Annotated in this window: 76 protein-coding genes (2 of these 76 only partly in view); 38 read left to right on the forward strand and 38 right to left on the reverse strand. The window is 50.2% G+C overall.

The window, feature by feature from the left end:
• From KHQ09_RS06950 to KHQ09_RS06970, 5 genes are all read left to right on the forward strand, one after another.
• A protein-coding gene (locus tag KHQ09_RS06950) for a leucyl aminopeptidase (protein ID WP_213597275.1) crosses the window boundary here: on the forward strand, positions 1-913 show its 3' portion. It extends 575 nt beyond the left edge of the window; 913 of the gene's 1,488 nt are visible here — the last part of the coding sequence; its start codon lies off the left edge, out of view; it ends in the stop codon at positions 911-913.
• Positions 914-1,244: 331 nt separating this feature from the next.
• Entirely contained in the window at positions 1,245-1,850 is a 606-nt protein-coding gene (locus KHQ09_RS06955; RefSeq protein WP_213597277.1) for a hypothetical protein, read from the forward strand.
• Positions 1,851-1,978: 128 nt separating this feature from the next.
• Entirely contained in the window at positions 1,979-2,428 is a 450-nt protein-coding gene (locus KHQ09_RS06960; RefSeq protein WP_022712167.1) for a DNA polymerase III subunit chi, read from the forward strand.
• Complete coding sequence (locus tag KHQ09_RS06965; protein ID WP_213597279.1) at positions 2,428-2,766, forward strand: hypothetical protein; 339 nt, start codon at positions 2,428-2,430, stop codon at positions 2,764-2,766. The genes KHQ09_RS06960 and KHQ09_RS06965 overlap by 1 nt, the downstream gene beginning before the upstream one ends.
• Positions 2,767-2,786: 20 nt before the next feature.
• On the forward strand, positions 2,787-2,981 hold the full coding sequence (locus KHQ09_RS06970; RefSeq protein ID WP_213597282.1) for a hypothetical protein: 195 nt from the start codon (positions 2,787-2,789) through the stop codon (positions 2,979-2,981).
• Positions 2,982-3,057: 76 nt separating this feature from the next.
• Here KHQ09_RS06970 and KHQ09_RS06975 read toward each other — a convergent pair whose 3' ends face one another.
• Together KHQ09_RS06975 and KHQ09_RS06980 are read right to left on the reverse strand one after the other, a co-directional pair.
• Positions 3,058-4,965: an ABC-F family ATP-binding cassette domain-containing protein gene (locus tag KHQ09_RS06975; RefSeq protein ID WP_213597284.1), complete on the reverse strand. Its 1,908-nt coding sequence runs from the start codon at positions 4,963-4,965 to the stop codon at positions 3,058-3,060.
• Positions 4,966-5,042: 77 nt separating this feature from the next.
• On the reverse strand, positions 5,043-5,555 hold the full coding sequence (locus KHQ09_RS06980; RefSeq protein ID WP_213599853.1) for a DinB family protein: 513 nt from the start codon (positions 5,553-5,555) through the stop codon (positions 5,043-5,045).
• Between the two features lie 344 nt (positions 5,556-5,899).
• On the opposite strand from KHQ09_RS06980, the gene ndk reads away from it, so the two are divergent.
• The gene (gene ndk, locus KHQ09_RS06985; protein ID WP_075654638.1) at positions 5,900-6,322 is read left to right on the forward strand and encodes a nucleoside-diphosphate kinase; all 423 of its coding nucleotides are present in this window, start codon (positions 5,900-5,902) and stop codon (positions 6,320-6,322) included.
• 122 nt (positions 6,323-6,444) lie between these two features.
• On the opposite strand, the gene KHQ09_RS06990 is transcribed toward ndk, so the two are convergent.
• The 7 genes from KHQ09_RS06990 to KHQ09_RS07020 form a co-directional block, all read right to left on the reverse strand.
• Positions 6,445-7,239 (reverse strand): YbaY family lipoprotein, encoded by a 795-nt coding sequence (locus tag KHQ09_RS06990; protein ID WP_075654639.1) that lies wholly within the window; start codon positions 7,237-7,239, stop codon positions 6,445-6,447.
• 464 nt (positions 7,240-7,703) lie between these two features.
• On the reverse strand, positions 7,704-8,180 hold the full coding sequence (locus KHQ09_RS06995; protein WP_213597286.1) for a molybdenum cofactor biosynthesis protein MoaE: 477 nt from the start codon (positions 8,178-8,180) through the stop codon (positions 7,704-7,706).
• Between the two features lie 4 nt (positions 8,181-8,184).
• Entirely contained in the window at positions 8,185-8,442 is a 258-nt protein-coding gene (moaD, locus tag KHQ09_RS07000; RefSeq protein WP_028233918.1) for a molybdopterin converting factor subunit 1, read from the reverse strand.
• A gap of 8 nt (positions 8,443-8,450) precedes the next feature.
• Positions 8,451-9,029, reverse strand: coding sequence for a CDP-diacylglycerol--glycerol-3-phosphate 3-phosphatidyltransferase (gene pgsA / locus KHQ09_RS07005; RefSeq protein ID WP_022712159.1), 579 nt, complete (start codon positions 9,027-9,029; stop codon positions 8,451-8,453).
• A 251-nt stretch (positions 9,030-9,280) separates the two neighbouring features.
• Positions 9,281-11,377 carry an excinuclease ABC subunit UvrC gene (gene uvrC, locus KHQ09_RS07010; protein WP_213597288.1) on the reverse strand — a complete coding sequence of 699 codons (2,097 nt, stop codon included), beginning with the start codon at positions 11,375-11,377 and terminating at the stop codon, positions 9,281-9,283.
• The gene (locus KHQ09_RS07015) at positions 11,374-12,156 is read right to left on the reverse strand and encodes an SDR family oxidoreductase (protein WP_213597290.1); all 783 of its coding nucleotides are present in this window, start codon (positions 12,154-12,156) and stop codon (positions 11,374-11,376) included. Before KHQ09_RS07015 ends, uvrC begins: the two co-directional genes overlap by 4 nt.
• Before the next feature lie 222 nt (positions 12,157-12,378).
• Positions 12,379-12,588 (reverse strand): hypothetical protein, encoded by a 210-nt coding sequence (locus KHQ09_RS07020; RefSeq protein WP_213597291.1) that lies wholly within the window; start codon positions 12,586-12,588, stop codon positions 12,379-12,381.
• On the opposite strand from KHQ09_RS07020, the gene KHQ09_RS07025 reads away from it, so the two are divergent.
• Complete coding sequence (locus KHQ09_RS07025) at positions 12,580-13,230, forward strand: outer membrane protein (RefSeq protein WP_213597294.1); 651 nt, start codon at positions 12,580-12,582, stop codon at positions 13,228-13,230. The genes KHQ09_RS07020 and KHQ09_RS07025 overlap by 9 nt on opposite strands.
• 106 nt (positions 13,231-13,336) lie before the next feature.
• On the opposite strand, the gene KHQ09_RS07030 is transcribed toward KHQ09_RS07025, so the two are convergent.
• A complete protein-coding gene (locus tag KHQ09_RS07030) occupies positions 13,337-13,528 on the reverse strand; it encodes a hypothetical protein (RefSeq protein WP_213597296.1) in 192 nt (63 codons plus the stop codon).
• A 146-nt stretch (positions 13,529-13,674) separates the two neighbouring features.
• Here KHQ09_RS07030 and KHQ09_RS07035 point away from each other — a divergent pair, with 146 nt between their 5' ends.
• Entirely contained in the window at positions 13,675-14,325 is a 651-nt protein-coding gene (locus KHQ09_RS07035) for an outer membrane protein (protein WP_022712154.1), read from the forward strand.
• A gap of 70 nt (positions 14,326-14,395) precedes the next feature.
• Here the strand turns inward: KHQ09_RS07035 and KHQ09_RS07040 are convergent, their stop codons facing one another.
• From KHQ09_RS07040 to KHQ09_RS07055, 4 genes are all read right to left on the reverse strand, one after another.
• Positions 14,396-14,998, reverse strand: coding sequence for a glutathione S-transferase family protein (locus KHQ09_RS07040; protein WP_075654645.1), 603 nt, complete (start codon positions 14,996-14,998; stop codon positions 14,396-14,398).
• Positions 14,999-15,019: 21 nt separating this feature from the next.
• Positions 15,020-15,649 carry a ribonuclease T2 family protein gene (locus tag KHQ09_RS07045; RefSeq protein WP_420801472.1) on the reverse strand — a complete coding sequence of 210 codons (630 nt, stop codon included), beginning with the start codon at positions 15,647-15,649 and terminating at the stop codon, positions 15,020-15,022.
• A gap of 226 nt (positions 15,650-15,875) precedes the next feature.
• Complete coding sequence (locus tag KHQ09_RS07050; RefSeq protein ID WP_022712151.1) at positions 15,876-16,313, reverse strand: hypothetical protein; 438 nt, start codon at positions 16,311-16,313, stop codon at positions 15,876-15,878.
• Positions 16,314-16,417: 104 nt separating this feature from the next.
• Entirely contained in the window at positions 16,418-17,302 is an 885-nt protein-coding gene (locus KHQ09_RS07055; protein ID WP_213597298.1) for a 23S rRNA (adenine(2030)-N(6))-methyltransferase RlmJ, read from the reverse strand.
• 232 nt (positions 17,303-17,534) lie between these two features.
• On the opposite strand from KHQ09_RS07055, the gene KHQ09_RS07060 reads away from it, so the two are divergent.
• The 3 genes from KHQ09_RS07060 (at position 17,535) to KHQ09_RS07070 (ending at position 21,141) form a co-directional block, all read left to right on the forward strand.
• Positions 17,535-18,419, forward strand: a complete 885-nt coding sequence (locus KHQ09_RS07060) for a DMT family transporter (protein ID WP_213597300.1) — start codon at positions 17,535-17,537, stop codon at positions 18,417-18,419.
• A 102-nt stretch (positions 18,420-18,521) separates the two neighbouring features.
• A complete protein-coding gene (locus KHQ09_RS07065; RefSeq protein WP_213597302.1) occupies positions 18,522-20,678 on the forward strand; it encodes a molybdopterin oxidoreductase family protein in 2,157 nt (718 codons plus the stop codon).
• A 16-nt stretch (positions 20,679-20,694) separates the two neighbouring features.
• Positions 20,695-21,141 carry a GNAT family N-acetyltransferase gene (locus KHQ09_RS07070; protein WP_238481581.1) on the forward strand — a complete coding sequence of 149 codons (447 nt, stop codon included), beginning with the start codon at positions 20,695-20,697 and terminating at the stop codon, positions 21,139-21,141.
• 67 nt (positions 21,142-21,208) lie between these two features.
• On the opposite strand, the gene KHQ09_RS07075 is transcribed toward KHQ09_RS07070, so the two are convergent.
• The 3 genes from KHQ09_RS07075 to purM all read right to left on the reverse strand — a co-directional run bounded on the left by KHQ09_RS07075 (position 21,209) and on the right by purM (position 23,693).
• The gene (locus KHQ09_RS07075; protein WP_022712145.1) at positions 21,209-21,721 is read right to left on the reverse strand and encodes a DUF992 domain-containing protein; all 513 of its coding nucleotides are present in this window, start codon (positions 21,719-21,721) and stop codon (positions 21,209-21,211) included.
• A gap of 233 nt (positions 21,722-21,954) precedes the next feature.
• A complete protein-coding gene (purN, locus tag KHQ09_RS07080; RefSeq protein WP_213597304.1) occupies positions 21,955-22,596 on the reverse strand; it encodes a phosphoribosylglycinamide formyltransferase in 642 nt (213 codons plus the stop codon).
• On the reverse strand, positions 22,593-23,693 hold the full coding sequence (gene purM, locus KHQ09_RS07085) for a phosphoribosylformylglycinamidine cyclo-ligase (RefSeq protein ID WP_213597306.1): 1,101 nt from the start codon (positions 23,691-23,693) through the stop codon (positions 22,593-22,595). Before purM ends, purN begins: the two co-directional genes overlap by 4 nt.
• A 547-nt stretch (positions 23,694-24,240) precedes the next feature.
• Between purM and KHQ09_RS07090 the strand changes: the two genes are divergently transcribed.
• Entirely contained in the window at positions 24,241-25,332 is a 1,092-nt protein-coding gene (locus KHQ09_RS07090; RefSeq protein ID WP_051139079.1) for an AI-2E family transporter, read from the forward strand.
• A gap of 247 nt (positions 25,333-25,579) precedes the next feature.
• Positions 25,580-26,308, forward strand: a complete 729-nt coding sequence (gene hdaA, locus KHQ09_RS07095; protein ID WP_116089182.1) for a DnaA regulatory inactivator HdaA — start codon at positions 25,580-25,582, stop codon at positions 26,306-26,308.
• 6 nt (positions 26,309-26,314) lie between these two features.
• On the opposite strand, the gene KHQ09_RS07100 is transcribed toward hdaA, so the two are convergent.
• Positions 26,315-27,217 (reverse strand): hypothetical protein, encoded by a 903-nt coding sequence (locus KHQ09_RS07100; RefSeq protein ID WP_213597308.1) that lies wholly within the window; start codon positions 27,215-27,217, stop codon positions 26,315-26,317.
• A gap of 299 nt (positions 27,218-27,516) precedes the next feature.
• Between KHQ09_RS07100 and KHQ09_RS07105 the strand changes: the two genes are divergently transcribed.
• From KHQ09_RS07105 to KHQ09_RS07115, 3 genes are all read left to right on the forward strand, one after another.
• Positions 27,517-27,969, forward strand: coding sequence for a COG4315 family predicted lipoprotein (locus KHQ09_RS07105; protein WP_225687525.1), 453 nt, complete (start codon positions 27,517-27,519; stop codon positions 27,967-27,969).
• Between the two features lie 223 nt (positions 27,970-28,192).
• The gene (locus tag KHQ09_RS07110) at positions 28,193-28,648 is read left to right on the forward strand and encodes a GNAT family N-acetyltransferase (RefSeq protein WP_213597310.1); all 456 of its coding nucleotides are present in this window, start codon (positions 28,193-28,195) and stop codon (positions 28,646-28,648) included.
• Between the two features lie 96 nt (positions 28,649-28,744).
• Entirely contained in the window at positions 28,745-29,005 is a 261-nt protein-coding gene (locus KHQ09_RS07115; RefSeq protein WP_116089179.1) for a DUF2171 domain-containing protein, read from the forward strand.
• Positions 29,006-29,071: 66 nt separating this feature from the next.
• Here the strand turns inward: KHQ09_RS07115 and KHQ09_RS07120 are convergent, their stop codons facing one another.
• Together KHQ09_RS07120 and KHQ09_RS07125 are read right to left on the reverse strand one after the other, a co-directional pair.
• The gene (locus KHQ09_RS07120) at positions 29,072-29,686 is read right to left on the reverse strand and encodes a methyltransferase family protein (RefSeq protein WP_213597313.1); all 615 of its coding nucleotides are present in this window, start codon (positions 29,684-29,686) and stop codon (positions 29,072-29,074) included.
• Positions 29,687-29,834: 148 nt separating this feature from the next.
• Entirely contained in the window at positions 29,835-30,167 is a 333-nt protein-coding gene (locus tag KHQ09_RS07125; protein WP_213597315.1) for a YnfA family protein, read from the reverse strand.
• A gap of 254 nt (positions 30,168-30,421) precedes the next feature.
• On the opposite strand from KHQ09_RS07125, the gene KHQ09_RS07130 reads away from it, so the two are divergent.
• On the forward strand, positions 30,422-30,988 hold the full coding sequence (locus KHQ09_RS07130; protein ID WP_238481582.1) for a hypothetical protein: 567 nt from the start codon (positions 30,422-30,424) through the stop codon (positions 30,986-30,988).
• 61 nt (positions 30,989-31,049) lie between these two features.
• Here KHQ09_RS07130 and KHQ09_RS07135 read toward each other — a convergent pair whose 3' ends face one another.
• Positions 31,050-32,165, reverse strand: coding sequence for a linear amide C-N hydrolase (locus KHQ09_RS07135; RefSeq protein WP_420801435.1), 1,116 nt, complete (start codon positions 32,163-32,165; stop codon positions 31,050-31,052).
• A 184-nt stretch (positions 32,166-32,349) separates the two neighbouring features.
• Between KHQ09_RS07135 and KHQ09_RS07140 the strand changes: the two genes are divergently transcribed.
• Positions 32,350-33,186 carry a hypothetical protein gene (locus tag KHQ09_RS07140; protein WP_022712133.1) on the forward strand — a complete coding sequence of 279 codons (837 nt, stop codon included), beginning with the start codon at positions 32,350-32,352 and terminating at the stop codon, positions 33,184-33,186.
• 54 nt (positions 33,187-33,240) lie between these two features.
• Here KHQ09_RS07140 and KHQ09_RS07145 read toward each other — a convergent pair whose 3' ends face one another.
• The 14 genes from KHQ09_RS07145 to KHQ09_RS07210 all read right to left on the reverse strand — a co-directional run bounded on the left by KHQ09_RS07145 (position 33,241) and on the right by KHQ09_RS07210 (position 40,911).
• Entirely contained in the window at positions 33,241-33,798 is a 558-nt protein-coding gene (locus KHQ09_RS07145) for a cysteine hydrolase family protein (RefSeq protein WP_151157985.1), read from the reverse strand.
• Between the two features lie 125 nt (positions 33,799-33,923).
• Positions 33,924-34,517: a type VI secretion system-associated protein TagO gene (locus KHQ09_RS07150; protein WP_213906476.1), complete on the reverse strand. Its 594-nt coding sequence runs from the start codon at positions 34,515-34,517 to the stop codon at positions 33,924-33,926.
• A gap of 96 nt (positions 34,518-34,613) precedes the next feature.
• The gene (locus KHQ09_RS07155; RefSeq protein WP_022712129.1) at positions 34,614-35,000 is read right to left on the reverse strand and encodes a hypothetical protein; all 387 of its coding nucleotides are present in this window, start codon (positions 34,998-35,000) and stop codon (positions 34,614-34,616) included.
• 105 nt (positions 35,001-35,105) lie between these two features.
• Positions 35,106-35,852 carry a GGDEF domain-containing protein gene (locus KHQ09_RS07160; protein ID WP_213597319.1) on the reverse strand — a complete coding sequence of 249 codons (747 nt, stop codon included), beginning with the start codon at positions 35,850-35,852 and terminating at the stop codon, positions 35,106-35,108.
• A gap of 480 nt (positions 35,853-36,332) precedes the next feature.
• The gene (locus KHQ09_RS07165; protein ID WP_213597321.1) at positions 36,333-37,358 is read right to left on the reverse strand and encodes a tyrosine-type recombinase/integrase; all 1,026 of its coding nucleotides are present in this window, start codon (positions 37,356-37,358) and stop codon (positions 36,333-36,335) included.
• A 230-nt stretch (positions 37,359-37,588) separates the two neighbouring features.
• Positions 37,589-37,765, reverse strand: a complete 177-nt coding sequence (locus tag KHQ09_RS07170; RefSeq protein WP_213597323.1) for a hypothetical protein — start codon at positions 37,763-37,765, stop codon at positions 37,589-37,591.
• Between the two features lie 49 nt (positions 37,766-37,814).
• Complete coding sequence (locus KHQ09_RS07175; RefSeq protein WP_213597325.1) at positions 37,815-38,222, reverse strand: HNH endonuclease; 408 nt, start codon at positions 38,220-38,222, stop codon at positions 37,815-37,817.
• The gene (locus tag KHQ09_RS07180; RefSeq protein WP_116089169.1) at positions 38,222-38,455 is read right to left on the reverse strand and encodes a hypothetical protein; all 234 of its coding nucleotides are present in this window, start codon (positions 38,453-38,455) and stop codon (positions 38,222-38,224) included. The genes KHQ09_RS07175 and KHQ09_RS07180 overlap by 1 nt, the downstream gene beginning before the upstream one ends.
• Positions 38,452-38,910, reverse strand: coding sequence for a hypothetical protein (locus KHQ09_RS07185; protein ID WP_213597327.1), 459 nt, complete (start codon positions 38,908-38,910; stop codon positions 38,452-38,454). Before KHQ09_RS07185 ends, KHQ09_RS07180 begins: the two co-directional genes overlap by 4 nt.
• A gap of 8 nt (positions 38,911-38,918) precedes the next feature.
• Positions 38,919-39,302, reverse strand: a complete 384-nt coding sequence (locus KHQ09_RS07190; protein WP_213597328.1) for a single-stranded DNA-binding protein — start codon at positions 39,300-39,302, stop codon at positions 38,919-38,921.
• Complete coding sequence (locus KHQ09_RS07195; RefSeq protein WP_213597330.1) at positions 39,299-39,988, reverse strand: hypothetical protein; 690 nt, start codon at positions 39,986-39,988, stop codon at positions 39,299-39,301. The genes KHQ09_RS07190 and KHQ09_RS07195 overlap by 4 nt, the downstream gene beginning before the upstream one ends.
• 175 nt (positions 39,989-40,163) lie before the next feature.
• Positions 40,164-40,367, reverse strand: a complete 204-nt coding sequence (locus KHQ09_RS07200) for a hypothetical protein (RefSeq protein WP_116089165.1) — start codon at positions 40,365-40,367, stop codon at positions 40,164-40,166.
• Entirely contained in the window at positions 40,364-40,564 is a 201-nt protein-coding gene (locus KHQ09_RS07205; protein WP_116089164.1) for a hypothetical protein, read from the reverse strand. Before KHQ09_RS07205 ends, KHQ09_RS07200 begins: the two co-directional genes overlap by 4 nt.
• Entirely contained in the window at positions 40,561-40,911 is a 351-nt protein-coding gene (locus KHQ09_RS07210) for a hypothetical protein (protein WP_213597331.1), read from the reverse strand. The genes KHQ09_RS07205 and KHQ09_RS07210 overlap by 4 nt, the downstream gene beginning before the upstream one ends.
• Before the next feature lie 270 nt (positions 40,912-41,181).
• On the opposite strand from KHQ09_RS07210, the gene KHQ09_RS07215 reads away from it, so the two are divergent.
• The 4 genes from KHQ09_RS07215 to KHQ09_RS07230 all read left to right on the forward strand — a co-directional run bounded on the left by KHQ09_RS07215 (position 41,182) and on the right by KHQ09_RS07230 (position 43,851).
• Positions 41,182-42,183 carry a RelA/SpoT domain-containing protein gene (locus KHQ09_RS07215; RefSeq protein ID WP_213597333.1) on the forward strand — a complete coding sequence of 334 codons (1,002 nt, stop codon included), beginning with the start codon at positions 41,182-41,184 and terminating at the stop codon, positions 42,181-42,183.
• 235 nt (positions 42,184-42,418) lie between these two features.
• Positions 42,419-42,565, forward strand: a complete 147-nt coding sequence (locus KHQ09_RS07220; protein ID WP_213597335.1) for a hypothetical protein — start codon at positions 42,419-42,421, stop codon at positions 42,563-42,565.
• A gap of 155 nt (positions 42,566-42,720) precedes the next feature.
• A complete protein-coding gene (locus tag KHQ09_RS07225; RefSeq protein WP_213597337.1) occupies positions 42,721-43,464 on the forward strand; it encodes an outer membrane protein in 744 nt (247 codons plus the stop codon).
• 159 nt (positions 43,465-43,623) lie between these two features.
• Positions 43,624-43,851, forward strand: coding sequence for a hypothetical protein (locus KHQ09_RS07230; RefSeq protein ID WP_213597339.1), 228 nt, complete (start codon positions 43,624-43,626; stop codon positions 43,849-43,851).
• Here the strand turns inward: KHQ09_RS07230 and KHQ09_RS07235 are convergent.
• Entirely contained in the window at positions 43,812-44,204 is a 393-nt protein-coding gene (locus tag KHQ09_RS07235; RefSeq protein WP_238481583.1) for a helix-turn-helix domain-containing protein, read from the reverse strand. The genes KHQ09_RS07230 and KHQ09_RS07235 overlap by 40 nt on opposite strands.
• Between KHQ09_RS07235 and KHQ09_RS07240 the strand changes: the two genes are divergently transcribed.
• The 11 genes from KHQ09_RS07240 to KHQ09_RS07290 are packed head-to-tail and all read left to right on the forward strand — an operon-like array spanning position 44,203 to position 48,909.
• Positions 44,203-44,409: a helix-turn-helix domain-containing protein gene (locus tag KHQ09_RS07240; RefSeq protein WP_213597341.1), complete on the forward strand. Its 207-nt coding sequence runs from the start codon at positions 44,203-44,205 to the stop codon at positions 44,407-44,409. The genes KHQ09_RS07235 and KHQ09_RS07240 overlap by 2 nt on opposite strands.
• Positions 44,406-44,711 carry a hypothetical protein gene (locus KHQ09_RS07245; protein ID WP_213597343.1) on the forward strand — a complete coding sequence of 102 codons (306 nt, stop codon included), beginning with the start codon at positions 44,406-44,408 and terminating at the stop codon, positions 44,709-44,711. Before KHQ09_RS07240 ends, KHQ09_RS07245 begins: the two co-directional genes overlap by 4 nt.
• Positions 44,704-45,012 carry a hypothetical protein gene (locus tag KHQ09_RS07250; protein ID WP_238481584.1) on the forward strand — a complete coding sequence of 103 codons (309 nt, stop codon included), beginning with the start codon at positions 44,704-44,706 and terminating at the stop codon, positions 45,010-45,012. Before KHQ09_RS07245 ends, KHQ09_RS07250 begins: the two co-directional genes overlap by 8 nt.
• 48 nt (positions 45,013-45,060) lie before the next feature.
• Entirely contained in the window at positions 45,061-45,327 is a 267-nt protein-coding gene (locus tag KHQ09_RS07255; protein WP_213597345.1) for a hypothetical protein, read from the forward strand.
• Positions 45,328-45,337: 10 nt separating this feature from the next.
• Entirely contained in the window at positions 45,338-45,526 is a 189-nt protein-coding gene (locus tag KHQ09_RS07260) for a hypothetical protein (RefSeq protein ID WP_213630822.1), read from the forward strand.
• Complete coding sequence (locus KHQ09_RS07265) at positions 45,523-45,705, forward strand: hypothetical protein (RefSeq protein WP_213597349.1); 183 nt, start codon at positions 45,523-45,525, stop codon at positions 45,703-45,705. Before KHQ09_RS07260 ends, KHQ09_RS07265 begins: the two co-directional genes overlap by 4 nt.
• Positions 45,702-47,135, forward strand: a complete 1,434-nt coding sequence (locus tag KHQ09_RS07270) for a replicative DNA helicase (protein ID WP_213597351.1) — start codon at positions 45,702-45,704, stop codon at positions 47,133-47,135. Before KHQ09_RS07265 ends, KHQ09_RS07270 begins: the two co-directional genes overlap by 4 nt.
• On the forward strand, positions 47,132-48,034 hold the full coding sequence (locus tag KHQ09_RS07275; protein WP_213597353.1) for a DUF1376 domain-containing protein: 903 nt from the start codon (positions 47,132-47,134) through the stop codon (positions 48,032-48,034). Before KHQ09_RS07270 ends, KHQ09_RS07275 begins: the two co-directional genes overlap by 4 nt.
• Positions 48,031-48,183 carry a hypothetical protein gene (locus KHQ09_RS07280; RefSeq protein WP_175576070.1) on the forward strand — a complete coding sequence of 51 codons (153 nt, stop codon included), beginning with the start codon at positions 48,031-48,033 and terminating at the stop codon, positions 48,181-48,183. The genes KHQ09_RS07275 and KHQ09_RS07280 overlap by 4 nt, the downstream gene beginning before the upstream one ends.
• On the forward strand, positions 48,180-48,635 hold the full coding sequence (locus KHQ09_RS07285) for a helix-turn-helix domain-containing protein (RefSeq protein WP_213597355.1): 456 nt from the start codon (positions 48,180-48,182) through the stop codon (positions 48,633-48,635). The genes KHQ09_RS07280 and KHQ09_RS07285 overlap by 4 nt, the downstream gene beginning before the upstream one ends.
• A 10-nt stretch (positions 48,636-48,645) precedes the next feature.
• Positions 48,646-48,909 carry a DUF2312 domain-containing protein gene (locus KHQ09_RS07290; RefSeq protein WP_213597357.1) on the forward strand — a complete coding sequence of 88 codons (264 nt, stop codon included), beginning with the start codon at positions 48,646-48,648 and terminating at the stop codon, positions 48,907-48,909.
• A gap of 18 nt (positions 48,910-48,927) precedes the next feature.
• Here KHQ09_RS07290 and KHQ09_RS07295 read toward each other — a convergent pair whose 3' ends face one another.
• Entirely contained in the window at positions 48,928-49,146 is a 219-nt protein-coding gene (locus KHQ09_RS07295) for a hypothetical protein (RefSeq protein ID WP_139316432.1), read from the reverse strand.
• A gap of 90 nt (positions 49,147-49,236) precedes the next feature.
• On the opposite strand from KHQ09_RS07295, the gene KHQ09_RS07300 reads away from it, so the two are divergent.
• The 4 genes from KHQ09_RS07300 to KHQ09_RS07315 all read left to right on the forward strand — a co-directional run bounded on the left by KHQ09_RS07300 (position 49,237) and on the right by KHQ09_RS07315 (position 51,013).
• The gene (locus tag KHQ09_RS07300; protein ID WP_213597359.1) at positions 49,237-49,776 is read left to right on the forward strand and encodes a hypothetical protein; all 540 of its coding nucleotides are present in this window, start codon (positions 49,237-49,239) and stop codon (positions 49,774-49,776) included.
• Positions 49,777-49,969: 193 nt separating this feature from the next.
• Positions 49,970-50,329, forward strand: coding sequence for a DUF6864 domain-containing function (locus KHQ09_RS07305; RefSeq protein ID WP_213597361.1), 360 nt, complete (start codon positions 49,970-49,972; stop codon positions 50,327-50,329).
• 2 nt (positions 50,330-50,331) lie between these two features.
• Positions 50,332-50,616, forward strand: a complete 285-nt coding sequence (locus tag KHQ09_RS07310; protein ID WP_213597363.1) for a hypothetical protein — start codon at positions 50,332-50,334, stop codon at positions 50,614-50,616.
• A 73-nt stretch (positions 50,617-50,689) separates the two neighbouring features.
• Positions 50,690-51,013: a Gp49 family protein gene (locus tag KHQ09_RS07315; RefSeq protein WP_213597365.1), complete on the forward strand. Its 324-nt coding sequence runs from the start codon at positions 50,690-50,692 to the stop codon at positions 51,011-51,013.
• Between the two features lie 108 nt (positions 51,014-51,121).
• Here the strand turns inward: KHQ09_RS07315 and KHQ09_RS07320 are convergent, their stop codons facing one another.
• Positions 51,122-51,346: a hypothetical protein gene (locus KHQ09_RS07320; RefSeq protein WP_028233507.1), complete on the reverse strand. Its 225-nt coding sequence runs from the start codon at positions 51,344-51,346 to the stop codon at positions 51,122-51,124.
• 302 nt (positions 51,347-51,648) lie between these two features.
• Here KHQ09_RS07320 and KHQ09_RS07325 point away from each other — a divergent pair, with 302 nt between their 5' ends.
• Positions 51,649-51,888, forward strand: the 5' portion of a protein-coding gene (locus KHQ09_RS07325; RefSeq protein WP_213597367.1) for a DUF5681 domain-containing protein. It continues 99 nt past the right edge of the window; 240 of the gene's 339 nt are visible here — the first part of the coding sequence; its start codon is at positions 51,649-51,651; the stop codon falls past the right edge of the window.

The raw sequence follows: 51,888 nt of genomic DNA on the forward strand, positions 1-51,888 counted from the left end.
GCTCGGACCGGTTGAATTTGCTGCGGAAGCAGAAAAGCTTGAGAAACTCGGTGTTAAAATCACCATTCTCACCGAAAAAGAAATGAAAAAGCTCGGCATGGGCTCGCTGCTCGGCGTTGCTCAGGGTTCTGTCCGTCCGCCGCGTCTTGTGGTGATGGAATGGAACGGCGGTAAAGCCAAAGACAAGCCTGTTGCTTTTGTCGGTAAGGGCGTTGTGTTCGATACCGGCGGTATCTCCATCAAGCCTGCGCTTGGTATGGAAGATATGAAGGGTGATATGGGCGGTGCAGCTGCTGTTACCGGTCTGATGCGCGCACTGGCCGGCCGTAAAGCTAAGGCCAATGTTATCGGCGTGATCGGTCTTGTGGAAAATATGCCGGATGGCAATGCACAGCGTCCGGGTGATATTGTTACTACCATGTCCGGTCAGACGATTGAAGTTATCAATACCGATGCGGAAGGCCGTCTGGTTCTGGCTGATGCACTGTATTACACCGCCAAGACCCATAAGCCGCGCTTCATGATAAATCTGGCGACGCTGACCGGTGCGATTGTAATCGCTCTCGGCACCCAGCATGCTGGTCTGTTCTCCAATGATGATGAACTGGCAGAACAGCTGTTTGATGCCGGTCAGACCAGCGGTGAAAAACTGTGGCGTATGCCGCTCACCAAGGAATATGACAAGATCATCGATTCCAAATTCGCAGATATGCGTAACTCGGCCGGTCGTCCTGCCGGTTCGATCACTGCGGCTCAGTTCCTTAAGCGTTTTGTCGGTGATACACCTTGGGCGCATCTGGATATTGCCGGTACTGCGATGGATTCACCTGCCAGCGAGTATAATGAATCCTGGGGGTCAGGCTTTGGTGTCCGCGTTCTGGATCGCCTTGTTCGTGATCATTACGAAGGCTAATAAGCAGTTATCCTGCCACATGATTGGAAAAGCCGGTGCCAGCACCGGCTTTTTTGTATTTTAAAGCTTGTCGCGGAAAGGCTGGTGCCGGTTTTCCGATAGCGGCATGCGTAAAAACAAGGAGACAGAGCGAGCGCTGTGGCCTCACTTAAACGCGATACGCACTGGCGGAAATAAATACCTCAATAAAAATTGACCGGCGCAATATGAATTTTAATTGTGCGCAGCAACAAGAACTTGTTAAGATGTCACAAAATATTCATTGAGATGCTGTGTCCGCCGGTTTTGGCACCCCTGAAGGACGGGCTGGCTGTTTATTCCGGATAAAATTGTGTTTCCATCTTATGCTTCGCGCAGTTTCATCAGTGCAATGCTGGTACTGCTTTTATTAAATGTTCTGTTCTTTTTCTTCGTGACGGATTTTGACAATCTTGTCGTCGAAATGGGAGAGGCCGGATTGCTCGAGAATTTGCAGCTGGTTTATCTCGGTCTTGCCGCAATCGCGTTTTTCATCGGCGGCCTGCGCAGTGAGGGGCCTGCGCGAATGTTTGCAATCGGTATGTCCGTACTGATGTGGATTTTCTTCTTCCGTGAGTTTGAAATCGAGCCGACAGGGCCGGTGAGCAATTACATCAAATCCCATGCATTCCGCTGGCATGAGGCGATTATCGTCATCGCTTTCGCAGCTGTTTATGTTTTCCGCCATTCAGATTATGTGCGCCCAGTTCTGACCTTTGTTTTCAGCCGTAAAGCATGGCCTTTTTATCTGGCAGCCGCACTGATCGCTCTCGGCGAGGTTTTTGAGAAAATGCACGGGCTCGCCTTTAACGAGTTTTTGGAAGAAGTTCTGGAAAGTCTGAGCTATTTTACACTGCTGTGTCTCGGTGTGCGCAGCATTACTGCGCCGCAACAGGCACCCCGTTCTGCAACCGCCTGATTATAATCTCCGGTTTTTCTGTATGAGGCGGCCTGTCTGATCGACAGGCCGTTTTGTTTCTGGTTTAAGCTGTTGTCCGGTATATATGAGATGCGAGAGGTAAGGGGCGCGGTTCCCTGCATTGGCTGATGGCGGAAATTCTGTTTTATCATCTGACTGAATCCGTTTTGGATGAAGCTTTGCCGGGGCTGGTTGACCGTTCGTTAGAGCGGGGCTGGCGCGTGACAATTCAGATGACATCGGAAGAACGCCGCGATGAGCTCGACCGCTTGCTGTGGACATGGAGCAATGCTTCATTTCTTGCTCATGGCACTGATGCGCAGCCCCATGCAGAACATCAGCCCGCCTTGCTGACGACAACCACGGATAATCTGAACGGAGCAACAGTGCGTTTTGTTGTGGAAGGCGCAGAAATCGCGGGTGCTGAGAACTATGATCGTCTGGTGGTGATGTTTGACGGCCACGACGCTGCCCAGCTGACCAAAGCGCGAGAGCAATGGAAAAGCCTGAAAGCCGCAGGACATCAGCTGACCTATTGGCAGCAAAATGCAGATCGCCGCTGGGAGAAAAAAGCCTGATGCGTATTTTTTGTATTCTGCTGTTTCTCGTTGGTCTGGCAACCGGTGTGATCTGGCCGTGGGCGCAGCGTCATTTCGGCGGCGAGGAAATCGGCACATGGGTGCTCTATCAGCGCGAAGGCGGCTATCAGTCTGCGAAAGTGCAATTGAAACCTGAAGATGCGCCGTTGCGTATTTTTGTTGATGCGCAACCAATGCAGGGCGTAACCAGCGGACAAAAGCAGTCAGTGCTTAATCTGGCAGTGTCACGTGATGGGTGCCGGTACTGGCGGAGCGCCTCAGCTACAGCCCGAAAAGCGGTAATGAACAGCGTGATCTGCCGCAAAGCGGTGCGGTGATCCGCCAAAGCGCCAAGGACATGGAAACTCTGCAAGCGGGAACTTATGAATTCAGTGTGCGGGCGGTGGAAGACGGCTTGTCGCTGACAAAAGCCGATCTGGTTTTGCGCCGTGGAGCACCTCCGGTTGACGAGAATATTATCATGATGGGTGTGGTGATTATGGTGGCCGGTCTCTACGGATTTATGCGCTCGCGCAGACGTTCCAAAGTTTAAACATCATTCTGAATATAGAAAAGCCCGCCGTTTCACAGAACCGGCGGGCTTAAATTCTTTAGCGTGAATGCGGCGTTTAATCGGCCATTGCCTCTTCATATTCAGCAGAATAGGTCAGCCATTTTTCTTCTGCATCAGCCAGTTTGGTTTCAGCGGCCTTCAGATCAATATTGAACTGTACTGCCTTCTGGGCATCCTTGGTATAAAGCTCAGGATCTTCCAGTTTGCTTTTCAGCCCTTGAATCTCTTTCTGCAGTTTCTGCATTAAAGACTCGGAATCATTAATCTTTTTCTGCAACGGTTTAAGCTGCTCACGCTTCTGCGCAGCCAGCTTACGCTGTTCAACTTTGCTGAGTTTTGGTCCTTCATCAACAATAGCGACCTCTTGAACAGCCTCAATAGTGCTGTTTGGCGTGCTTTTATCGCTCAGAACCAGAGAACGGTAATCATCCAGATCGCCGTCATAAGGTTTGACCGTGCTGTTACGCACCAGCCACAGCCGATCCATGGTCGCTTCGATGAGATGACGATCATGGGCGATGAGGATGACAGCGCCTTTGAAATCATTCAGCGCGTGAACCAGTTCTTCGCGGCTGTCGATATCCAGATGGTTGGTCGGCTCATCGAGGATCAGCAGGTTAGGGCCGTGGAATGTTGCCAGCCCCATCAGCAGACGTGCTTTTTCACCGCCGGAAAGCTCTTTAGCTTTGGTGAGCATTTTTTCCGTTGCCAGCCCCATCTGCGCAACACGGGCACGCACTTTCGCTTCCGGTGCATCCGGCATCAGTTTGCGCACATGCTCAATGGCATTGTCTTCCGGCACCAGATCATCAAGCTGATGCTGGGCGAAGAAGGCCACTTTTAGCGCAGGCGAAAGGGTCAGTGTACCGCCTTCCGGTTTCAGCCGTCCGGAGATCAGCTTTGCCAGAGTGGACTTACCGTTACCATTGGAACCGAGCAGGGCAATGCGGTCATCATTATCAATACGCAGTGAAAGATTGCGCAGGATGGGCTTGCCGGTTTCATAACCGACATCAGCATTTTCCAGCGCAATAATCGGCGAGGCCGCAATCTTCTCTGCTTCAGGAAAGCGGAATGGCTGCACATGCTCATCATAATGCGCGGCTATCGGCTTCAGCTTTTGCAGGGCTTTCAGACGGGATTGTGCCTGACGCGCCTTGGAAGCCTTGGCGCGGAACCGCTCCACAAAGGATTCCATATGCTTGCGATGGGCTTCCTGCTTCACACGCTGTTTCTGCTGCAATTCCAGCATTTCGGCGCGCTGACGCTCGAACTGGTCGTAATTACCCTTCCAGAATGTCAGCTTCTTATTTTCAAGATGCAGAATAGAACTGGTTGCCGAGTTCAGCAAATCGCGATCATGGCTGATGATGATGACGGTGTAAGGGTAGCGCTTGATATAGTCGATCAGCCACAACACGCCTTCAAGGTCGAGATAGTTGGTTGGTTCATCGAGCAGCAGCAGATCAGGCTGGGCAAACAGCACAGCCGCCAGAGCCACGCGCATACGCCAGCCACCGGAGAAGGACGAAGCTGGGCGCAATTGCGCTTCCGCATCAAAACCCAGGCCGGAGAGAATGGCGCTGGCACGGGCTTCCGCTGAATGAGATTCAATATCGGCGAGGCGGATATGAATTTCGGAAATGCGTGCCGGATCAGTCGCCGTTTCGGCTTCCTGCAACAAGGCAAGGCGTTCTTTATCCGCTTTCAGAACGATCTCGATCAGAGACTCTTCTGTGCCTGGTGCTTCCTGCGCCACCTGACCGATACGGGTGTTTTTCGGGATGGAAATATCGCCGGTATCCGACGACAATTCACCGGTAATCACCTTGAACAGGGTCGACTTGCCGGTGCCGTTACGCCCGACAAAACCGGTCTTTGAACCAGATGGCAGTGTTGCACTGCCATGGTCGATGAGGACGCGTCCGACCATGCGGACGGTTATATCATTAAGGATCAACATAGAGCGGTTTTGCACGGGATATTGCAATTGTGCAAGAGGCAAAAACGTCCGGTTATGCTTGTGTTGAGACGGAAATATCAGACGAAGCGGCGGCCGGATTCCGATTTCTGGAAAATCATCATATCCAGTTCCGGTGCCGTATGTTTCAGCATGGTGAGTGCTGCATGAACCTGCCCGCGATAATGGGTCTGATGGTTGAACATATGGGCAAGGGCAGGGGCAAGCCGCTGACTGATGGTGCGCATGTCGCTCATATTGAGAAACACAAAACGCCCTGAAACCTCGGCAGGGGAAAGCCCCTCCAGCCATTCCAGAATACGCGCATCTTCCTGCAGGCGGGCAGCGCGCAGATCAGACAAAGCCAGATAGAGAATGGCATCAGGTGTTTTCGGGTGATCGCCTTCACCGGTAAAACGCTTCATCCATAGCCTGTCATTGCCCAGCAGGTGATTAAGCGTGGCATGGACAGATTTGTAATGCAGGCCTGCATCCTGCCGGTATTCGCTTTCAGTCAAAGCCGCAACCGCGTCAAAAAGCTGTTTATTGGCCCAGCCGTTATAGGCAGCAAGCATCAGAAAATGTTGCTTCATCATCAAGCTCTCATCAAAAACCAAAAACAGCAAAAGACAGCCCGTGCAACACAGAATCGCTGTTATTGTCATGAGCGCTGTTAACTATAACCTGTCTTTGCACTTATAGCAGGCTAAATCACTTTATTATCAGTGCCTTGTCATTTTTCTGAAGCATCAGGTAATTATGCAGGAAGCTGCAGTAAAATCTGCGTATCAGGTGCAGAGCCTTCATCGGGTAAATACGAACAAGACAGACGCCGCTTTCAGCAGCATTTTATAGCAGGTTTAATGATCTTATTTGACTGTAAAAGGCTGTGAGGGTATAGAACGGCACCTTTCCTCTAAATATATACAGGACAAAAATGGCCATCGAACGTACCTTTTCCATGATCAAGCCAGATGCAACCAAGCGCAACCTGACCGGTGCAATCACCGCCAAGCTCGAAGAAGCTGGTCTGCGTGTTGTTGCTTCCAAGCGCGTATGGATGAGCAAGCGCGAAGCTGAAGGCTTCTACGCAGTGCATGCAGCACGTCCTTTCTTCGGTGAGCTGGTTGAAACCATGACTTCCGGCCCGACAATCGTTCAGGTTCTGGAAGGCGAAAACGCCATCCTGAAAAACCGCGAAGTTATGGGCGCAACCAATCCGGCAGATGCTGCTGAAGGTACAATCCGTAAAACCTTCGCTCTGTCGATCGGTGAAAACTCGGTACACGGTTCAGATGCTCCTGAAACAGCTGCTCAGGAAATCACCTACTGGTTCTCTTCGACCGAAATCGTTGGCTAATTTATTTAGTCTTTGATTTGAAAAAAGCGCTGCAGCAATGCGGCGCTTTTTTTATATGTAGAGATATAAAAAACGGACACGCTTTTGAAGGCGTGCCCGTTTTAATTCATTATACTGACAAATCAGCTGTTATTGGCGAGACGAGCAAGTTCCAGCCCGTTATCTCCCAGCAGATAGAGTTTGCCGTTATTAATGCTGAACTGACGGGTCTGTTTCAGTACATCGAGAAATTTGGTTTCCTGATCCATCAGGGCGGGCGGGCACTGCATGAATGTGGAACCGATAGTGCCGAAATTCAGCGCTTCACCGGTAATGGTTGCCTTGCCGAAATAACGGTTGCAACCGCCGGAGCCGGAAACTTCGCCGCTCGGAGAAATTGACAGGGTTGTCTGGGCAAAATCAATCACGCCGGCACCACGGATATCCTCTGTGAGCCATTCATGATTTTCCAGTGTCAGCGGTGTTTGCAGGCTGGTATTTTTGCGCACATTGACAACGCGGATTTCATAGGCGCTGTCAAATTTTTCCGGATTGAACTCATGGCGTGTGTCATTGATGAACCACAGAGTATCACCGGCGCTGATACGTGCCTGCAAGGCATAGGTATGCTTTGCAACGAGTTTGGAAGAATCGAATTTCAGTTCAAACGGAATTGGCGCGGATGGAATATTGCTGAGCTGCTGTTCGGCAATTACCTGAGCCGGCGCATCAGCGAGTGAAACATCCAGCAACTGCACATTCAACGTGGCCTCCGGGGGCAGGGCAATCCGCTCGCGATACATGACAGTGCCACGTATTGTTTTTTCAGATGCGATACTCTGCGTCGGCATGGTTGAGGAAAGGATCATTGCGCTGCCGCCTAAGACGGCCAGTCCTATCAGGGATGCAGCAATGATGCGCGCTTTACCAATCAACATATTCTGTCCTGTTTGTTGCACTGCCAGTTTAGACTCTCTCCGTTTTTGAGAAGTTGTCTGAGCTGGCATTTTAACCGGCGGTATATTAACGCCAAATGACTAAACACATAATTTACGTTAAGTTTTAACCTTAACACGTGTCACTATGTGGTTTTCCTCATCGTTTAGCTGCCGGAAATCTTCTTTGATCTGTTTTGGATAATGAAATTGCCGGACGACTAAAAAATGCTCACCGGTGATTTAAACCGGTAATTCTGGAATCAATGCATATCCATGAGTCGTAAGTGCTCTCCGGACTATAGGATCAAATCCGGATAAAACACGAGTTGAATCATATAAATATGCTGTATCAGCTACTGCCCTGATTTTATGGTTTACTTATGGCAATGCAAGTCAGTGCAAATAATTTCACAGGATTGTAAAATATTCAAACGGGATTTTTGCTCAGGCAAAGCTGAGCTGTCTTAATCCTGCCAGCGCTTCTTCATGTCTTCGTCGCTGGCTTTGGCTTTGACCCAGCCCGATTGCGGATCGCCATTCTCCGGAGCAGGGGTGATCAGATGTTCTTTCTTCCAGAAAGGCGCATCGCTCTTGAGATAATCCATCAGAAATTCTGCGGCTTCAAAGGCGGCCTGTCTGTGCTTGCTGGCTGTGGCGACAAACACAATCTGCTCACCGGCTTTGATGAGACCGCTGCGATGAACAATGGTAACGCCCTGTAGCGGCCAGCGTTGCAGAGCATCAGCAGCAATACGGGTCAGCTGCGCTTCCGCCATGCCCGGATAATGTTCAAGTTCCAGCGCCTGAAGTGTTTTATTCTCATCACGGCAAAAGCCGGTAAAACTAACAACCGCGCCTATATCTGTGCGCCCTTCAGTCATACGGGCAGTAAGGGCAGCCGCATCAAAGTCATCCTGCGAGACAAGAATAGTCGGCTGCATTGCCTCAGCCTCCGGTCATTGGCGGGAACAGGGCAATTTCATGCGCACCGGCAATCGGCGTGTCATGCTCCACATGTTCCTGATTGATCGCTACGCGGATCACATCGGAAAAACGCAAAGCATGCGCATAATTCTCATCAATGCCGGAAAGATGGCTCAGCAAGTCAGATACGGTTTTGACAGTCTGAGGCAGATCGAGACTTTCGTCAGATTTGCCGATCTGCTCCCGTACCCATGCAAAATAAACCAGTTTGACTGTCATAACGGCCATCAGATCATGTGTTTGATACCGGCGCGGAAATAGTCCCAACCAGTATAAAGTGTCAGAATTGCTGAAATCCACAGCAGGATCAGCCCTGTTTCCGTTGTATAAGGCAGGATTTTGTCACCGGCAGGGCCGGCAAGCAGAAAAGCCAGCGCAATCATCTGAATAGTGGTTTTCCATTTTGCCAGCTGCGAAACCGGCACACTGACTTTCAGATCCGCCAGATATTCACGCAAACCGGAAACCAGAATTTCACGGCAGAGGATGATAATCGCAGCCCAGAGCGTCCAGCCGGCAATGGTGCCGTCGGCGGCCAGCAGCAGCAGAATTGCGGAGACCAGCAGCTTATCAGCAATCGGGTCAAGCATTCGGCCGATGCTGGATGTCTGTTTCCACATACGTGCCAGATAGCCGTCGAAGAAATCCGTGATGCTGGCGGCAGCGAACAGGCCGAGCGCCCACCACCGTGCGGTGTCACTGCTCTTCAGATGGCCTTCAAGAAAAAAGCACAGAACCACAAGTGGCACAGCAACGATACGTGCGTAAGTAAGGATGTTGGGCAGTGATAATGTGTGTTTACTCATAGTCCCCTAAAACCCGTATTCTGGATAAGCGTGAGCGGGAAACCCACGACTGGAGAAGTAAGCCTTACGGCTCATGAAAATCTTTAGACGCACATCTTGTCCGAAAATAGTTTCACCACTTTCGGGATGTGTTTTACGCTACACGACAAATCATTGTCAGCTGGTTACCATCAATCCCGCAATAGGGTAAAAAGCAACACTCAGACCGGCTTTTTAAGGCTTATTATGTGCATATTGCGTCAGATAACCCATTATTGATCGCGGAAGTGGTCATAAATGGTCTGCGCCAGTGCTTCCGAGATGCCTTCAACCTGCATGAGATCTGCCAATGCTGCGCCTGCAACTGCTTTTGCCGTGCCGAATTCATGCAGCAAAGCACGCTTGCGGGAAGGGCCGATACCGGCAATTTCATCCAGCGGACTTTTGACCATTTCTTTCTTGCGCTTTGCCCGATGGGTGCCGATGGCGAAACGGTGCGCTTCATCGCGCATACGCTGAATGAAATAGAGCACCGGATCACGCGGCGGTAATGTGAAAGCCGGTTTGCCGCTGACGAAAAAACGCTCACGTCCCGCATCGCGGTCTACACCTTTGGCAATACCGATGGATATGACTTTATCATTGATACCCAGCTGCGTGAGAATATCACGAACTGCACCGACTTGTCCTTGACCGCCATCAATCAGAATAACATCAGGCCAAGCCGGAAAGCTGTCATCCGTAATGTCGTCTGCATCCGTTTCACTGTCTGCAGATATTTGAGGCGTCTGCTCCTCAAGCTCTTTCATATGATCTTTTATCAGCCGGCCAAAACGGCGCTCAATTACTTCGCGCATCATGCCGAAGTCGTCGCCCGGTGTGATCTCCGTGGAGCGGATATTGAATTTGCGATATTGGTTTTTGACGAAACCGTCCTGTCCGGCGACAATCATGCCGCCCACAGCATTGGTGCCCATGATGTGGGAGTTATCGTAAACCTCAATGCGGCGCGGAATGCGTGGCAGCTCGAAAGTCTCGGCCATAGCTTTCAGCAGACGCGCCTGTGATGAGGTCTCAGCCAGCCTGCGTCCCAAGGTTTCGCGGGCATTGGTCATAGCGTGATCGACGAGGTCTTTCTTTTCACCGCGCTGCGGCACATTGAGCGTCACACGACGTCCTGCAGAAGCCGACAGGGCGTCGCCCAGCAGTTCCTGTTCTTCCACTGTTTCAGACAGCAGGATCAGTTGCGGGCATGGTTTATTGTCGTAAAACTGGGTGATGAAGGCGCCAAGCACTTCTGCCGCTGACAGGGATGGGTCAGCCTTTGGGAAATAAGCGCGGTTGCCCCAGTTCTGGCCGGTGCGGAAGAAAAAGACCTGAATACAGGCCAGTCCGCCTTCTTGATGAATGGCAAAAACATCAGCCTCATCCACAGTTTGCGGATTGATACCCTGATGGGACTGGATATGGGACAAAGCCGACAACCGGTCGCGGAAAATAGCGGCACGTTCAAAATCCAGCTCTTCAGCGGCTGCACTCATTGTATCACGCATCTGCTGCTGCACGGCTTTGCTGCGGCCGGAGAGAAAGGACTTCGCCTCCCGTACCAGTTCTGAATAATCTGCATCGCTGATTTCATGGGTGCAGGGGCCGGAACAGCGCTTGATCTGATGCAGCAGACAAGGGCGCGTGCGGCTCTCAAACATCGAGTCGGCGCAACTGCGCAAAAGAAAGGCACGCTCCAGCACATTAATCGTACGGGTTACAGCACCGGCAGAGGCAAAAGGACCGTAATATTCGCCTTTACGGGAGCGCGCGCCGCGATGCTTGAAAATACCGGGGGCACGGGTGTCGCCGGAAATCAGAATATAGGGAAAGGATTTATCATCCCGAAGCAGAACATTAAAACGTGGACGTAAGCGCTTGATGAGATTCGCTTCCAGCAGCAGTGCTTCTGTTTCCGTGCGGGTAACGACAAATTCCATAGTTGCCGTTTCGCGGATCATACGGGCAATGCGGTTGCTGTGCCCCTGACCGCGGGCATAATTACTGACGCGCTTCTTCAGGCTTTTGGCCTTGCCGACATAGAGCACGTCACCCTCACGGTTGAACATGCGGTAAACGCCGGGGTTGTTCGGCAGTTTTTTCACAAAAGCATTGATGACATCCGGCCCGCTCAAATTCTGGGTCGATGCGTCAAACTCATCCAGCGCGGAATCCCAGCGGATATTGCTGGCCAGCGCAGATGCAGAGCTTGCCTCCTCGGGGAAGTTGTCTTCGTCATCTCCGGCATCATCTGTCAGTAAGGCATCCTCATCCGGCTCCATGTCCGGATGGGCAATATCATTGCCGTTTATGCTTTGTGTCATTCCGAAATACCTGCAATATCCGGCGTTTCCCATGCCAGATGTTGTCCGCCGTCCAGCGCAATCATTTGCCCTGTGACGGACCGTGTTCTCCACAGATAGTCAATCGTCGCGGCAAATTCATCGAGCAGCGGAGCTTTTTTTAGCAGCACTGCATCAACCTGCTTTTCGAAATCCTCAATATGTTGTCTCTCGCTCGGCAATGTCGGGCCGGGGCCGATTGCATTGACGCGGATTGCCGGTGCAAGCGCCTGTGCCAAAGTGCGTGTGGCTGTCCATAATGCGGTTTTGGACAGGGTATAGGAAATGAATTGCGGATTGAGCTTCCACACGCGCTGGTCGGTAATATTGACGATCAGCCCCTGTTTATCTTCCGGTAAAGCCTCTGCCATAGCCTGCGCCAGAAAGACCGGCGCTTTCAGATGTACGGCAAAATGACGATCCCACAGATCATGGGTGAGGGTGCCGATACGGTCGTCTTCAAAAACGGATGCATTATTGACCAGCAGCTCTACGGGGCCGAAATGCGCTGCCGCTTTGTCCATCAGCGTGGCTACCTGTGCATTATCCGACAGGTCTGCGGTTACAATAGCGGCTTTGCCGCCTTTATCGCGGATGCGTTGCGCCAATGCTTCTGCCTGTGTGGCGGAGCGGTTGCAATGAATAATAACCGGATAGCCACGTGTAGCCAGATCCTCAGTTATATGGCTGCCAATACGCTTTGCGCCGCCGGTAATCAGGGTGACGGGTAAAACTTCAGACATAGTCCGCTTGGCAGTCATCGGGGGCAGGCTCCTTTGGTTATGGCATATCCGGCGGGTGAAATGATTCTGACTTCATGTGCATGCAAATCAGCAAATGTGATCGCATAGTATCATGGAATAACCTGTTTTAGCGTGAAGGAAAAATGCCTGGTAAAAAATCTGCAGAACATTGGTTGCGGCTTGTTTCTGAGGCTGAAGTTTTTATAGCTTGCAATACTATTCAAAAAATACAGTAACTATTTAATATTTAAGAAAATGTTGCCTCGTTGCATCATCAGTTTCGGTTCGTTTTCCTGCTGCTTTTCTGCCGTTTTCTGGTCGTTTTTGTGCATTTAAGCCAAGACTCTCCTGTCGGATATGACAGGGGAATAATGCCGGATTGAAATATGTTTTTGCCAATCCGGTCTCATTTTTAAAATTGGAATATTGCAAGGAAATTTTATGAAACATTTTAAAACTCTGGCGCTGATTTCAGCCTCGGCTCTTTCATTCGCTGTACCGGCTTCGGCAGCTGATATTGTTCGTGCGCAGACAGACGTTCCTGCTCCGGTTGTGCAGACACCACCGCAGAAAACCTGGGAGGGTGGTTATATCGGTATTTATCTTGGTGCCGGTGCAAATAATTTCAAAAACAAATCCGCTGCCGGTAATCTGAAAAATAACAATGTGAAGCTTGGCGGCTATGCGGGCTGGAACTTCCAGAACGACAATATCGTTTATGGTGTGGAAGGTGATGCCGGTTACAATGGTGCAAAGAAAACCAAAGATGGTCTGAGTGCCCGTAGCGGATTTGACGGCTCTCTGCGTGCCCGTCTTGGCTATGATATGGGCGCAGTCATGCCTTATGTAACTGCCGGTGTTGCCGGTACGCAGGTGCGTTACAGCAATGATGCAGATTCCAGTAAGAAATTTCGTCTTGGCTGGACTGCCGGTGTCGGAGCCGAAACCATGCTGACCCAGAATGTCAGTGCGCGTCTTGAATATCGCTATTCTGACTTTGGCAAGAAGGATCTCACATTGGGTAATGTTGCTGTGCCATCAGCACAATTGCAGAGCCACGATATCCGTTTGGGTGTTGGCTATAAATTCTGAAAACCGCTCATTTTTCACAGATTCGCCTCAGCGCGTTTGGCTGGGCGGATTCGAATAAATAAGGATGCCGATCCTCAGCCGTGAAAAGACGAATGTCGAGGCACGGTTAAGGGGCGGTAAAGAAGGTCGGAATTTTTCGGTCTTCTTTTTTATAAGAAAAACGAGATATAAATTCATTATCAAATAGTTGTGGTGGTTTTAGCTTGTTTGGCAGTGGTTTTGACTGACATGTTTCAGCCATAATAAGGCCGGTTTTTTTCCATGCTACGGCATTTCTGCTGCCGTAATTCAGCGTCATCTTTTGCCTCGTTAAGCAATCTTCTTTCTCCCGCAAGGAAATGGATCGGAAGGAAGACGGGGCGTATCGCGTTCAGCTCAGCCGTTACAGGTCAGGTCTGGAGGCTTCGCTGTACAACAGTTTAGAAATTTATAAGGACAAGGCGTATGCGCACTATCAAATCTCTGGCACTTGCTTCTGTTGCGTTGTTGCCGCTTTCGGCCACAGCTTTTGCCGCAGATGCGATTCAACCGCAGACATATGAGCCGGCACCGGTTGTAGATGTTGCTCCTCAGAGCAGCTGGGCAGGCGGCTATACCGGTCTGTATCTTGGCTACGGCATTAACAAATTCAAAACTGACAACTATGTTGGTGATCTGAAAGACAATAATGCCAAATTCGGCGGTTATGCCGGTTGGAACTTCCAGAACGACAATATCGTTTACGGTGTGGAAGGTGATGCCGGTTACAACTGGGCTAAGAAAGAAGAGCTCGGTCTGACTGCGAAGAGCGGTTTTGAAGGCTCGCTGCGCGGCCGTCTTGGTGTCGATATGGGGCCGGTTATGCCTTATGTGACAGCCGGTGTTGCCGGTACGCAGGTTAAATTCTCCGATGCAACCTCATCGCAGGATAAGTTCCGCGTTGGCTGGACAGCCGGTGCCGGTGCTGAAACCTTCCTGACACAGAACGTAACTGCCCGTCTGGAATACCGTTATTCCGATTTCGGCAAGAAAGACTTCCAGCTGGATAGCGGCACTGTCAATGACGGTGGTCTGCAGACCCACGATATCCGTCTGGGTGTTGGCTACAAGTTCTAAGGAATATCTCATTTAGTTGAGATCATGCCTGATAAAAAAGCCGGGAAGCAATTCCCGGCTTTTTTTGTTTTTACGCAGCTTTCGGCAATTGTGCCGCCAGTTCCGGATGTACTTCGGCAAAGCGCTTGACCCAGCGTTTCAGTTTCGGACGGCCGCGTTCCCAGCCATTGCCGAAGCGCAAATTGAGATAGCCGAGCGTTGCGGCAATGGCGATGTGCCCGCCATGGATTTTGGTGCCGATACGCGGCGCTGTTTCATTCAGCAGATCGAGCGTGCGTTCTGCCTTTTTCCAGTACCAGTCCAGCACCGGCTGATGCACGATTTCTTCAGGACGCATACGGCGCTCATAGACATGCGCTACCAGCACATCAGCAAGACCATCTGCAATTGCTTCAAATTTTTCAGCATCCAGACGCTTCTCGGCATTGCGCGGAAACAGCTTGTTGCCGGAAATGCGGTTGAGATACTGGGTGATGACGCGGCTGTCGAAAACAGTTTTGCCTTCCGGTGTAACCAGCGTCGGAATTTTGCCGAGCGGATTGGCGGCAATCAGTTCTGCCGGTTCTTCGCTGGTCACGACAATATGTTTTTCCAGTTCAATACCGGCATATTGCGCTGCAAGACGCACTTTGGCGCTGAAAGGTGAGGAAGGGGATGTGTAAAGTTTGTGCATGTTGGAACCTGAGATAAGAGATCAACGGTTAGGAAGCAGAGTAACGGAACGGCTGCGGCAGGAATTACGATCCACTTCGCCGCATGAACGGAATTTGAGGCCTTTATCCATACAGATACGCACCTCCTGAAGACGCCTGCGATTACAGGTCACAGCAATTGCATCTGCTGGCAAACCCGGATTTGCGGCAATGAAAGCCTTTTCAACAAGCTGCGGATCAACATTGCGCGGACTTGCGACATTGCGCAAGGCAGGCGGAACAGTCACAGCCTGATAGGCTTTGCCCAGCGTAGAGAAATAATCGCGCTGACTGATCCCCGCGCAGGTGCCATGTTTGCGCCATTCATGACGCATCAGACCGGCTGAGGGCATAATGTCAGACAGGGATGAGACGATATCCCGTGGCACCGTGTCATTGGCCTGCCGGTGATCACAGCTTTCAGGAAAACCACGATCATATTGCGGCCACAGACCATGAACGATGAAACCGTAATTGCGGCCGGTGCCGCATTGCTGGCGGGCATTGGAACGGTTGCCATTATCAGCGCAATAGCTTGGCGACCAGCTGAGCGACAGGACATAGAAGTCAAAATTCGCATTACCGGATGGTGATGGCGCATCCTGCGGCTTAGGTAATGTACGCTGCGGGATTTTATTCTCCGGCCTTAAAACCGGTCTGTCCTGATTGTTCAAAGGGTTGAGTTTGCGCAGATCATTGCCCATGCTCTGCATCAGCTTGTCACTGAGGGATTGTGCTGATGCCGGCATAGTAAAAGCGAGCGCGGAGGCAAGCAAAGCCGTTGCAACAGAAAAACAGCCCGTTTTGCTGAGTGCAAACGGGCTGTGTGCTTTCAATCGGATGTGTGACATATGCGGATCAGCGAAGCACGCGGCAGCGGCCGTCATAGACGAACCACTTGTCAAAACCGTCTACACAGGATTCGACATTGCGTCCCATGGATGCCAGCCCCTGACTTTCTTCCACCATATACCAGATATTACGGTTCTCGCCATTGGAGAGCACGGCAGTGGCGCGGCAATAATGGCGCTCAATACCTGACGGATAGGTTTTCGGGTCATAACGCGTTGCGCTGACATTGCTGACGGCATTGATGCTGACAGCAGGCATTTCCGGCACACCGCGCACAAGGCGGTCAAACTGTGCGACCGCGCTGTTGATGACGCTTTGTTCGTGGCAGACAGGATCAGTCACGGCAGGGGCAGTTGCAATATAATCCGCAGCCTGTGCCTGAGAAAAAGATCCTGCTGACAGACCTGCAAGCAGCGCGAAAGCAAAAGCGGAGCGTAATGACATGAATCTGTCCTTATTGAAAACTGTTAACCGAAGTTTTTGCCATATTCCTGTGTCGGGTCAAGCCTCAACAACGCACAAGAGAGTGATCATTGGCAAATGAATGCTTATTTTTCCGTCCGCTCTTCGCCGTTGATCCATTCAATCTTATAGCTGCCCTGATTATTCTCTCCGAAAAGCGCTGCCAGCCATGGTGAGATTTTAGTCATTTCTTCCTGCAGCAGATAAGGCGGATTGATCACAATCATACCGGTGCCGTCAAAACGCGGCTCCTGCGACGGCGCACGCACTGCCAGTTCCAGACGCAGAATTTTTGGCAGACCGGTTTCTTTCAAATTAGCGATGAAGCGGTTGACCTCGCGGCGGTCTTTCACCGGATACCACAGGGCATAGGTGCCGGTAGCAAAGCGGCGGTGCGCCTTCACCAATCCTTCAACGAGGCGGTCAAATTCTCCGGCGATTTCAAATGGCGGATCAACCAGCACCACACCGCGTTTTTCCTTGGGCGGCAGATGTGCACCCAGCGCCAGCCAGCCATTCAGCTCGGTGACACGGGTCTGGTAATCGCCTTCAAACAAGGCTGCCAGTGTTTTGAAATCCTGCGGATGCAGTTCCAGTGCCGAAAGGCGATCCTGTGCGCGCATCAGCTTCCGTGTCAGTAGCGGGGAGCCCGGATAATAACGTAGGCTGTTGCCTTTGACGCTGCTGTTTTCCTGCTCAATGACATCGAGATAAGGCGCGATCAGTTCCAGCACTGCGGCAGGAATGCTGCCTGCTGCTTTGGCGTCAAAAACCTGCTCGATACCGCTGCGCCATTCCAGTGTCTTACCGGCTTCCACACCACTTAAGTCATAGCGGCCGATGCCTGCATGAGTGTCGATCACGCGCAGGGCTGCCTCCTTGCGCTGCATATAAAGCAGCACACGGGTCAGAACGATATGTTTGAACACATCGGCAAAATTTCCGGCGTGATAGGCGTGACGATAATTCATATTCAGTATTTCCGGTGTTCGAAAGCGCGGTGCTGCAGGCAGGATTCAAAGCAGGACGCTTTGTCATGGTCAATGCCATATATCTGTTCAAGCGGGATTATGCCATAACCAGCATACCGGATGTGCAGTCAATCTGATTCTGCCTTTTAGACCGGTTATGTAACAGTCCGGTGACGCTCAGCAGTTTCAGGAAAAGTGGTAACCGCCTTCGCGGGGAAAAGAAAACGGCTCTATGTCTGGTTTTGTCGTTCTGATCGTTCTTTTCGGCGCATTGCTGCATGCGAGCTGGAATGTCATCGTCAAATCCGGCACAGATAAATATCTCAATGCCGTTCTGGTCTGTGGTGCTGCCGGTCTGGTGGCACTGGTACTGATCCCGTTTTTACCGCTGCCGTTAGCTCCAAGCTGGCCTTATATGATTATATCAACCGTTTTTCAGGTCTGTTACCTGTTCATGGTTGCTGCCGCTTACAGCAACGGGGATATGAGTCTGGCCTATCCGCTGATGCGCGGAACGCCGCCTTTGCTGGTCGCTATGGCAGCAGGTCCGCTGATCGGTGAAGTGCTCGGTGCCGGACAATGGCTGGCAATCGGGTTTATTTCCTGCGGCGTTTTAACAATGGCTCTTGGCAGCCGCCGGAAAACGGCGGCAGGGGCTCTCGGCAGCCGCCAGAAAGCGACAGCAGGGCAAAACACGTCCCGAACCGTGATAATCGCGCTGGTCAATGCCTTATTCATTGCGGGATATACACTGGTGGATGGTATCGGTGTGCGTGTATCCGGCAATGCAATATCCTATACGCTCTGGGCATTCCTGTTTAACGCAATCCCCGTGGTGAGCTGGGGGATATGGAAATATCGCGGACAGCTTGTCGGGCATATCAGGCAGCGCGGCCATCTGGCGATGATCGGCGGTGCAGGCACGCTCGGCTCTTATGGTCTGGCACTCTGGGCAATGACCATGGCGCCGGTTGCGATGGTTGCAGCCTTGCGGGAGACCTCAATCCTGTTCGGCATGATCCTCTCTCTCTTTTTGTTGCGGGAGCATATCAGCATGAAACGTCTTGCCGGAGCTTTGCTGATTGTCTGCGGCACAGTGCTGATGCGGCTGGTCTGACAGGACTGATATCCGATAAAAATAAAGCTGTGCTGATTTATCGTCTGTCGGAACGGCTATATTTTTGTATGGTGCTAAAATAACTCCCTCAGGAATTCTTACATGACATTGCGCGTTGCACCTCAAATCGGCCATTCGGCCTGTCCGCATGATTGCCCTTCCACCTGCGCGCTTGATGTTGAAATTCTGGACAGCCATACAATCGGGCGCATTCGCGGTGCCAAGGATAACAGCTATACGGCTGGCGTTATCTGCGCCAAGGTCGCGCGTTATGCCGAGCGCGTTCATCATCCTGAACGCTTGCTGAAACCGCTGATCCGCAAGGGTGCCAAGGGAAGCGGGCAGTGGCAGGAAATCTCATGGGCTGACGCACTGGATCTGACAGCAGAGAAATTTCTGAAAGCCGAAGAACAATACGGTTCCGAGAGTATCTGGCCGAATTATTACGCCGGAACCATGGGGCTGGTGCAGCGCGATTCTATCAACCGTCTGCGCTATGCCAAAAAATATTCCAATATGTTTTCCAGCTTCTGCACCAATCTGGCATGGACAGGCTATATGGCCGGCACCGGTGCCCTGCGCGGACCTGATCCGCGTGAGATTGCCAAGTCCGATTGCGTAGTGATCTGGGGAACCAATGCCGCCGCCACGCAGGTCAATGTCATGACCCATGCGGCACGCGCCCGTAAAGAGCGCGGTGCGAAAATCGTGGCAATTGATGTTTATGAAACCGCGACCATCCGGCAGGCGGATATCGGCATTGTGCTAAAACCAGGCACTGACGGTGCTTTTGCCTGCGCGGTGATGCATGTGCTGTTTCGCGATGGTCTGGCAGATTGGGATTATCTCAACCGCTATACGGATGCGCCTCAAGCACTGGAGCAGCATCTGCAAAGCCGCACACCGCAATGGGCGGAAGCGATCACCGGTGTATCTGTTGAGGATATTGAAGCTTTTGCTCAGCTGGTGGGAACGACAAAACGTACTTATTTCCGCCTGGGCTATGGTTTTTCCCGCCAGCGCAATGGCGCGGTGAATATGCATGCTGCTTCCTGCATTGCAGCTGTAACCGGCGCATGGACATTGGAGGGTGGCGGCGCGTTCCATTCCAATTCCGGTATTTTCGGCATGGATAAGTCGGAGATTGAAGGCTCCGCCTTTGCCGATCCGTCAGTCAGATCTCTGGATCAGTCGAAAATCGGCCGTGTGTTGACCGGTGACGCAGAAGCGCTCTATGGCGGGCCTCCGGTGATGGCAATGCTGATCCAGAATACCAATCCGGCCAATGTTGCGCCGGAACAGCGGCTGGTGCGGCAGGGCTTTATGCGGGAAGACCTGTTTACCGTAGTGCATGAGCACTTCATGACCGATACGGCGAAAATGGCTGATCTCGTGCTACCTGCCACGATGTTTCTGGAGCATGATGATATTTATCGCGGCGGCGGTCAGCAGCATGTTTTGCTCGGTGCCAAACTGATTGAAGCAGCGGGTGAGGCTAGGGAAAATATCTATGTTATCAACGAACTGGCCAATCGCTTAGGTGTTGGTCATCTGGATGGTTTCAATCTGCCAGCGCGTCAGCTGGTCGATAATCTGCTGGCTAAAAGCAATATGCCGGATTTTGAAACCATGCGGGAGCAACGCTGGCTTGATAAGCAGCCGGATTTTGAAAAGTCCCATTATCTCGATGGTTTTGCATGGCCGGACGGTAAATTCCGCTTCCGTGTGGACTGGCAGAAACAAACGTCACCGGATCGCCCGCCGCAAGCTATGGGACTTCAGGGGCCTTTTGCTGATATGCCGGAGTTTCCGGATTATTGGGCAAGTAACGAACTGGCCGATCCGCAGCACCCGTTTAAGCTGACCACATCACCGGCACATAATTTTCTCAATTCGACTTTTGCGGAGACACCAACCTCTCTGGCAAAGGAAATTCGGCCGCAACTGCTGATCCGCGACGATGATGCGGCAGAGCTGGGGCTGGAAGACGGTGCGCGGGTAAAGATCGGCAATCAGCGCGGTGAGCTGATACTGCATGTCAAAATCCAGCAGGCCACTGATAAATTGAGCGGCAGTAAAAAACTGCGTCGTGGTGTTGTGGTTTCGGAAGGCCTGTTCCCGAATTCATCTTTCGAAGGCGGTGAGGGGATTAATATTCTGACCGGTGCTGATGCGGCTGCGCCGCATGGCGGGACGGCGTTCCACGATATTAAAGTCTGGATACGTCCTCTTATGGAGCAATCGGTGAAGGCTGCCTGACTGCCGGAGAAAATTTGTGCTTATCAGAACGCTTATTGAAAGCGATATACCCTGTTTGCAGAAGCTTTACCGCTATCTGGCAGCAGATAATGCAGAGATACCTCTCCGGGAGGCTATTGCGCGCTGGGAGTTGTTGAAGTCCTATCCCAACAGCAATATTTTCGTCGTTTGTCTGGAGAACATTCCCGTTGCATCATGTACTTTGGTTGTTATTCCAAATCTGACGCGTAACGGTATGCCCTATGCGCTGATCGAGAATGTTGTGACGCATGAGGATCATCGCAAGCAGGGATATGGCAGGGCAGTTCTGCACAGAGCAATTGAAGCCGCATGGCAGGCCGGCTGCTATAAAGTCATGCTGATGACAGGTTCGAAACAATCGTCAACACTGAAGTTCTATCAGGATGTAGGCTTCGAGCAGAGTAAAACAGGCTTTCAGATCAGAAGACCTAAAACAGCCTGAGATTTCCCTAAACAAAAAAAGCCCGCGCCGGTGACAGCGCGGGCTTTGTGCAAAGTATAGCTAAAAATTAGCCTTCATATTTCAGGCGGAAGTTGGAAAGTGCAACAGCAGCATTCAGACCCTTCTGACCCTGAATGGAGATCGGCTGCAGGGAAATGTTCTTCCATGTGCCACCGGTCAGGACATTGGTGCCTGCTCCGATACCGATCGTTGCATTGGCCGATGCGCCGACATAGCTGCCGCGCAGTGCGCCTTCAGGGCGAACGGTTGGTGCCCAGACAGCCCATGCCAGCTGGCCGGCATTGTAGAAGCCGATATCCACACCGATTTTGGTGATCTGGCCGCTATAGCGCTCGGCAGGTGCGCCGCGCTGTGCAGGCTGGAATACGCAATCCAGATCCTGACGGCTGCCAATGATAACGCCGATTGACGGCTGGAAATCGCAGGTCAGAACGCCGACTTCCGAACGTGGCTGAACAACGGCATTACGGGAGGAAACCATGTCGGCAGCAGATGCTGAAACAGCAAAAGTACCGGCGGCAAAAAAGGCCATAAGTGCAACAGAGTTACGGAGAGACATGATATCTTCCTCTTCTTATTTTTAGACGCATCCATGAAAGTGTAAAATAGCTTCAGGACGGATGCGTGTTGATACAACAGATAAAGCGTTTGAACGCTCAAAGTCTCTGCTTGAAAAGCGAACCATAATGACGGGAATCATCTGATCGCTGAACATGCAGCACAAATGTGATATGTGGCTATTTAGGGTAATATCGTGGCACGTTAAGAGGAAATTAACAATTTGTTATTTCATCACGCGCTAATGAGTATCTGTGTTGCTGAATTGCCATGCTTTTCAGAACCGGAAGCCATAGCGAAATTACGCAGAGCCTGCGGATAGAGCTGATGCTCTGCGGTCAATACGCGTGCTGCCAGCGTTTCAGCCGTGTCACCCTCAGTAATGGCCACCGCTGCCTGCGCAACAATCGGGCCTTCATCCATGCCTTCAGTCACCAGATGTACGGTGCATCCGGCAAGTTTCATACCGGCATCCAGCGCACGCTGATGTGTGTGCAGACCCGGAAACAGCGGCAGAAGGGAAGGGTGAATATTGAGGATACGTCCTTCATAAGGCGCAATGAACCGGCCGGAAAGCAGGCGCATATAGCCTGCGAGGCAAACTATATCCGGAGCGATTGCAGCCAGTTGCGCAAGAATTGCATCTTCATGCGCTTCTTTGGAAGCATAGTCTTTGCGGACAAAAACATGGGTCTTGATGCCTGCGGCCTGAGCTTTCGCCAGACCGCCTGCTTCTGCCTTGTCGGAGATGACGGCAACAACTTCTGCCGGATAATCCGGTGCCTGTGCCGCGCGGATCAGCGTCTCCATATTGGAGCCGCCGCCGGAGATGAAAATGACTACGCGTTTGCGCGGTGCTGAAGGCACGTGGCTCATAGGGAAAGTGTGCCCTGATAAACGACGCCCTGATCTTTTGCCTCACGCGCAATCATGCGGCCGAGTGTGACAACAGTTTCGCCTTCGGCTTTCAGTGCCTGAGCAACAATTTCCGCTTTGTCAGCAGAGACAACAACAATCATGCCAACGCCGCAGTTGAAGGTGCGCAGCATTTCATGGGCTTCAACACCGCCGGTTTTGGCCAGCCATGAGAAAACGGCAGGAACCGGAATCGCAGACAGATCAATTTCAGCCGCCAGTGCTTCCGGCAGAACGCGCGGAATATTGTCAGGGAAGCCGCCGCCGGTAATATGCGCGAGTGCTTTGATCGCGCCGGTCGAGCGGATAGCCGACAGCAGGGATTTCACATAAATGCGGGTCGGGGTGAGCAGGGCTTCACCCAATGTCTTATCGGCAGCAAAAGGTGCTGCATCCTGCCAGCCAAGGCCGGACAGTTCAACAATGCGGCGTACCAGCGAGAAACCGTTGGAATGAACACCGGAAGAACCAAGGCCGAGAATAACATCACCGGCTTCCAGATCACCGGCAGGCAGCAGCTGACCGCGCTCTGCGGCGCCGACAGCAAAACCGGCGAGATCATAATCACCGTCGCGGTACATGCCCGGCATTTCAGCGGTTTCACCGCCGATCAGTGCGCAACCGGATTGCAGACAGCCTTCGGCAATGCCCTTAACAATTGCTGCACCCTGTTCAGGATTGAGTTTGCCGGTGGCAAAATAATCGAGGAAGAACAGCGGCTCTGCGCCCTGTACCACGAGGTCGTTGACGCACATGGCAACCAGATCAATACCAACTGTGTCGTGACGATCTGCATCAATAGCGATTTTCAGCTTGGTGCCGACACCGTCATTGGCCGCTACCAGAACCGGATCTTTAAAGCCTGCGGCTTTCAGATCAAACAATCCGCCGAAGCCGCCGATTTCCCCGTCAGCACCCGGACGGCGCGTGGAGCGCACCAAAGGCTTGATCTTGTCGACCATGCTGTTGCCCGCATCAATATCCACACCGGCATCGGCATAGGTCAGGCCATTTTTCGCGTCAGCGGCTGAAGTGGATGGGGTTTTCGACTGTGGCATTGGTAGCTCCCGATACACAGCGCAGCCGTAAGGCCGATGGAAGAACGGCAGGGCAGGCTGCGGTTAATGCTTCAAGCAGGCGCAATGACACGAGATTGCTTTATCCGCAAGCATCTTTCGTCATTTTTAACTGATAAACACCATGTTATGAGATGAGCAGAGCATATGTCGCAGTCAATTTACTCTGTCGCTGCAATGAAAGCAGGTGTGATAGGTCCTAGAGCGGTTTACGTCCGGATTGGATCATAGCGCTCGCTCTGGATTCTTTATTTGGTCGCATTATCACAGCCGTCAAGTTGATCCAGCTTGACATAATCAAGAAGTCAAGTTGATCCAACATGACTGTGAAATGCTCTATCTTGACCGGAGGCTGAAATGCGACATATTCAGACTTTTTAAGCAATGGCGGTTTTATATGAGCAAATCGGATACCACACCACCTAAATCGCCATCCCCCCGTGCATCGCGGGCAAAGTCGGAGGCGCTGGTAAAAACCACGCCGCAACAGGTTATCATTCCTGCGACTGAGAATGAAGTGCGTCTGGATGTGCAGGTCAGTGCACTCGGTGCAACCGTACGTAAACAGGCTTTTTTCTGGCTGTTTGCAACGGTTGTTTTTGTTCTTTTCCTGACCGTGTTCAGTTCCATTTTGCTGCCATTTGTAGCCGGACTTGCTCTGGCTTACTTTCTTGATCCTGTGGCCGACCGGCTTGAGCGTTTCGGGATGTCGCGTCTGGTGGCAACCGTGGTTATCCTGATTACCTTCGTCTTTGTGCTGGTACTGGGGCTTATCATCATCGTGCCGGTGCTGGTTACACAGCTGGCCGAGTTCATTTCGAAATTTCCGGGTTACTTTACGCAGCTTCAGTCGCTGATTGCCCATCAGGATTCTGAATGGCTGCAGAAATATCTCGGCATTAACAGCACGGTCATCAAAGATAATCTGAGCGGATTTCTCAAGCAGGGAGCCGGCTTTCTGACCACTTTGCTGCAATCGCTGTGGAATTCCGGCAAGTCGCTGATTGATATTGCGGGTCTGTTTGTGGTGACACCGGTGGTTGCGTTCTACATGCTTCTCGACTGGGACCGCATGGTCAATACGATTGATTCATGGGTACCGCGCGATCATGTGAAAACTGTGCGCCAGATCGCCCGTGAGATGAATGATGCGATTGCCGGTTTTATCCGCGGTCAGGGCACGCTGTGTCTCATTCTCGGAACATTTTACGCTGTTGGCCTGACGCTTACCGGTTTGAATTTCGGCTTGCTGATCGGCCTTTTCGCGGGTCTTATCAGCTTCATTCCGTATATCGGTTCGATTGTCGGTCTGGTGCTGGCTATCGGTGTGGCACTGGTGCAGTTCTGGCCGGATTGGGTGATGGTTGTTATCGTCGCCTGTGTGTTCTTTGCAGGCCAGTTTATTGAAGGCAATATTCTGCAGCCGAAACTGGTGGGCAAATCTGTTGGCCTGCATCCGGTATGGCTGATGTTTGCACTTTTTGCCTTCGGTTCGTTCCTAGGCTTCACGGGGATGCTGATTGCTGTGCCTGCTGCGGCGGCAGTCGGGGTGCTGGTACGCTTTGCTATCGGGCGGTATCTGGAATCGCCGATGTATAAAAGCAGTAACGGAGAAAACTGAGCCGGAAGTTTTCAACAGCTTTGTCCACAGGCTTGTGGGTCACGGGGATAAGCTCAGACAACCGGCGCATTCGTGCCGGTTGTGCTTTTCTAAAGGGGGGAAAGCAGTTACTGCATCATTCTGACCTGTATTTTGAAGATTTGACAGGTTCTGTGATGGAACAGCTTGAACCCCGCCCCGAAATCATGTGATGAATTTGTATGATTTGTAAGCAGGCCGGAATTCGGGCTAATAATTTTGGGTAATTATGTCTGCTGAGCACCGACAAATGCCGCTCATTCTTCAGCATGAGCCAGGCTTTACGCGCGATGATCTGGTTGTCACCGGATCGAACCGTGCGGCTGTCGATCTGATTGATCGCTGGCCGGACTGGCCGTCGCCTGTCGCGCTGCTTGTCGGACCAGCCGGAGCCGGCAAGACGCATCTGGCCGCTATCTGGCGCAGCCAGAATGATGCGGCAATCCTTGATCCTCATGATATTGATGCACAGTCACTGGAAATCGCTGCACAGCGTCCTGTGCTGATTGATGATATCGGCGCAGAAGCTTTCGATGAAACCGGTCTGTTCCATCTGATTAACACCATTCGGCAAACCGCAGGCAGCTGCGAAAACGGCCAGTCACAGGCATCATTGCTGATGACGTCGCAATTGCAGCCGTCGCAATGGAATGTGTCGCTGCCTGATCTGGTCTCCCGTCTTAAAGCGGTGACAATTGTCGATATTTCCGAGCCGGATGATTATCTGCTGAGCACAGTGATTTACAAGCTGTTCGCCGATCGTCAGGTCAGTGTTGATCCGGCGGTTATCAGCTATATTGTCAGCCGTGTTGAACGCTCGCTCGACAGTGTGATTGTGCTGGTTGATCTGCTCGATCATATGGCTCTGCAGCAAAAAAGCCGGATTACCAAAGCGCTGGCAATACAAGCTTTGCAGGCAATGGCGGATGCATTGCCTGACACTTCATCTCAAAACTGATTTTTTTTATTTGCCGACCGGCTGTTGCGGATAAACCGGCGCAACCAGTCTGCTATTCTGTGTTTTCGCTGTGGTGCCACTATTGTTTGGTGCTGCGGCAGGGCGGATTGACCCTGTGGTCATACCGGAATGTTGAGAAGCTTGCGGTGCGGAGACTGCACGAAATGAGCGTGCCTGCGCTTGTTGATTTTTGATAATCAGCTGATCTTCCTGCACCCAGCCAATAATATTGGTGGATGGTACGACAACACGGTGCCAGCGTCCGACCTTGGCATAGGAGCGCATCTCGCGGCCTTTTTCGACGCGGCCGACAGTCTTGGCCTTATCCCATGCTTTTTCGTGAATCGTCAGATCCTGTCTGGCAATAATCGCTTTCGGCACTTTGAATGCACCGCTGGCATGGCGGCTGTTGTCATCCGGTGCGGATTTTCCGACCGGAGGCAAAGCGGGCATGGTGTTCTGCGGTGCAGGTTTTGGCGGTACGATCTGAACTGCTGCCGGTTTGCTATCCGGACGTGGCGCAAGAGCGGCAACCTGTTTCGGAGGTGACTTCTGTTCACTGGCAACGCTCTGGCCGATATTCAACGGCGGCCTGCGTATCGGAGACGGCGGTGTCACAGCCGGTTCAGTATTTCTGGCGGTCTCCGCATTCCTGCTCTGAGACTGCCCCGTTCTGCGTTCTGAACTGGCTGTAGCAGTCGAACCGGAACGGGATGCGGAACTATTGGTCGCTGTGCGGAACAGGCCTGATACACTGGCAGACGGGCTGCGGCTTTGCGATGTCGCCCAGAGTGCTGCAGCACCAATCACCACAATTGCACCAACGGTCAGAACAGCAGTCGTGGACTGACCCGAGCTTTTGCCGCGCGTCGAGCGCTTTTTGCGGGAAGTGGTTTTTCTCGGAGCCATATGTCTGCGCCTTTATATCGGTCAGCATTCAGATGCACTGAACCAAGCTGAGTATTTCGAATCTGCCTGTATTAAGCTACCGCGCGAATCTTCGTATTTGGTTACTATGCTCACCTTTTGTTCTCTGTGTCCGGCGTAAAATAACTTATTTTCGGCACAATATCGGCCAGAAACAGTCCCGAAGCAGGCGCAGCATTTTTGCGCGGCCGCTTCTGACCGCGCCGGATTAACCAGCCATCTGCAGCTGACCATTACACACGGCCTGTGTGCAGAGGAAAATATGGAGCGTATGAAACAAAATGAAAAAGCTTGTTTTGACATTGAGTGTTCTCGGCACCGTTCTGGGATTGTCAGCAGCGCCGGTTTTTGCGGGACAGACCGCAGCCGCTGCCTCGAAAACTGACATGACAAAAATGCAGCATGGCACGGATAAGGCTGCCGGCGGGCCGGGCATGATGATGGATGCGGCAGGCGGAAAAATTCTGACCACTGCAGAAGGGCACACGCTGTATACGTTCGACAAGGATAGCGGCGGCATGTCCAATTGCGATGCCTCATGTCTGAAAATCTGGCCGGCCTATCATGCCTCCGCCAAAACCAAAGCGGTTGCGCCATGGTCCAAGGTGAAAGCCTCAGACGGTAAGGACATGTGGGCTTATAACGGCAAGCCGGTTTATACCTATATTAAAGACAAGAAAGCCGGTGATATGGAAGGCGATGGTGTCGGTGGCAACTGGCACGTTATCAAATAAAATTTGTGTTTCCGCTCTGATATAGGTCTTGCTCATCAGATTGAAATATTTGATGGGCAGGACTTTCTGTGTGCTAGAGCGCCGTGTGCCAGACTTGGCACACAAGGACGCTCTAATACTTTAAAATTAGAGCATAATTTCACCTTGAACTGATCCAAGTTTAAGGAATTGTGCTTTATGTTCCCCGCACAACAGGAATGGAAAACTATCTTGAGGGAGTGATATGGCACATATTTTCCGGCGGGCTGAAGAGCGGGATCTCATTGAAATTGTGGCCATGCTTGCCGATGATGTTTTGGGGGCAGCGCGTGAGGATCAATCCGTTCCGCTGAACAAAGCCTATCTGGATGCCTTTGCCGCAATCGGGCGGGACGAGAACCAGTTCTTGCTGGTTGTCGAAGCTGACGGGCAGGTTGCCGGTTGTCTTCAGCTCAGTTTTATTCCGGGTATTTCAAGGCTTGGGATGTGGCGCGGGCAGATTGAAAGCGTGCGGATTGCCCGCGATTATCGCGGGCAGGGCTTGGGCAGGCAGATGCTGGAATGGGCAATTGGTCAATGCAGGGAAAAGGGCTGTGGTCTGGTGCAATTGCATACGGATATCTCGCGCAAAGATGCGATCCGTTTTTATGAACAGCTTGGTTTTAAAGCCAGTCACGCCGGAATGAAGCTGGCTCTCTAAAATATTTGCAATCATTTGCATCGAATATGCTGCTGCTGCGTTATTGTCAGACCGGAGTATTTTCTCTGAACCGCTTTGAAACAGGAGATACAATCAATGGTAGATACTGCAAAAATCAAAGAGCATTTTGAAGTGATCGGTGCAGACGGTGTTCACGTTGGCATCGTCGATCATGTGGAAGGCGACCGTATCAAACTCACGAAAAACGATGCCGGTGCGGGTGCGCATCATAAACACCATCATTATATTTCACTGGGGCTGGTTGCAGATATTGAGGGCAACAAGGTTCGTCTTTCAGCCAATGCTGATGTTGCGATTACATTTGAGGAAGAGAAAGACGGTAAAGCCGCTATGTGAAGCTGCTCCGGTTCTCCGATAATCAAACCCGCCATTTCCTGAATGGCGGGTTTTATTTTGTAATGTTTAGTAAGTGTAGAAAAGGATGGGAATAAATCCTGCGGTCTGTAAATGCTCGACCGTTTCGAAAAACGGAAATGCAACAAAGAACACCAGCCCGTCAAAGAACGTATTATAGAGCGTTTTCGGACGGATGGTCAGGGTTTCCACATCTCTGTAGCCGGAGAAACGCGGGAAAAAGCGCGGCACTTCAAGCTTATAATCTCGATAGAGCTGGCCGAAAGTGTTTTCGAGATAGCCTTCCTCGGCAAGGATAACGAACAGGAATGTGATGTAGCAGGCGATTGCCAGCAGGAGTGCGACACCGAGACTGCCTGTGAGACAGCCGATACCAAATGCACCGATCGTGCTGAAAACATAAAGCGGATTGCGGCTCAGGGAATAGGGGCCGGTGCGAATGATCTGCGCGCCTTTGTGGCCGCCGATATATAATGTGCACCACATGCGGCCGAGAATGGCCACCATGATAAAGCCGAGGCCGAAGGCCTCAATATATTCATGAGTGCCGCGCGGCCATGCAGAACGTACGAAAAGCAAGGCAAGGAATAAGAGAACTATAATAACCGCTACGGCAAGGCGCCGGCGTGCCTGATAGCGGCTCATTTCTTTCATGGATTGCATTGGGCAGGACCTGTGTCTGTGGATTTACTATCATGGAAACAGAGTCATTATCGCAGAGAGGATCGTCTGTTATGACGATCACATATCTGTTCTTCAGAAAGCGGATTATTTTATGTCCGTATTTATTCTTTACCCGAATGAAGACGATTTAACCGCGTGGCCCAAACAGGATGATGCCTGCACCGGCGAGTGCCAGCATACCGCCGGTGATGTCCCATCTGTCCGGCGGGAAATCTTCTGCCAGCCGCAGCCACAATAATGAGGCGATAATATAAATGCCGCCATAAGCCGCATAGGCACGGCCTGCAGCCTCAGCATCAATAAATGTGAGCAGCACAGCAAACAGGATCAGGGATGCAATGCCCGGCAGCAAAAGCCATACGGGTTTATCCAGTCTCAGCCATGCCCAGAAAGCAAAACAACCGGCAATTTCGGCAACCGCAGCCAGAGAGTAAATAAGGACCTGTGAGACGGGGTTCATAGCTAGCGGTGCTCCTGATATCTGCATGTAATCTCATAAAGCATAATAATCTTACCGGTTTAAGAAATCGCACAATCATTTCAAAACGGAACAGAGAGTGATGAGATTGTTCATTTCCTGTTCAATTTCTGTGTTCTAGAACCTGCACTGCGAGCGTATATTGGTGAGACTGCTTCGGTGGCCGGAAACTGTATCTGCTCTGTTTTTTTAAAGGCTTCACCATGAGCATCAGCTCATACAGGAAGGAAATTCAAATGAGCACAATGTCGATTGCGACAAATCTGTCCCGCGCCGTGTTGTTTCTGGCCGTTCTTGCCGGAGCTTACACGGTTGATACCGGAACAGCATCAGCTCAGGAAGTACGGCAATGTGCCTCTGAAGGGGGCGTGTGCCGCATTCCTTATCCGACAGAAGTAATCTACGGCAGCGGAAGACGGGCAACATCGCGCTTTATTAATCAGCCGCAGGTACGTTGCTCGAACTCTGTCTTCGGCGACCCTGCACGTGGCAGAGCCAAAACCTGCTCTTATGTTGTTCGTTATGACGGACGTGACCGCGGCGGTTACGGACGCGATCGTGACGGATACGGCCGTGACCGTGACGGACGTGGTGGCTATGGACGGGATCGTGATGATGACCGTGAATGGCAGCGTTGCGCACGCGAAGGCCAGTATTGTGATTTCTCCGGCCGCAAGCGCGTACGTTACGGCACACAGGATCGCTTTGTTGAGCGTGTATTCCGTGGCGGTGTGAATTGTGACAACCGCACATTCGGTGATCCGGATCGCGGCACAGCGAAGAGCTGCTATGTCCTTGATTGAGATTGATGCATAGTGGACCCGATAAAAAAAACCGGAGCTTTTCAGCTCCGGTTTTTTGTTTTTACTTGGCGAATTCAACAGAAGGTGGTGTGATCTTCGGGCTGAGAGGTGCTTTTTTCAGCTCTTTTGCATCCAGATCAAAGCTTTTGATATCGATGCCGCGCAGAACCTGATCATCATACATTTTTACATAGTATTTTTGATTTTTCAGATCGGCAATCGTTGACCACTGGGTGTATTCCAGCGGAATTTTCAGCTCTTTTGCGGTCTGAATCCAGCCTTTCGGAATATCGAAATTGTTGAGAATGCGCTCGGTCAGACGCACAGCATCATCCCCGCTTGGCTGTTTTTCAACAGTTTGCACATAGGCCGCGGCGCGCACAAAACGCGATGGCGGAGTTGAATCACCCGGAATGCCAAGCAGACCTGATCCCTGACCCAGCGGTGAGAATGTCGTGCCGGCGATTTTGAGATCCGGTGCATTGAGCGGCGACATTTTCAGGAAGTTTCTGAGATTGGTCATATGCCAGTCAAAAGACGGCGAATTAGTCATGACGCCGACAGGATTGTCGTAAATCTTGAGCTTGCCATCAACCGGTTCAATCACAATCGAAGCGCCGCTGGCATCATGAATTGTATAATGCAGCGGTGGCGCAAACCCCATTTGTGGCTGAACGACATTAATGACGCTCATATCCTGAATGGCGGTTTTGACTTCTTCAACCGTTGCGAAATTGGTCAGAACCCAGCTCAGAACATCCCATGGTGCCAGAGATTTTTCTTTATCGGTTTTGGAACCGTCGGCATAGCCTGCAAATTCAGGGAAATACAGAACGCCACCGGCAAGACCTTTTTCATTTATACCATCAACAAGAGTGGTCTCTCCAAGGGCGTTCATGCCGATGGCAGCATATTTACCCTTCCAGCTCATACCGGCTTTGCCGTCGGCACCGGTTGTGTGCAGCGTATAGGCGCGCGGAATAACCAGAGCATTGGACTGCAGTTCAATTCCGAATTCCATGGTGCGGGCATAAATGCCGCTGCCGTCGGTTGTCGGCAACAGGAAGCTGGTGCAGGCAGCTGCCGCATAGGGCGCTGAAACAGCGGCAATAACAGTCAGGGCGGTGGCTGATTTTACAAATTTGTTCTTAAGGAAGTACGGGAAGCTCGGTTTCAAAAGGATGCTCCTTCCAGAGAAATGGACAAAAACTTTTATCACGCTTTGTGTGAATCAGATATGAAGAAATCTATTGAAAAATTGGTTTAATCTTGATCTTATTCTGGTGGTTTCTCAAAGTGTAAATATAGACAGTGCAGTTATATCGTTTTGCAGACATTGCTTATTGAGGGGCGATAAAAATATGAAGTGTTTATCAGGAATCAGTACTGCACATATTATCTTTGCCGCATGTATAAGTGCTGCAAGCATCGCCAGCGGGCAGGCTTTGGGGGCCGATATTCTGGCGCCGCAGCCTGTTGCAAAATTTGATGAGCGACGCTGGAAAGTGATTGTCAGTCCTTATATCTGGGCGGCTTCTTTGGATGGTCATGCCAATATTATGGGGCGCCGTACAAATATTGATGTGCCTTTCTCGGATATTTTCGAAAATCTTGATTTCAGCGCCATGGGCAATGTGGAAGTCACAAACGGTCTCTATGGGGTGTATTTTGACGGACAATATACCAAAACCAGTCAGGATGAATCATTCCATGACCAGACTTTGGGAGCGGACGTTACGATGACAACGCTCTCCGCCGGTGCGTTTTTCCGCGCGGTTGAAGTGCCGCTGGAAGGCGAAACTGTCTTCGGTACACAGCGGGTGTTTGCGATTGAGCCGACTGCCGGTCTGCGCTGGACGCAGCTTAAAGTCGATTTCATGCTGGATCGCTGGTCTGAGCGTCGTAAACTGGAATGGACAGATCCGTTCGTCGGAGCGCGTATTCAGGCGGATCTGACGGATCGCTGGCATTTATTTGCTGAGGCGGATGTTGGTGGTTTCGGTGCCGGTGCAGATTTGAGTGCGCAGGGACAGGCCTATCTCGGCTATCGCACGCATATCTTTAATCAACCGGCACTACTGCGCTTCGGCTACAGGGCGCTGTATCAGGATTATGATGGGGGCGATGTGCTCGGTCACAGATTCAAGTGGAATGTTACCGAGCACGGGCCTGTTGCCGGTGTCTCACTGGTTTTCTGAGCTTAATGCCATTGGCCGCTTGCCTGTTTGATCGGGCAGGCGGCTTGTTTTTGTTCAGAAGCTGATTTCAGCAGAGGGTTTAACTGCTACGGATGCAGCATCGGTGCCAAAGCCATTCAGTGTTTCATTATGGTGCTTCATAATATCCGTATAGGGCAGAGTGTCGGAGTCACCCGTCATATGACCATCTGCAAGCAGGGTCACGTCATAGCCCAGTGAGATGGCACGTCTTACTGTCGTATCAACGCAGAATTGTGTCATACAGCCGCCGGTAATGAGATGTGTGACACCATGGTCTTTCAACCGGTCTGCCAGCTCTGTTTCGAGAAACGAATCCGAATATTTTTTGTGAACAAGGATATCATTGCCCGTTGCAGCGATTTCCGGACGCAATTCCCAGCCTGCAGTATCCTTTTCAAGTCTGTGACCTTTGGCACCGTCATGCTGGATCAGGAAAACAGGGATATTGGCATCATGTGCCTTTTGCTTCAGCGCCTGAAGCCTGAATACGGTTTCATCCAGCGCGGCTTCAAGTTCAGGCATTCGTTGCGCTGACGCTTTACCGGCAATGATTGCCTTCTGAACGTCGATAATCAGGAGTGCAGTTGTCATTCTGTCAGAAACCTTGCCTTGGAATTTGTCTGCGATGCTTGTGTTATAAAATAGCAGAAACCGGCCAGAAACTAATTTAAAATGGTTAGAGCGAGTTTTGCATGCCAAGTCTGGCACATGGTGCTCTATTGATAAATATCCCGCTCGCAGGCTTTCGCTATTTTCGCAGTAATATCTTCAACATCAGCCAGATCAAACATAACCTCGACAGGAGGAGTGTCGATGCGCACCGATAGCATGCTGTTATTTTTCAGCTGTTTTATGAATGGTACAGATTCTTCATCAGACCACAGGCCGACAGACATGAAGTTCGCTGAGCGCTCCCAAAGCATGGTTTGCGGGGCTTCATCGCCTGTTCTGTGAGTGACTTTGGTGGTTTCTGCCGCGCTTGAAGTGCCGGTCGTAAGAATTGCTGAAATTGTAGAATTATGACAGCGAAGCCCGAGAGCAACCGAGTCGAGCATGACTATTTTATTTTCACTGCCTCTGGGCAGCAGAAAAGCGGATATTTGCGCGCTGTCATCAACAGGGGATCTGTCTTCAGAGATGTGCCAGCTCTGAGAGGGTGAGGGCTGATTTGTTTTTGGGAAAAGCTTGTCAAAGCACGCCAGCCGCTGCGCAGGGTCTTCAATCACACTGCATGAATTGGCTGAGGTCTGGGCTATGGCATTGGTTGCCCATAATGCAAATATGGCCATACCGGTCAGTATTATGCGCATTGATGCCCCCCATCCATACAGCGCCATAAAACGGAACAGACGAGCAGAGTAGCTTTGCTTGTCTGCGGTGCTGTTCCGCCTGTTTTTGTTGTCAGATTAAGCTGATTTTTTGCGGCGCAGAAGCGTGGCAATGCCGCCTAAAAGCAGGCCGAGACCTGCACCGATCAGGCCGAAGCTTAAGGCATTGGAACCGATATCGGACTGGTTGGCTGATGCAATAGAGGCCGCTGCTGTTGTGGCATCGGAGCCCCCGGCTTTTGCGTCCATCATTGCTACCATGCCTGGCTCGGAGCATTTAGGCAGAAGCGAATTCTTGGCTTCCGCGCTGTTAGCATAAGTATCCGATACGATTTTTTCGCATCTTTGCTGATCGGCAAGCGATACAGAACTGGTGCCGAATTGCAGATACAGACCTGCTGCAAGGACGAGAACGCCGAGGCCGGTCAGGATAACAGGGCGGGATGAGGAATTTGCCTGAGCCATTAAGATTACCTTATTATGTTATGATGTTCGGAATAGAGTTCGAGTTTTATGCCAAGGCAAGTCTTTTTTCAGAATGAAATGCTGAAAACAGGCCTCTATCAAGCATTATGCAATAATCAGATTGCGCCCCTGCCGCTTGGCAATATACATTTTCTCATCTGCCTCCAGTAAAGACTGATCGAGATTGAAACCGGCTTCGCACAAAGTGACGCCGATACTGGCAGTGATACTGACAGTTTTATTGTCGGAGGCGACAATGCGCAGAATACTTATTTCCCGACGAATATTTTCTGCATATTGATAGATAAAACTGACATCTGGACTACTGATAAAGACGCCGAACTCCTCACCGCCAAGCCTTCCGGCAAAGCCGTTTCTCAAACTCAGGCGATTAAGCAGTGCGCCGATACGGCGCAACGCCGCATCGCCGGTTGCGTGGCCATATGTGTCATTGATGGTTTTGAAATGATCGAGATCGATAAACAACAGGCCACCGGTTTGCTGACTGTTGCTTGCAGTGATGAGCTTGTCAAAAAAAGTAGAGCGGTTCAGGACGCCGGTGAGACTGTCTTCGCGCGAATGCTTGATGAGCAGCGCATTGGCCTTTTCAAGCTCGCCCTGAATTTCCAAAGCTTTATTTCGCGCAATCCTGAGGCGTTCAGTATTCAGATAGTGCAATGCAGACATCGGAATAGCGGTCGCAAGCGGGCAGACAATCGTCATGATCAGTCCGGCTCCGGCCAGTTGCCCTCCCATCATGGGGACAAAAATACTGGTAATAATGAGGGTAAATATAAGCGCCAGCGCACCTGTTGCTAATGCTTTGAATAGAATGCGCCAATAATTAATCATATTTCGTGCTTCAGTATTGAAAGTCCGGCAGGAGGGAAATCGCGGGAGTTACTTTTAGCACGCCAGCTTCATTTTCTATAGATACTAATGAAACTGATTTCTGCGTCAGTCACGCAGCTTTTGTTACAACGGAAATATTATGAGATATCAGCTCAAAAGATAAGAAACTTAATTCTTTAAATGAGCTTTTTATTCTTCTTCGGGGAAGGGCAGCTTCTGGCTGTGAATGAAAATTATTTGCCTATTTGAATCACCGCAGAGCAGGCGGGATAAGACTTGAATCGGACAAAATACCGGAAGTCTGCAATCTGAAATCTTATGTAAAAGGCTGAGTGAATGGCGATCCCGACTGGATTCGAACCAGTGACCGTCGGCTTAGAAGGCAGGAACTAATTTAATTAAAACAGTGATTTAAATGTAAAATGAGGCTGTTTAGGTGGTTAGAAGATCAATGGGTTGCAGTGATTTTGTAAACTAAAATCACTGCCCCTTTTTTTCCATTTTTAGGATTACTGCGTCGTTCGTTTGCTCATCATGCGCGAGATAGTGGGCTTCCAGCACTCTGGTCACATCTTTGATAGAATGGCCGGAGGCTGCAGCAATTTCCTCAACAGTGGCTCCGCTTCTACGTGCCTTCGTGATGAACGTTCCTCGTAGATCATGGAAGGTTACACCGCTGATTCCAGCTCTTTTAATGGCTCGACCCCATGAGGTTTTAAATCCGTCGCTTGTCCATGGTCTCCCCTGACTGCTCGTAAGTATTGTTACAGACTGTTTGTCCATAGAATCGAGCATGGTTTTTAGGGTTGAGTACACGCGAATTGTTACGCGCTTGCCTGTTTTGGATTGCTTCAGCCGGATGTGTTGACCGTCATATGCCGACCATGTGAGGTTTAGAATGTCGCCTTGTCTCTGGCCTGTCCATAAAGCCAGCATCAAGGCTTGTATCAGGTTGTCACTCAGTGCTTTGTTCGCGAGTTCTATCTGTTCATCTGTCCAGATGATATCGGCGCGAGTGCCTTTCCAGAGCCTGCCGCCGCCAGTGCATGGATTGCGTGTAATTAGTTCCATATCAAGCGCCCACGAAAAAACGCGCTTCACCACTGCCCATGCCCTGTCAGCTTTGCGTGGTGTCTGTGCCATGGTATCTCTCCAGTCCTTAAAGACAGATCTAGCACCATGCTCATTGAGGGCGATGATCGGCATATCACCGAACTCGGATGATAATTGAGCCAGAAAAGGATCGTAATCCCTTTGGCTGACTGCGCTGAGATCCGTGTATGCCGGTGAGGTCTTATACTGGACAATCAGGCCAGCAAGGCTGTCGTTATCAGGTTGCACGGCTGCCTTGGAAATTGCGTGAAACTCAGAAACAAATCCCGCAGGATCTCTGTTCGGATCCACCATAAGACGCGGACCACCTCGCCATGCATAGTAATACGTTTGCGTTTTGCCACCGGACAAACGCTTTTTGACTTTATGCAGCCCTTTAAGTGGTACGCGCATGTTTTCGTGCTTTCCATGCCTCTAAGGCGGACATTGTAGAATAATCGGTATTGCGATCCAATGAAGTCAACCATTCATCAAGGCGTAACCGTAAAAACCTTTGTCCTCGCGTTGAAGGTGTGAGTGCCACCGGCCTGACAGGGCAGACTGCCTTGAAGGTTTCTGTTGAGAGGCCGCAATATGCTGCAGCTTGATTTAATGGCATGGCTGCAGGCCAGTAAGGCTGGTTTTTAATGCTCCATCTCCTTCGGTGCGAGTGGTGAGGCGTTGAAAACTTGGCGCTTCAACTCTCTGATTTTCCGCCTTAGCCGGATGATATTTGTTTCAGCGGCGACAATCTTATCTCGTTCTTTGTTTTTCTCAGCCTCAAGACGGCCGATGTAGGCGATGATCTCAGACCTTGTCATTGCTGGCCACCACGTTGAGGGCGGCGGGGGACATGATATTTACATGACATTACATGCGCTCCTGTGGCTGGATTGGCTCATAAAGTGAGCGGCGGTGCTGAACTATCTTGGTGAGTGGCGGCTTTGGTTGTTTCTTGCCGGAAAGCTTTGATGACGGGCGCTTTGCGCCGATATGCTTCCCGCGAACGCTTGCAACTTTTGCTTTCTCTGCTACGTCCTGTCTCGTCTTTTTAATGTGGCAGTGAGAATGCGCAGGGGCTAAATTGCTTTCACGGTTTTCGCCACCGTTAATCAGTGCAATTCGGTGATCCGCATCCCATGTTTCAAACGGGACTTTGATCGGCAGATTGCAGCAGTGGCAGATACCATTTGCACGATCAAAAACCCTTTCGCGCACACGTGGCGGGATTTTCGTGTCGTCTGTCTTGCCAACCCATTCTTTGATTGAACGAGCCATCAGCGCCCCCAATCCAGAGAGCCATTGCGATATGGAATGCCGCGCTCAATGGCGACGATTACAGCTGTGGTTCTGAGCAATTCACGCTCAAGATGGCTGTATCGTTTCTTGTCCTTCTTGGCTTTGGCGATAGTGGCCTTGAGGGTTTCAGCGGTGGCGCGAAGCTCTGGCAGTGGATCATCCTGAACGCCGAGAAGCTTGCGCAGTTTTGAAATGAGGAACTGGATAATCATGCTGCTTTCCTTGCCTCGAATTTTCGGCTTTCCGGATCGGTTAAAAGAATGCCTTGTTCTGAGAATTCGCGATGAACTTCATCAAGATAGGCAGTTAGCTGTTTGGTGGTCATGAGGCTGGTGACAGGCCAATCGAGAGGAACTTTCATCATTCGCAATTTGAATTCATAAGGCAGCGGCTTGATGATCAGGTCATATTCGGCCTTGAACGCCTCGTTCTCATTGCGAAGGATAGGGATGCCAATATGAAGCTTGCAGTACCCTCGAACGTCCTCTGGTGATCTGTCGCCGAATTGCTCAGCTATTTCCTTTATCCATAACCGTTGAAGCCGGTTTTGTTCGGTGGTGCGGTGCTTACCCTTGGTGATGGTGACAGTGATCGGCTCTTTCTGTTGTTCAATGAACTTGAATAGCTGCTGCCTGTCCCATGGGGTTTCTATGGAGCGGGTGACCATGGCTCACCTCAAAACGGAATGTCGTCGTCAAGATCATGGCTTGAGCGGCTATCTGACTGGTACATGGATTGCTGTTCGTCTGACTGCTGACGTGAAGAGGTCTGCGGATTGTCAAAATCAATGGTCTGAACATTGACGGTTGGATAGGTCTTGCCATTGTGCTCACGCATATCGAACTCACCGATTGCCGTGATTTTCGTACCCTTAAGAAGATACTGAGCAAGGTTCTCACCACGCTTGCCCCATAATGAGCAGTCAAACCACATGGTTGTTTTGTTCTGTCCGAAGCCATTATCGACAGCGACCGAAAAGCCAAGAACTGCATCGCCGTTATTTGTCCGGCGCAGTATGCTATCTTTGCCAAGGCGGCCTGTAATTGTGATAGATCTCATTCTGCTGCGTCCTGTGTTTCTGCGCCAAGGGTAGCGCCGTACTCTTTGAGCTGATTTTTGAGGTCAGCCTGCCAATCTGTAGGGAGTTTCAAGCGAAGCTCAGCGCAATCAGGATCACGCCACCAACGGCCAAGATCACCTTGTGTTTTATTCAGGCGCAGCTCGTTTTGAAGTGCTGTGAACAGCGCTCTTGTTTCTTCATTCTTCGGCTGCGAATTTTGCGAATTTGCCGGCTCTGACTGAGCGAAATCATCTTTCACAGATTGAACGTATTTCTGATCATCCCATCGACCGAGGAAGATGTTTGCAGCAATGCCAAGCTGTGAAGATGCTTTGATAATGGCGTCTGTCAGGCTCTTTTTCGGAGCATCTTCGTCAGACATCATGCCATTGCGCGTTTTCATGAGCGCTTTGGTCTGGCCATACGCGTCATAGGTGTTGGACCGGTCGGTATGCCAGAAACGGATGCGACACCAATGTAAGACTTCTTCACCAAGATTTGTGAAGTCTTCCTGAATTACTTCCCATCCGAAGCCGACACCAACAGGGCCGAACAACTCAGTCAAACATTTGATAACATACTGCGGATTAGGCGAAGTTCCTTTGTACGCCTTGCCGGTAATGGCTTTTGTGAATGACGGATCAATATCTGCAAATTTATCCCAAATAGTGAGATTGCTTGTCATCGTCTTGCCTCCCTAATCCATTGTTGTTCAATTTCACGCTCTTGTTTTGCGCGGCGAAGGTTCCGGAAAGCTCGGTTCCAAAGAAACTTAAATTCAGACAGTTTCCCGTCGCGGCGATAATCCAAGGCGAGGCGGCGTTGTTCTTGAGAAGCATCAAGAAGGATTTGTGAGTAGCTCACGCTGCTTTCTCCAATGCGATGATTTCTGATGAGCGCATGTAGATGTCTTTCAACATGCCGCGCACATCGATAGGGATTGCTTTTGAGAGAAGGTCGCCTGAAGCCTTTGCAACTGCATCCATTGGGGCTGTTGTGCTAATGGCTATTAGAAACAGGTCGATCTGCTCTTGTGAAAGGTGGGACAGGTCATCAGCTTTCATGCTGGCTGTCCTTCTTGATCGAAAGGACTGGTGTTGTAAGAAAAACCTGCCGCTTCCAGATGTTTGAGAGCTAAATCAATCCCCTCATTCTTGCCGTTGCCGTGATGATCCTGCGGCGCCGCATAGCCGCCTTCAGCTTCAATTTCACGATACAGCTTGCGAAGAGCTTCGTTGATTGTGTGAAAGTCAGCCATCATGCAGCCCTCAGAGCACCATCCGTCCGGCAGGACTGGAATGTGGCTTCATCCATGACTGTCGTTGAGGAGGCTTTGCTTTCCCATGCTGCCTTTGCCTTGAGGGCTTTTACGTAGCGCCATGCAGCGCTTAGGTGGCGGCCAAAATCCTGCATGTTAAAGGCTGGCGCAGGCTTCGTTTTATTTGAAATGCGCTTCGCAAGGCGTTTGCGTTCTGACGCATAAAATTCATGAGCCTTAATCATTGCCAGAGCTTGCATGCTGGTATCACGCGCCTTCATTACAGGCTTTGCCTTCACGGAAAATGTGCCTGTCAAATCTGTGTGCGGGGATTGCAATGCTGTGGTCATGTTTTTCTCCATCGGTTAGCGGATCGGCGGGTGCTTCTTCGCGCTGTTGATGGGAGTAAAATACCAACTTGGTATATTGTGTCAATACCGATTTGGTATTTATCTTGGTATAAAATACCATTGAGAATTGACCCACGCCACGGCCATGCTAGAATCAGGGCAGCAAAAAGCCCGCACGAGGCGGGCATTCATTGGCCTTAATGTGGATCGACTTTGACCCAAGTAATGTGCAGTAGTTGTCAAAGTAGCGAATCTTTGCACGAGGGCGTCATGGGCTGGCCAGCACCAACTGATAGTAAAAACTCAATAAGAAAAGCAGGGCGGCTAATAAGTACAGGCGCTGCCGACCAAGAGCACTATGATATTTTAAATCGCTGGAGAATGGCGCATGGGTATTTAATCAACACCTTCCAAGCTAATTTGCGCGGGCGTACAAAAGGTAAAAACATAGTAGTTGGTCAGCGTTTGAAACGAGGCGCAACTATTGTTGATAAACTGCAGCAGGGTAGAGCTGTAGATCTGGCGACAATGCATGACATTGCTGGTATACGTCTAACATTCCCTAATGTTGATGAAATGGCAGAGTTTCGAGCGCAATTTCACACATCTCGAGCTAAGCACAAACTCGTAAACGATATTGATAAATATAATTATATTTCCCGTCCTAAAGGCAGCGGCTATCGCGGCATCCACGATGTTTATCGTTATCATGTTGGCTCAGAGAACGGCGTTAAATGGAACGGCCTTCTTATTGAAGTGCAATATCGAACTGCTATGCAACACGCTTGGGCTACTGCTGTAGAAATGGCAGATATGCTCATTTCAGGACGAACAAAATTTAGCCAAGGCGCACAAGGAAATTTAGCGTTCTTTCAGATTTGTTCTGAATTATTGGCTCGAAAGTATGAAAAGCAAAGTTCCTGTTTGCCGGATTTAACATACAAAGATCTGGTGGCTGAATGGCATAGAGTTGAAGGCCACGTTCGTATTTTTGAGCGATTGAAAGGCATGAGTCAGCACTATGAAACAAAAAGTCTAGATGGTTTTGTATTGTTGATATTGCCTAAGTCAGGGGAACTGCAAGTTGAGCAGCACCCCACTTATTTTAAGGCAGTTAGTAGGCTCATCAGCCTAGAAATCAAAGAGCCTGATTGGGACATCGTACTAGTTTCGGGTGATGATCATGGGGTACGCAGCACGTACCGAAATTATTTTGGTAATGCGAACGAGTTCATTAGCATGATTGAGGAATGCCTTAGCTCCGAGGGGTAATTCGAAGCACTTTAAGTAATTCATTTATGAACTCGCCATATTCGGCGGGTTCTTTTTTTGGGCTGACTTTTTTGCATTATCCACGCCAATTTGTATGTCTTAAATCACAATGCCACCACATCTAGTGCATCCTTAACCATCCGTTAAAAATCTGTTCGCTTGCGTTAAATCGTTCTTGATATGTTCACTCCATCTGGTCAAGATAAAGCTGAATCAGTCGCTGGGAGTTTGCGTAATGGCTGAACTGTTTGTGGTGCAGAGTTTTAATCAGGCTAAAGGCTGCTACTCGCCGGATGCTCATATTAGTGCACTTGAGAGTCGTAATTTAAATCGATTTTTAACTAATAATTTACCATTATTGCCTCTAAAAATTTTAGTATAGTTATTAGGGCTTTCATCTAAGTCGTTGATTATAAATTTATATTATAATTCTAAATGCATAAGGTGTTTCTTGGGTGTCTTGTGTTGTATTTTTGCTATATTGAATAGATGTATTTTGACGTATTCTGAATTCACTTAAATAAACAGGGGTGAATTATGAAACGTATATTATTAGCTTCTACCGTTCTTTTTGCTGCAAGCTCAGCCTATGCTGCTGATGCAGTTGTGTATTCGGAGCCAGCGCCAGTTGTCGCTGACACCTTTTCATGGACTGGCGGATACATTGGTCTGAACGCCGGTTATGCTGGAGGAAAATTTAAGCACCCATTCGCTGCGCAATATTACGACGCAGGCGATTGGTTTGATATCGTATCCGGCTCAGCAAAAATCACATCGAGCGGTTTTATTGGTGGTGTACAAGCCGGTTATAACTGGCAGTTTGACCAGACAGTTGTTGGTCTCGAAACAGACTTTCAGGCTTCTGGCCTGAAGGGCGAAGTTTCTGGCAGCCTTACCGATGGCTTTGACGTTATTGGAGCTGAGCTGGGCACCAAAGTTAAATGGTTCGGTACAACTCGTGTTCGTCTTGGTTATCTGCCAACAGAACGCTTCATGATTTACGCAACTGGTGGTGTGGCTTACGGAAAAGTTGAAACCTACGGATCCGTTAATTTTGATGGTGACGTGATTGGTTTCTCCAATTCCAAATCGCGTGTAGGATACACTGTTGGTGCTGGCGCTGAATACGCTATCAACGATAACTGGACAGTAAAAAGCGAATACCTCTACACTGACCTAGGCAAAATGAAATTCAGCCTTGGTGACGAGGACGAACGTATAAACGTTACAACAAAATCGCCATTCCATACTGTTCGTATTGGTGTGAATTATAAGTTTTAATTTATACCCACTTATGAAGAAAGCCACCCACATCGGGTGGCTTTTTTTTATGTCTATCTAAAGCATTGGTGGCAATTATTTCGTATTTAAAACTGAAATTCGTTCTTGCTATGTTCTAATTTTCTGGAATGATAGGCGTTTGTGGGAACGGAGATTCTGATGCTTTCACAGCGTAGCGTACCTGATGGAATTGCAGCAAACCCAACAGATGACGATGTACAAATTGCACAACGGCAAATTCAATCGGTCGAAGATCAAGCAGCAGCATTAACGCAGGCTATGCAGAGAATGCACGGCGGCGAATGGAGATACTTTATTGATCCAATTGCGAAGAATGTATTCGTAACTCAGTTTTCGCCTGCAGGCGCGGTGAGAAAGCGAAGATAAGATAGAGCCTGGGCTTTTTGCTGATCATTGAGGCGAGATACAATTGCCATGATGTCAGAGTCCAGATCATCACCCTTTGGAAAGAGTAGGGCTTCCGCTGTTGTGTTCAAGTGCGGGGCAAGACGCTCTGCCCATTGCTTGGTTAGAGTCCTATCGCCATCTTCAAGGCGCTTTATTTGCGGCTGAGATGTTCCTGCAAGGGCGCCTAACTCTTTTTGAGTAAGGCCTATTTTTTCGCGCAAGCGCTTCAATTGTGACATGCGGACATTGTACGGGAAATACAAACGGTCATCAAAAACCATATTGGTATTTTTCTCTTGATTATAGATACCAATTTGGTATTGTTGCTTCATGTTGAAGCTCAAACAGTATCTTGAAAAACATAAGATCACCCATGCCGCCTTTGCTGAAAAGGTAGGCGTTTCGCAGGCGACGGTTAATCGTTATGTGAGTGGTGACCGCTCCCCGTCAAAAAGAACAATCCTCAGGATTAAAGAAGCGACTAAAGGCTTCGTGAAAGAGCGGGATTGGTTCATACAAATGGATCGCGCAGCATGAGCCACGCGACCCCATCAATCAGTTTCATATCACCGGTCACTTTCCACGCCGGTGAGGCCGAGACGGCACTTTGCCCCCGCTTGATCGTCTCAGCCATCAATTCCCGTCCTTTGGCGGTGTATCTGCGCATGTCTGTTTTTATTCAGTATGCGCAGCGCAATCTTTCCCACTGGCTCCATGCACTGGTTGCTCCTGTCTCGTTTGTCCGTCGCAAGGTCAAACTTAGCAAAGGAGCCACCCATGAACGTGGGAATTTCATCCAAGAACGTGGATTTTTCAGCCAAGGAGCCGACGATGACTGATGTCGATATGGCCGCTTCTCTGCTGGACGAAATCATTGGTCAGCGCGGAGTACGCGAAACGATCAAGTCCATGTTGGAGCGGGCGTATTCAGATTTGAGTAAGCGCAACGGTGCGTGGACGCGCCGCAGAGTGAGGGCTGTCTTCAACAAAGAAGCTAGCAGGATTGAAAACAGAGAAATCGAAGAAATGAAGGCAATCCTCGATGGGAGAAGAAAACAAGCCGCATATCGCGCCGAAACCGCCCGTCTTGCTTCGTTGGCTGTCATTCAGTCGGCGGCACAAGATTGCGGTCAGCTTTAGAACTTGGGCTGCAGGTGCAGCCGAATGGATTTGCCCGGAGTTGCGAGAATGACAGAGGAATTGAAAATGCCCCGCTTCACCAAGCCGGTTCTTTCTCGTCTAGAGGGGGGGGCAACACTAGTGCGTGAACATTCACAAGAAGCTCGCGCCGTCGAAAAGGGCGGCGGGTACGTCTATTTCACATTGCCTGACTGTCGAACAGTGCCGGTCATCGTTGGTCGCTGGCTGATTGATAGTGGTCTTTTGCAGCCTGCTGGTGATGATCTTTTCGGCGGCTCTCAAACCTATCGGGTGCCGCATGTCGGCCACTCTTAATCTGCGCACTATGCGGACAATTGCCGAGGGACAAGTCAACTCCCTCAAAGATTTCATATCGCTTCACCGGATTAAGAAAACCCGCGGTGAGGCTTGGTTCATTCAGCAGGAAGAGATTTTACAGCATCGCCGCCAAGTTGTGACGTTGATTGATGCTGAAATATCCCGCCGTCAAGAGCGCGAAAGAGAGGCAGCATGAAGCCTGTACTGATGCCAGTAACAACAGATGAATTTACCCTCTGGCAAGCTTATGTCGATGCGAAGGCTAAGGCTGATCACACCGGCGCATTTCCGGATGCAGTTGAAGCGAAGCGCTGCCTGAAAGCTTTCTACTGTTATGAAAGCTCGGTCATTCAGAAAAACTTGGGTGCAGTATGACGATTGCACCCAATCAGAACGATTTTGTGATTGAGATTGAACAAGAGGTTCTTGGCTCGCTGATGCTTGGTGGTTACAGCCGCGTAGCATCTATGCTGGAAGCCAGACATTTCATTGAGCCTGTTCATCAGCATATCTATCAGGCAATTACTTCGGCTCATGAGCGGTTTAATTCCGCTCGTCCGGATATTGTCGTGAAACTGTTGCCCGAGGCTGTGAAAGAAGCTCATGAGCAGTATACAGGGCTTGGTATATCGAATTATCTGGCTCGCTTGGCTACTTCATCCGTGCTTGGCTCTGCCAATATTGAGAAGAGCGCGAAGCAGGTTATCGAGCAATCAGCACGATTGGCGTTGGCTGATCAGGCTGAAAACCTGAGTACTGCTGCACGTGATCCAAATTCCAACCCTGCCGATCTTGTTACTAAGGCAGGCGTGATCTTTGACGATATCGTTTCTGATTTACGCCGTGGCGCTAAACGCAAGTCTCAGGTGTCTGTATCTCATGCCGCATCAAACGCAATCATTGCAGCTGAAATAGCTATGGCGACCGGCACAGGTATTACCGGCCTGTCGTGGGGGCTATCGGATATCAATCATGTGACCGGCGGCATTCATAAGCGCGATCTGACGCTGATTGGTGCGCGTCCATCAATGGGTAAAACTTCCGTTGCAATGTCTGTTGGTTGCAAACTTGCCAAGCAGGGTCATGGCGTTGGCTTCATTTCCCTCGAAATGGATGCTGAGAAGCTGGCGGCCAGAGCCGTGTCGGATCTGGCCTATGACGATAATATTCGTATTCCTTATCAGGATTTAGTCACAGGACGATTGTCTCAGCCAGACCTTTACGCATTGAAACGCGTTCAGAAAGAAATGGACGGCCTGCCGCTGCTCATTGAAGAGCAGTCCGGGCTTTCTATTTCGGATATCCGCGTCAAACTTGAAGTGATGCTGGAAGCCTCTGAAAAGGCTGGTCACGCTCTTGATTGCCTTATGATCGACCATCTGGGTTTGATCCGCGCCAGTAATCGCTATTCCGGTAACCGCACCAACGAGATCGCGGAAATGACCGGTGCGCTCAAATCTATGGCGCGTGAGTACGATATTTCTGTTGTGCTTCTCTCCCAGTTAAACCGTGCTGTGGAGCAACAAGCCGATAAACGCCCTCAGCTGTCTGCTCTGCGTGATAGCGGAGCCATCGAGCAAGATGCCGACACGATCATCTTTCTGTACCGCGAGGCTTACTACCTTGAGCGTGAAAAGCACGATGATATGGATAAGGAAATTGCCCGTCAGGACAGGCTGGCAGAAGTCAAAAACAAGCTTGAATTCCACATTGCAAAGCAGCGCAACGGACCGGTCACACAGGTTGATCTGTTCATTGATGTCGCTTGTTCTGCTGTCAGAAACGCAGCGAGGTATGAAGCATGAATGGCCTCCCATATTACAAGGCATATCCACGTGACTTTATCGAGGGCACCATAGGAATGGACTTCGAAACAAAGGCTGCTTATCGGCTCGTCCTTGATCTGATTTACATGCAGGGCGGCAATCTCCCTGATGATGCACGTTACATTTCCGGTCTGCTTGGATGCACTGTTCGGAAGTGGAATTCATTGCGCGGATCGCTTGTTGCTATGGGCAAAATTATCGTGAGCGGCGAGTTTCTGACAAATGAACGCGCAATTATCGAGCTCGAAACTCTGAGAAAACTTCAAGATAAACAAGCTGAAAATCGTTCTCGTTCTAATAAAATCAAAGACTTAAAATCACCACGGTTCGACCAATCAGAACCAGAACCAAAAGAAGCTAAAGCTTCTAACGCGCATGTGCGCGAGGCTGCTGCTGATCTTTCTCAAAAGCAAAATCTCGACCTCAGAGATTTAACGAAAAAGCTGACGGAAGCGGCGGACGGTAAAATCCAACCGCACGGATCACTGGTTGTCGGGATTATCTTGGAGTTGATCAACAATGGCGTTGATCTGGAAGCGGATATTCTACCGACAATCCGCGCTGTTGCGTCCCGAATGTCTAAACCAGCCAATTCATGGGCATATTTCGTCGGTGCGATCCGTGATGCTTACAACAACCGTATCAAAGCCGGTGAAGGGTTGGCGAAGCCTGCGACCGTGACAAAGATTGATGTTTTTGCGCTGCCGCAGGCTGAACAGGAGCGCAAACTCGAGTTTTTCCTTGAGCAAGCAAGGCTGCATCGCCGCTGGAACCCTCTGCTTGGCGCTCTGCCATGGCAGGATGGTTGCCGCATTCCTGAGCATCTTCTCAAGCCGAACGATGGCAAGGGCTGGCAGATCATCGGAGTGGCGGCGTGACGGCACTCGATATGTTCCGCATGGGGAAAGATACGTTGGAAATCGCTGCAGCTATGGGCAGGCCAGAGGCTGAAATTGAACAACTGATCCACCTTGAGAGAACCGCGCAGATCAATAATTTCAAACGCATGAGGCAGGCAGGGAAATGAAAACAGAAGTGGATTTTGGATGCCGTGGCTCCAGTGTTGAAGACGTGAGTATCTATCGTGGGATGAACCCTAAATTCGTTCAACGCGTATGGAAAAAGCGTCAGGATCAAGCGCGCAGAAGTGGTGGGACTATCCTGAAGCGCGAAAATGCACCGGACGTAATGCAAATTGTCGGGCAAGTGCTGCGCACTGAGTTCCGTTCGTTCGATGAGCTGCGCGGGGTGGTATCTGCACTCTACGGCATTCCAGTGAGAGAGATCGACAGTAAGAGCCGCGATCCACGTGTGGTGAAAGCCCGTCATGCAGCTATCTGCGCAGCGAAGAAGCGCTGGCCGGACATTTCGCTTAATGCCCTCGGTCGTGAGCTTGGAGTTGACCACACAAGCGCGCTCCACGCGCTGCGAAAATACGGAATTTATACCAGCCAATCACAAACGAAATCAGCAGCATAAGGATTAAGCCATGAGTGACGACATTACCCACGATACAGCACAGAGCGTTTCAGTCGGCCAGCTTCGTGCCTTCATCGAGCGCATAGAACGTTTGGAAGAAGAAAAGAAAACCATCAGCGATGATATCAAAGAGGTTTACGCTGAACTGAAAGGCTCAGGCTTCGATGCGCCAGCTGTTCGCGCAATTATCCGTGCTCGCAAGAAAGAAGCACACGAGCGTCAGGAAGAAGAAGCGATGATCCAGCTTTATATGGACGCGTTGGGAATGAGTTAACGCTGCAGACGTGTGCAGTCATTCTCTTTCGTACGGCTCTTCGTAAATCCAGGGCGCTGAGTTTAGAGGTGCATAACTATGTAGCCAATTGAGAGTTTCAGCATATCGTTCAGCCTCGACCTCAATCAGTGCACCATACTTGACGCCGCCAACAAAGGCCTCCTCACCAGTCAGGCAATCCATAACGATCCAGTCGTCACCTGACAAATGCCACTTCATAAAACGCTGCATACGCACTCGTTTACCCCTCAGATGATGTGGCAACAAGTTTCAATATTAGCAGTAGTTTATAGAGTTACAATAGATATTCAGCGCAGGGAAATACATATGGCGGCACCATCAAAAGAACAGCGAAAAGCAATCTCCCGCGGCGAGGTGGGAACCCTCAAATCCGATATTCGGGTGCATCGTGTTCCGAATCCGTTTTATTCACCGGATCATTCGGGTGAGAGCTGGAACCCGCCGAAGATCAAAGCCTATGTGAATATCAAGGAGAGCGCGGTTGGCACACTCTATTCACGCGGCCATATCAATGATGCACAATGGGCGGCTGCCGGCCGGTTCCGTCATTATTGGGAGCGGTCAGGTGCAAAAGGCACGGTTGCTATAGATTATGGCCGTGAGCAGGTGGACGGCGGTAAAGGCATTGATCCGCTGCCGGACAGCATGATTGATGCGGTACAGCGGTTGAATGAATGCAAGCCTGTTCTTGGCCGTAAAGCCTTTGACCTGATGATTAAGGTCGTCGGGCAGGGAATGGAGATTACAGACATCGCAATCACACAACGCGAAAAGACCACCTATAGTGATTATATCAAGGACGGTTTAGACGCGCTGGCTGTGCATTGGGGGTATAAAACACAATAGGCTGTTGCCCGCTTAAGCGGAATATACTATATTTTGTATTGTGGTGATTTGCGTTTAACGCGAAATCCGATTTGAGAGGCAGCTTAAAGGCTGCCTTTTTTGATTCAAGAACAGTTTCAACTATTCCTACTGCAATAAGAAGAACTTAAGAAATACCCATTAACCTGCACATTGGTGTAAGGTTGGGGGTGTTATGAGTATTAGTACAATTAATGTTGATGGGATTGTCTATAAAGTTGTCCGCTCAGGGGCGGCGACTCTGCCCGCTAAAACTAAATCATTTTCTTTTGATATAGATGGTTTATCTTATGTCTTTGAGTTCGGTGCTCAAGATTACGATGGCCGGCCAGATGTAGTCCAAGTCGCAAAAACTGAGAAATCATTACATCTTCAGTTAATTAACTTTATGAGTCGTTTTGGTGCGTCGTGGCAATCAACAATTGGTACGCTTAATGAAAAAACATTATCTTTAGCATTAGTCCTACATTCTATTGGTACTGGCGAAAGTATGCAATGGAGCATCTCATATTCATTTCTGGTTAAAGGTGAATGAATATGAGCAGCACCTCAGATATACCGAAAAATGCAGCGGCGGCTAAAGCTCATTATGAGGATAAGCACAAGGAGCGTGGCATGCTGGGGAAATTTTTTGGAGGCAAAGAGCACGCCCCGACTAATATAGCTGGTTTTCTCTTGTTGTTGAGTATAGTCGCAGTAATTTTTCTTCTATGGCTTTCAGCAGCGTACCCTAATGCAAGATTATCGGAGGCAATTGTTAGTTTTTTCACGGTCATCACAACAACAATTGGCTTCATCTTTGGTCGACAAACATCAGAGTGAATAATACTAGTAAACATCAGCCCCGCTCCGGCGGGGTTTTTTATTGTCCAGAATCATCCCCATGAAAGGAAGAATGATGAGTAAAGATGAAACCGCTATTGAAAGTGAAATTCAGAGCAAGGGTTTGAACGCTCCGCGCCTAACACCTCAGCATATTGATGGCCAGATCGTCAGTGCTGATTACCATGTGTTCACTGGTACAACGGTTACGGTTTGCTGCCTGACATTGCGCAACGGTTTTACTGTGATCGGTGAGAGCGCATGTGCCAGCCCTGAAAACTTTGACGCAGATCTTGGCTGTAAGATTGCATTTGACAATGCGCGGAATAAAATCTGGGCGTTTGAAGGTTACAGTCTGCGCGATGTGCTGTCTGGACGGGCGCAGAGATTTGGATAGTGTCGGTTTCACCCCGCCGTTCCTCACGGTTCGGCGCGGGTGCTCATTTCTATCTCCTCAGGAGAGAGGATAGATGTGATACTAAAGACAAACACTGCGGAGTGAGAATTAGTACATAATTGGCGCAAGCAACTTTATGGTATGTGCGATCTGGATTGGGTCTTTCTCGCCTTGCTCAGTTAAACGTATCACCGCCTTTGCAATTATTTCGCGTTTTTCTCCTGTGGTGGGGCATTCGCCTAAAATAGCGCAAACTTCGTTGTACATGTTTTGAAGCATATCCAACTGTTCGGGCGTGTAAGACCCGATATAATCCTTAGATCGAAATGGCATTGTATCCTCCCGCATGTAAGTAAAAACTAAAGTTACCACCTCTACGAATATTTGCGATTCATTTTTGCCAATGCTGTCTTAACCTTTTCGGCTGACCTGCATAAGGATGAACTATGTCCTTCCTCGTATTCACCTTTCAATCATTCTGGCACTTTATCGGTATAGTCATTCTCATGTGGATGGCTCTCGCTGGCATTGCATGGATTGCAGCCGCAGCAAGGGGTAAGTGATGACTGATGAAGCGCCGGTAACAGGCAGACCGACAGAGTATCATTCCGTGCTGAAAACAGCGTGAGAACAGCATGAAAAAGAAAATTGGGACTCCATTTCAGAAGGGCGTTTCTGGAAATCCTGGGGGAAGGCCAAAAGGCTTGGCCGCACGCGCCAGAGAACACGCTGACAAGGCCATTGAAGTGCTTGTAGCTGGAATGGATGATAGTGACCCGCGCGTTAAAATTGCTGCGGCAAAAGAAATCCTCGACCGTGGTTATGGCAAGCCTTTGACTATGACCGCAGATGTAACGAACAAGCTAGAGGAATTT

The organism is Pseudochrobactrum algeriensis (assembly GCF_018436245.1).
In the GTDB taxonomy this organism is placed as follows: Bacteria; Pseudomonadota; Alphaproteobacteria; order Rhizobiales; family Rhizobiaceae; genus Pseudochrobactrum; species Pseudochrobactrum saccharolyticum.

Bases quoted from the DNA above. Each gene is read 5' to 3' on its own strand.
- KHQ09_RS07200 (WP_116089165.1), bottom strand. From the start codon at position 40,367: ATGAAAGCTGATGACCTGTCCCACCTTTCACAAGAGCAGATCGACCTG.
- KHQ09_RS06990 (WP_075654639.1), bottom strand. From the start codon at position 7,239: ATGTTGATTGGTAAAGCGCGCATCATTGCTGCATCCCTGATAGGACTG.
- KHQ09_RS07260 (WP_213630822.1), top strand. From the start codon at position 45,338: ATGCGGACAATTGCCGAGGGACAAGTCAACTCCCTCAAAGATTTCATA.
- KHQ09_RS07035 (WP_022712154.1), top strand. From the start codon at position 13,675: ATGCGCACTATCAAATCTCTGGCACTTGCTTCTGTTGCGTTGTTGCCG.
- KHQ09_RS07230 (WP_213597339.1), top strand. From the start codon at position 43,624: ATGCTTTCACAGCGTAGCGTACCTGATGGAATTGCAGCAAACCCAACA.
- KHQ09_RS07125 (WP_213597315.1), bottom strand. From the start codon at position 30,167: ATGAACCCCGTCTCACAGGTCCTTATTTACTCTCTGGCTGCGGTTGCC.
- KHQ09_RS07055 (WP_213597298.1), bottom strand. From the start codon at position 17,302: ATGAATTATCGTCACGCCTATCACGCCGGAAATTTTGCCGATGTGTTC.
- KHQ09_RS07300 (WP_213597359.1), top strand. From the start codon at position 49,237: ATGGCGGCACCATCAAAAGAACAGCGAAAAGCAATCTCCCGCGGCGAG.
- KHQ09_RS06970 (WP_213597282.1), top strand. From the start codon at position 2,787: ATGGAAACTCTGCAAGCGGGAACTTATGAATTCAGTGTGCGGGCGGTG.
- KHQ09_RS07100 (WP_213597308.1), bottom strand. From the start codon at position 27,217: ATGGCTCCGAGAAAAACCACTTCCCGCAAAAAGCGCTCGACGCGCGGC.
- KHQ09_RS07265 (WP_213597349.1), top strand. From the start codon at position 45,523: ATGAAGCCTGTACTGATGCCAGTAACAACAGATGAATTTACCCTCTGG.
- KHQ09_RS07195 (WP_213597330.1), bottom strand. From the start codon at position 39,988: ATGACAAGCAATCTCACTATTTGGGATAAATTTGCAGATATTGATCCG.
- hdaA (WP_116089182.1), top strand. From the start codon at position 25,580: ATGTCTGCTGAGCACCGACAAATGCCGCTCATTCTTCAGCATGAGCCA.
- KHQ09_RS07025 (WP_213597294.1), top strand. From the start codon at position 12,580: ATGAAACATTTTAAAACTCTGGCGCTGATTTCAGCCTCGGCTCTTTCA.
- KHQ09_RS07140 (WP_022712133.1), top strand. From the start codon at position 32,350: ATGAAGTGTTTATCAGGAATCAGTACTGCACATATTATCTTTGCCGCA.
- KHQ09_RS07020 (WP_213597291.1), bottom strand. From the start codon at position 12,588: ATGTTTCATAAAATTTCCTTGCAATATTCCAATTTTAAAAATGAGACC.
- KHQ09_RS07130 (WP_238481582.1), top strand. From the start codon at position 30,422: ATGAGCACAATGTCGATTGCGACAAATCTGTCCCGCGCCGTGTTGTTT.
- KHQ09_RS07210 (WP_213597331.1), bottom strand. From the start codon at position 40,911: ATGACCACAGCATTGCAATCCCCGCACACAGATTTGACAGGCACATTT.
- KHQ09_RS07235 (WP_238481583.1), bottom strand. From the start codon at position 44,204: ATGAAGCAACAATACCAAATTGGTATCTATAATCAAGAGAAAAATACC.
- KHQ09_RS07305 (WP_213597361.1), top strand. From the start codon at position 49,970: ATGAGTATTAGTACAATTAATGTTGATGGGATTGTCTATAAAGTTGTC.
- KHQ09_RS07105 (WP_225687525.1), top strand. From the start codon at position 27,517: ATGAAAAAGCTTGTTTTGACATTGAGTGTTCTCGGCACCGTTCTGGGA.
- KHQ09_RS07175 (WP_213597325.1), bottom strand. From the start codon at position 38,222: ATGGCTCGTTCAATCAAAGAATGGGTTGGCAAGACAGACGACACGAAA.
- KHQ09_RS07205 (WP_116089164.1), bottom strand. From the start codon at position 40,564: ATGATGGCTGACTTTCACACAATCAACGAAGCTCTTCGCAAGCTGTAT.
- KHQ09_RS07120 (WP_213597313.1), bottom strand. From the start codon at position 29,686: ATGCAATCCATGAAAGAAATGAGCCGCTATCAGGCACGCCGGCGCCTT.
- KHQ09_RS07225 (WP_213597337.1), top strand. From the start codon at position 42,721: ATGAAACGTATATTATTAGCTTCTACCGTTCTTTTTGCTGCAAGCTCA.
- KHQ09_RS07050 (WP_022712151.1), bottom strand. From the start codon at position 16,313: ATGTCATTACGCTCCGCTTTTGCTTTCGCGCTGCTTGCAGGTCTGTCA.
- KHQ09_RS07040 (WP_075654645.1), bottom strand. From the start codon at position 14,998: ATGCACAAACTTTACACATCCCCTTCCTCACCTTTCAGCGCCAAAGTG.
- KHQ09_RS07180 (WP_116089169.1), bottom strand. From the start codon at position 38,455: ATGATTATCCAGTTCCTCATTTCAAAACTGCGCAAGCTTCTCGGCGTT.
- KHQ09_RS07075 (WP_022712145.1), bottom strand. From the start codon at position 21,721: ATGTCTCTCCGTAACTCTGTTGCACTTATGGCCTTTTTTGCCGCCGGT.
- KHQ09_RS07270 (WP_213597351.1), top strand. From the start codon at position 45,702: ATGACGATTGCACCCAATCAGAACGATTTTGTGATTGAGATTGAACAA.
- KHQ09_RS07255 (WP_213597345.1), top strand. From the start codon at position 45,061: ATGACAGAGGAATTGAAAATGCCCCGCTTCACCAAGCCGGTTCTTTCT.
- KHQ09_RS07155 (WP_022712129.1), bottom strand. From the start codon at position 35,000: ATGGCTCAGGCAAATTCCTCATCCCGCCCTGTTATCCTGACCGGCCTC.
- KHQ09_RS06980 (WP_213599853.1), bottom strand. From the start codon at position 5,555: ATGAAGCAACATTTTCTGATGCTTGCTGCCTATAACGGCTGGGCCAAT.
- KHQ09_RS07245 (WP_213597343.1), top strand. From the start codon at position 44,406: ATGAGCCACGCGACCCCATCAATCAGTTTCATATCACCGGTCACTTTC.
- KHQ09_RS07030 (WP_213597296.1), bottom strand. From the start codon at position 13,528: ATGACGCTGAATTACGGCAGCAGAAATGCCGTAGCATGGAAAAAAACC.
- KHQ09_RS06995 (WP_213597286.1), bottom strand. From the start codon at position 8,180: ATGCAGCCGACTATTCTTGTCTCGCAGGATGACTTTGATGCGGCTGCC.
- KHQ09_RS06965 (WP_213597279.1), top strand. From the start codon at position 2,428: ATGCGTATTTTTTGTATTCTGCTGTTTCTCGTTGGTCTGGCAACCGGT.
- KHQ09_RS07290 (WP_213597357.1), top strand. From the start codon at position 48,646: ATGAGTGACGACATTACCCACGATACAGCACAGAGCGTTTCAGTCGGC.
- KHQ09_RS07160 (WP_213597319.1), bottom strand. From the start codon at position 35,852: ATGATTAATTATTGGCGCATTCTATTCAAAGCATTAGCAACAGGTGCG.
- KHQ09_RS06975 (WP_213597284.1), bottom strand. From the start codon at position 4,965: ATGTTGATCCTTAATGATATAACCGTCCGCATGGTCGGACGCGTCCTC.
- pgsA (WP_022712159.1), bottom strand. From the start codon at position 9,029: ATGAGTAAACACACATTATCACTGCCCAACATCCTTACTTACGCACGT.
- KHQ09_RS07060 (WP_213597300.1), top strand. From the start codon at position 17,535: ATGTCTGGTTTTGTCGTTCTGATCGTTCTTTTCGGCGCATTGCTGCAT.
- KHQ09_RS07240 (WP_213597341.1), top strand. From the start codon at position 44,203: ATGTTGAAGCTCAAACAGTATCTTGAAAAACATAAGATCACCCATGCC.
- KHQ09_RS07065 (WP_213597302.1), top strand. From the start codon at position 18,522: ATGACATTGCGCGTTGCACCTCAAATCGGCCATTCGGCCTGTCCGCAT.
- KHQ09_RS07250 (WP_238481584.1), top strand. From the start codon at position 44,704: ATGACTGATGTCGATATGGCCGCTTCTCTGCTGGACGAAATCATTGGT.
- KHQ09_RS07190 (WP_213597328.1), bottom strand. From the start codon at position 39,302: ATGAGATCTATCACAATTACAGGCCGCCTTGGCAAAGATAGCATACTG.
- KHQ09_RS07315 (WP_213597365.1), top strand. From the start codon at position 50,690: ATGATGAGTAAAGATGAAACCGCTATTGAAAGTGAAATTCAGAGCAAG.
- KHQ09_RS06960 (WP_022712167.1), top strand. From the start codon at position 1,979: ATGGCGGAAATTCTGTTTTATCATCTGACTGAATCCGTTTTGGATGAA.
- KHQ09_RS07310 (WP_213597363.1), top strand. From the start codon at position 50,332: ATGAGCAGCACCTCAGATATACCGAAAAATGCAGCGGCGGCTAAAGCT.
- KHQ09_RS07275 (WP_213597353.1), top strand. From the start codon at position 47,132: ATGAATGGCCTCCCATATTACAAGGCATATCCACGTGACTTTATCGAG.
- KHQ09_RS07185 (WP_213597327.1), bottom strand. From the start codon at position 38,910: ATGGTCACCCGCTCCATAGAAACCCCATGGGACAGGCAGCAGCTATTC.
- moaD (WP_028233918.1), bottom strand. From the start codon at position 8,442: ATGACAGTCAAACTGGTTTATTTTGCATGGGTACGGGAGCAGATCGGC.
- KHQ09_RS07145 (WP_151157985.1), bottom strand. From the start codon at position 33,798: ATGACAACTGCACTCCTGATTATCGACGTTCAGAAGGCAATCATTGCC.
- KHQ09_RS07285 (WP_213597355.1), top strand. From the start codon at position 48,180: ATGAAAACAGAAGTGGATTTTGGATGCCGTGGCTCCAGTGTTGAAGAC.
- KHQ09_RS07170 (WP_213597323.1), bottom strand. From the start codon at position 37,765: ATGACAAGGTCTGAGATCATCGCCTACATCGGCCGTCTTGAGGCTGAG.
- ndk (WP_075654638.1), top strand. From the start codon at position 5,900: ATGGCCATCGAACGTACCTTTTCCATGATCAAGCCAGATGCAACCAAG.
- KHQ09_RS07215 (WP_213597333.1), top strand. From the start codon at position 41,182: ATGGGCTGGCCAGCACCAACTGATAGTAAAAACTCAATAAGAAAAGCA.
- KHQ09_RS07015 (WP_213597290.1), bottom strand. From the start codon at position 12,156: ATGACTGCCAAGCGGACTATGTCTGAAGTTTTACCCGTCACCCTGATT.
- uvrC (WP_213597288.1), bottom strand. From the start codon at position 11,377: ATGACACAAAGCATAAACGGCAATGATATTGCCCATCCGGACATGGAG.
- KHQ09_RS07320 (WP_028233507.1), bottom strand. From the start codon at position 51,346: ATGCCATTTCGATCTAAGGATTATATCGGGTCTTACACGCCCGAACAG.
- purN (WP_213597304.1), bottom strand. From the start codon at position 22,596: ATGAGCCACGTGCCTTCAGCACCGCGCAAACGCGTAGTCATTTTCATC.
- KHQ09_RS07165 (WP_213597321.1), bottom strand. From the start codon at position 37,358: ATGCGCGTACCACTTAAAGGGCTGCATAAAGTCAAAAAGCGTTTGTCC.
- purM (WP_213597306.1), bottom strand. From the start codon at position 23,693: ATGCCACAGTCGAAAACCCCATCCACTTCAGCCGCTGACGCGAAAAAT.
- KHQ09_RS07220 (WP_213597335.1), top strand. From the start codon at position 42,419: ATGGCTGAACTGTTTGTGGTGCAGAGTTTTAATCAGGCTAAAGGCTGC.
- KHQ09_RS07110 (WP_213597310.1), top strand. From the start codon at position 28,193: ATGGCACATATTTTCCGGCGGGCTGAAGAGCGGGATCTCATTGAAATT.
- KHQ09_RS07115 (WP_116089179.1), top strand. From the start codon at position 28,745: ATGGTAGATACTGCAAAAATCAAAGAGCATTTTGAAGTGATCGGTGCA.
- KHQ09_RS07150 (WP_213906476.1), bottom strand. From the start codon at position 34,517: ATGCGCATAATACTGACCGGTATGGCCATATTTGCATTATGGGCAACC.